The following is a 44,089-nucleotide window of genomic DNA, read 5'->3' on the forward strand; positions in this document are numbered from 1 at the left end:
CCCCGCCGGGCGCGGCCCGCCGGGGCGGCGCGCGCGCGGGGGCCGCCGGGGGGGCGGGGGGGGGGGGGGGCGGGGCCCCCCCCCCCCCCCCCCCCCCCCCACCGGGTGGCGCCGGATCAGGCCAGCAGGTCGGACTGGAGCGTGACGACCTGCCGGAACGCGGGCGGCTGGACGCCCCGGGCGTTGGTCATCGTGATGACGCCGACGATGTCGCCGGCGCTCAGGTAGGCCAGGTACCCGGTGGTCCGGCCCTCCCCGGCCAGCGTCGTGCTCTCGCGGGTGGCGAGGTCGACGCCGGAGACGCTGTCCCAGCCGATGACGGAGGCGGGCCGCAGACCCGGCAGGTCCTTCGGCTCGCCGTCGCCGCGCAGGTCGGCGAAGACGTCCCAGGCCTCGACGGAGGAGCCGAAGCGGAGCAGCCGGATCTGGGTGCGGGTGCCGTCCGAGGCCGTCCACTCCCGGACGGTGGCGGCGCGGCAGACGTCGCGCAGCAGCAGGGCCCGCAACTTCACCGGCTCCTTCTGCTCGGCGGCCATCGCGTCACAGGCGACCCAGTCCGCCGGGGCCGTACCGGCGGCCGGGGTCGGGGCGGCCGACCCGCCGGTGGCCGCCGGGGCGCTCGCGGGGGCGCCGTCGGGCGCGGCGGGCGACGACGCGGCCGGGCTCGCGGTCGGTGCCGCGGTCGGTGCCGCGATGGGGGTCGCGGTCGGGGTCGGGGTCGGGAATACCGCCGGGGCCGACGAACCGCCGGCTTCCTTCGGGGCCGGCAGGAGCAGGTACCGCAGGTCAGCGGCGTGCCGGCTCTTGTTCTCACCGGGCGCCGCCTGGCCGGACGGCAGCGGCGGCAGGACCAGCGCGGGGAAGGTGTACCGGCCGTCGCCCCGGGTGGCCAGGCCCGGGATGTCGGTGCGCTCGGGCGCGGTGACGGCCAGCGCGGCGCCGGTACCGGCCAGCACGCAGACCAGGGCGGCCGCGCCCCAGCGCAGCGCCGCATTGCGCCGGCGGGTGCGGCGGGCCGCGAGCTCCTCGGGGCTCGGCGGCGGGAGCGACGGCAGGGTCCCGGCCCCGGGGGCGACGGCCCAGGGGTCGGCCCCCGGGGCCGTCTCGGCGGGCGGGCCGGCCGGAGCGGCGGGGGGCGCGAACGGTGCGGGAGGCGCCGGCGGCGCGCCGGCCCCGGCAGGGGCCGCGCTGTCGTGCGGGGTGGCGTGGTCGGTCATGCGGACGCTCCCGGGCTGGCGAGGCGGTCGAGCTGCTGGCTGAAGAGGGTGACGATCTTGTCCTTGGGCAGCGGTGCCGCGCCCTCGGCGCTCATGATCACCAGGAGGTCGCCCTCGGCGGCCGAGCACTCCAGGTAGTCGATCGGCGCGGACGGCGGAGCGGGCATCAGGTAGCAGTGCGCCTCGGGGTGCCCGGGGATCCCGGGGCCGATCCGGAAGAGCCCGGTGTCACCGGTGAAGACGGCCGTGTACTCGTTGGCCTTCTGCACCTCCTGCTGGTTGAACTGGCGCAGCCTCAGACCGATCACCAGGTCGTCCGTACCGGTCTTGTAGGTGCGCACCCCGGTGGCCTTGACGTGCAGGCCCTCCCAGTACTGGCGGAGCTTGTCCCGCTTCTCCTTGGGGATCTGCTGGAGGTCGCTGTCCATCTCGGCGGAGAGCTGGTCCGCCGACAGCTCGACGTCGTTGCCGTAGCCGCCGTCGTCCGGGCCGAGCGCATAGCCGGCCGGGACGGGCAGCAGCAGGTCCCGCAGCGAACCGAAGTGGTTGCCGTTGGCCTTGGCGCCGAAGGGGGTGGGCGTGGCGGTCGGAGCGGGCGCCGCCGCCGTCGGTGCGGCGGCGGCGCTGGCGGGCGCGGGGTCGTCGTACCGGGTCTCGATGACGCCGACGCCGATGACCACGCCGACCAGCGCGGCCGCCACGGTCGCGCCGGTGGCCCGGAGGAGCCGGCGACCGGTGGGCGCGGGCGTCCGCTCGACCGGCCCGAACGGTCCGACCGGCTCGAACGGCCCGACCGGCTCGAACGGCCCGACGGGGACCGGCGCGGGGTCCGCGGCCTCGGTCACGGTCACGGTGCTGTCGCTCATACCAGCCGCTCCCACTGCTGCTTGGCGATGTCCTTCACGACATCGGGGTTCACCGGACGCGTGCCGAAGGCCTCGACCTTCATCACCAGCGTGCCGCGTTGCGCCAGCGCGGTGCCCAGGTAGTACTGCTCGGTGGACTCCGCCCAGTGCGAGGGCTCGCTGTCGACGTGGAAGCCGCCGTTGGCGTCGTCCGCGAACGGCTGGAGCCGGTAGGCGGCGGCGGCGTACTTCGCCGAAGCGGCGTGGTCGGGGCCGTACTGGATCAGCGAGACCCGGACCTTCAGGTCGTCCTTCTTCCAGTCCACCTCGACGGCGCGGCGGAACTCCGCGACGTTCAGGGCGCGGAAGGCCTCCGCCGACCGGCCGGTGTGCTCGGCGAGCTCGCCGATGGTGATCCAGCTGGGCGTGTCGGGGAAGTCCGCCCAGGCCGTGCTGCCGGCCGGCGCCGTCACCAGCAGCTTCCGCAGGTCGCCGTCGACGGCCGGCGGCCTGGGCGCCGCCGCGGCGACGGCCGCCGGGTCCACCACCTCGGCCGGGTAGGACGGCCGGGCGACCTGGATCGGCGGCAACGGGGTCGGCGGACGGTTCGCCTGCACGGCGTAGCCGACGGCGCCGCCGAGCAGGGTGCCCAGCAGCAGTCCGCAGGTCAGCAGCAGCACCGGCCGGGGCCGCCGCGGGCGGTTCGGCGGCAGGACGGCGGCGGTGGGCGCGAACCCGTCGGCGAAGACCGTGGCGGGCGGCGCGGCGGGGGCGTCGGGCGCGGGGCCGTCGGCGGGGGCGACCGGTTCGGCGGGCGGGGCGGCGGGCGGCGCGACGGGGGCGGCCGGTTCGGCGGGCGCCTCGGGCGCGGGTCCGTCGGCGGGCGACGGCTCCACGGGACGGGTGGTCACGGAGTGGCTCCAGGAGGGGGAAAGGTGACGTCGGGCGTGGGCGGCGGAGCGGTTCAGCCGCCGGAGGAGAGCCGCTCGCGCTGGCGCTTCATCAGCTCGCTCAGCAGCGCCTTGTCCGGGGTCCCCTTCACCTCGACGTCGAGCGTGTACTGGACGTCGCCCTGGCTGGAGATGCCGGTCATCGAGCCGGTGTACGCCTGCTGCTTGGGCTTGCGGACGTAGCCGTGGGCGGCGGGATCGCCGTCGATCGCGATCGGGTCCAGCTTCATCGTGTAGCCCTGGGCGAACTCGCTCGCCATCGCGGTCGAACCGAAGCGCATCAGGGTGACCGTCACCTCGGCCTTGCCGTCCGCCGTGCGGTACGTCCGGGCGGCGGCCTCCTTGTACCCGTAGGAGCCCAGGATGCGCATGATGCCGTCCTGGTTGTCGAAGAGGTCGGCCACCTCGTCGTCGGTCAGCTTCATCCCGTCCGGCGGCCCGTAGGACTCGCCGGCGTCGGGGATCGGGAGCAGGAAGTACCGCAGGTCGCCTTCGTGCCGGCCCCCGCTGACGGTGCCCTTGAGGGTGCTCACCGGCCGGGGGACGGGTGCGACGGTGGTCGGCGCGGCGGTGGTCGGCACCGCCGTGGGCGAAGCCGACGCGGCGGTGCTCGCACTCGCGCCGGCGGTCGCGGTCGGCGCGGCCTTGGCCGGGGCGGCCACGACGGCCGGCCGGTCGTCGGGCTTCCCGACGGCCACGGTGACGGCGGCGCTGGTCGCCGTCACGGCGAGCAGCCCGGCGGTGGCCAGGGCCACGCCGACGGCGCGCGGCAGCTTCCGCCCGGAGGCGGCCACCGGCGCGGCGGTCACGGGATCAGCGGCGGGTACGGCCGCGGGATCGGCCGCGGGTACGGCCGCGGGATCGGCAGGGGTTTCGGACGACGCACCGTTCGCCGGTTCGGCGGCGGACGGCACGTTTTCGGGCGCGGACAAGGAGCTCCCCCGGGGAATGTGGAATGTCGCGCACGGGCCCCTCGCGGGCCACCCCCCGTGGCTCTCCAGGCCGACCGTCACGCGTCTCACCAGGAATTATGAGAGTCGCCCGGGAGGTGCGCCAACAAAATCAATCACCGCACTCCCACCCAATGATCAATCAATCGGACATCCCGTGACCGAACCGCAATCGGCACCCGGAAACCGCGTCGGCCCGCCCGGTGGGAGACCACCGGGCGGGCCGATCGGCGGGGCGGATCAGGAGTGGGCGCGCTCGGTCAGCTCGACGACCTTGCCGGCGGAGTCGATCGCGACCTTGTAGTCCCCGGCGGAGCACGGGTAGAAGCCCTTGGTGCTGGTGGGATCGGTGAGGCACTCACCGATGTGCTTCACCAGATCGGCGACGTTGACGTCCTTGGACGGCGCCAGGACCGAGTTCAGGTGGCCCTTGGCGGCGGGCGCGAACGGCGCGCTCTTCTCGGCACCGACCGGCTCGAAGACCACGTCGTTGACCCCGCACGCGGTCTTGGTGTCCTTGTAGACCAGCGTGGTCGTGGTGGTCCCCTTGACCGGGTAGACCCACTTCTGCCCGGCGGGCAGCGGCGCGGCGTCGCAGAACCCCTCCGGCTCGTCACTCGCACCGGCCGACGGCTTGGCGCTCTTGCCGCCCGTCGGCGCGGCACCCGTCGGCGCGGCGGCGGACGAGGTGGCGGGCGCGGCGGCGGGCGAGGTGGCCGCCGGGCCGCCGCCCGCCTGGTCCGACGCGTTGTCGGGCCCGCAGGCCGTGAGCCCCAGCGCGGCGACCGCGACCAGGCCGACGCCGCATACTCTCCGGAAAATGGGCATGCCGAAAGAACCCCCGTTTGACGCATGATCAGATTGTGAGGCGTGCGGCGGAAAGACTAGCCCCTCCCACGGACTACTCCGGGGAGCGGGTCGGCCAGAACTTCGGTGGCGCGCCCGCAGGGTCCACGATGCGCAGGCGGCTCTGCCGCGAGGGATCGACCCCGGTCAGGGAGATGAGTTGCTGGGTGCCGGCCTGGTCGAGTTCGGCCAAGGCGTGAGGGAGTCCGGCGCACACCGTGGCAATGGCCGCACCCAGTCCCACGAGCCCGCCGTGCTTGTGATTGTGTCGGTACTCGATGCGATGCAAGCCTGACTCGGCGATCGCGACCACTTCGAGTGGACGGCTCATCTGCTTCGTGTCGTTGGTGAGAACGACGTGGAATCCCTCTGCCGCTGCGCGGCCGTAGAGGTCGGTGTCCCGGGTGCCCGCCCACCCGTCGAGCTCAGCCACGTGCTCGACATCGTGTTGCTTCAGGAGTGAGCGCACGATCCGCGCCATGGGAAGTGGCACGTTCTCGTCGAGCAGCAGCTTCAAGAGGCGGCCTGCCGGATGTCGGCATCGGTGTAGCTGTCGACGTAGTCGGCGAAGTCCACTGCGTCGCGTGCCGCCTCCGGTGTGACGCCCGGGTAGAAGTCGCCGATCCGCTCGGGCGGGATGCCGTCCCGTAGGAGTGCCGCGACCTCCGTCGCCGGGATGCGGGTCCCTCCGACGACCGGCTCGCCCCCACGCACAGCGGGATCGATGGAGACGTGAGGCCGAGGTTCAAGCAGGTCCGGAATTCGTCTGCCGTCGAGGTAGAAGGGCGCGAGCACATCGACCATGTCGTGGATGACGACATTGCCCTTGCTCCGCACAAGGTCCACCGCGTGGTCGGGGTCCGCCAGGTAGATCGTGTCGCCACCTGCGACGAGGCGGTAGGCGGAGAGGTGCTCCCGTTCGTCCAGGCCTTCGCGCAAGGTGTTCAGCGCTCGTCTGATCTTCTGCAGGGATGCCTCCCCCCGTAGCCGGACGCAGACTCGTAGGGCCACCACGTCGCGGAAGGAGTAGAGGATCGGCCGGGACGCCGAGATTTCCGGCACCAGGACGGCACCGCGCTCGCCAGTGGCCCGGCGCCAGTGGGACAGCTGCCGCAGAGTGGCACCGGACAGCGCAGCGGCAAGTTTGGGCTCGTACGACATACGGCACCTCCTCGGCCTCTGGACAGCGAGCCCGACGTTACTTCATCGTCCCGTACCGCCCTCGGGCTCGCCAGCATTTCACCCGTACGAGGTCCCAGCGCCCGGAAGTGCCCGCTCGTGACGCCCGCGTAGGGTCGGGGGCATGCGACTGAGCACGGTGATCCTCCCCATCCACCGGTGGAGCGAGGGGCAGAAGATCTGGCGGCGAGCCGAGGACCTCGGGTTCCATGCCGCCTACACCTACGACCACCTGTCCTGGCGGTCGTTCCGGGACGAGCCGTGGTTCGGGGCGGTGCCGACGCTGACGGCGGCCGCGACGGCGACCGAACGCCTGCGGCTGGGCACGCTGGTGACCTCGCCCAACTTCCGGCACCCGGTCACGCTGGCGAAGGAGATCGTGTCGCTGGACGACGTGTCCGGCGGGCGCCTCACGCTCGGGATCGGGGCCGGCGGGACGGGGTTCGACGCGACGGCGATGGGCCAGGAGGCGTGGTCGCCGAAGGAGCGGGCGGACCGGTTCGGGGAGTTCCTGCCGCTGCTGGACGAGCTGCTGCGCGAGGACGCCACGACCCGCGAGGGCACGTACTACTCCGCCGTCGAGGCGCGGAACATCCCCGGCTGCGTGCAGCGGCCGCGGGTGCCGTTCTACGTCGCCGCGACCGGACCGCGCGGGCTGCGGCTGGCGGCGGAGCACGGGCAGGGCTGGGTGACGTACGGGGACCCGAAGGGGCCGGCGGACGTGCCGGTGGCGCAGGCGCCCGCCGTGATCGCCGCGCAGATCGCGAAGCTGACCGCCGCCTGCGAGGCGCGCGGCCGGGACGCGGCGGAGCTGGAGAAGGTGCTGCTCCAGGGCTCGACGGCGGAGCGGCCGCTCGCCTCGCTGGACGCGTTCGTGGACTGGGCGGGCACCTACCGGGAGCTGGGGATCACCGAGCTGGTGATCCACTGGCCGGTGCCGGGCTCGATCTTCGAGAACGACCTGGCCGTCTTCGAGAAGATCGCCACCGAGGGCCTCGCTCAGCTGGGGTGAACCGGAGCCGGCCACCGCGGGTGCGGTGGCCGGCCGGTGGCCGTCACGGGTGCGGGCGGGTGCGCTGGGTGGGGACGTGCGGGGTCGCGTCCGGGGTGGTGCGCCGGGCCAGCTCGGCGAGGGTGTCGAAGATGAAGTCGCCGATCAGGACCGGGTCGCGCGTCTCGCGCGGGGCGTCCGGCGGGGTGGTCGGTGGGCGCTCGTCTCGGGCGTGGCGAGTTCGCATGGCTCTTCCTGCCGACGGGGTGGCCGGGATCAGTCATGCCCGGGAAGAGGAAGCAGGACACCCGGCACGGTGCGGGAACGGCCGGAAAGAACGGCTCGGGGGCCGAAATACGGTGCGGCGGCGGGCGCTTACGCCGATCGGATACCGGCCGGGGGTATTGTCTCGCCCGTGACGGCGGGCGAACGGCGCAGGAGGGGACGCGGTCGGGCGGCGGCCCGGCCGCTGCTGCTCTGCGCGCTGCTCGCCGGACTCTTATTGATGCACGGCTCGCCCACGGCGCCGGGCGGTTGCCACCGGCCCGCGGCCGTCGCGGTCGCGGGCTCGGCGGGCCACCGCGCACCGGTCGCCCACCACGCCGCCCCCGCGGACGCCCCGAGGCTGGACGGGCGGCGGGCGCCGGGCGCGGCTCCGCAGGCCGTCCCCTGCGTGTCGGCCCGGGACCGGGAGGGCGCCGGCCTCCCGGCGGCCGCCCATCTCGCGGCCGGGGCCGCGGCCGTGCTCCCCGCCGTCCGGATGCCCTCGGCCCCGCGGGAGCGGCGGACCACCGGGCCGCGGGCACCGCCCGACGCCGGACGCCGGCTGCTGCTCCGGGTGTGCGTCGCACGGACGTGACCGGGCCCGCGCCGGAGACCCCGTGCAGGGGCTCCGGGCGCGCCGCGTCCTGCTCGCACCCACCGGAAGAGAACCGACCAGATGTCCCTCAGCACCCGTACCCGTACCCGCGCCCTGGCGCTCACCGCCGGCGCCGCCGTCCTCGCCCTCGCCCTGACCGCCTGCGGCTCCGCCGCGACGGGCGGCACGGGCGGCACGGGCGGCACGGGCCGCGCCGACGGCATGACCGGCGGCCACGGCATGGCCGGGATGGACCACGGCGCCGCGAGCGCCACGGCCACCACGGCCGCCCCCGCCGCCGGGGCCCCCGCCGCCGAGCGCAACGGCTACCGCCTCACCTCGGCCGTCGACACGCTCCCGGCCGGGGCTCCGGCCGAGTACCGGTTCACCGTGACCGGCCCGGACGGGGCCCCGGTCACCGCGTACGAGACCGACCAGACCAAGCGGATGCACTTCTACGCGATCCGCTCCGACCTGACCGGGTTCCAGCACCTGCACCCCGAGATGGCCGCCGACGGCACCTGGACCGCCCCGCTGGCCGCGCCCGCCGCCGGCACCTGGCGGGTCTACGCCTCGTTCGTCCCGGACAGCGGCGCCGGAAAGGGCGCCGGCCTGGTGCTCAGCCGGACGGTGGACGTCCCGGGCGAGGGTGCGGCGGCCGCCGCACCCCTGCCCGCCGCCACCGGCAGCACGACCGTGGACGGGTACACCGTCACCGTCGAGGGCGCCCCGGCGGCCGGGCGGGCGGGCGAGCTGAAGGTCACCGTCGCCAGGGACGACAGGCCGGTCACCGACCTCCAGCCGTACCTGGAGACCTTCGCCCACCTGACCGCCTTCCACGCCGGCGACCAGGCCTTCGCGCACCTGCACCCGCAGGCGCGGGCCGAGGCGGGCAGCACCGGCGGCCCGACGCTGTCCTTCCACGCCGAACTGCCGACCGGCGGGGACTGGCGGCTCTTCCTCCAGTTCATGACCGGCGGCACGCTGCACACCGCCGCGCTGACCCTGCGGGTCGGCTAGCGGGCCGAGCCGTCAGGAGGTCGCCGTCGCGGCGGTGACCTCCCGACGGCGGTAGGCGAAGATGGAGCGGTGACCACTCCCCGCACCGCACCCCGCCTGATCGCCACCGACCTGGACGGCACGCTGCTGTGCGCCGGCGGCACCGTCTCCGAGCGGACCGCCGCCGCGCTGGCCGCCGCCGAGGCGGCCGGGGTCCAGGTGGTCTTCGTGACCGGTCGGCCGCCGCGCTGGATGCAGCAGGTCAGCGGCCACATCGGCGGCCACGGCGTGGCGATCTGCTCCAACGGCGGCGCGGTGGTCGACGTGCGGCGCGGCGAGCTGCTGGAGTCGTTCCCGCTCGGCGCGGAGGCCGCGCTGGCGGTGGTGGCGGCGCTGCGGGCGAAGCTGCCCGGTACCGCCTTCGCCTTCGAGTACCCGGCCGGGTTCGCCCGCGAGCCCGGCTACGAGGTGCGGATGTGGGGCCAGGACGAGAACCACCCGATCGGCCCGGCCGAGGAGCTGCTCGGCGCCGGGGGGCCGGTCACGGGCCTGTTCAAGCTGCTGGCGAAGCACCCGGACCTCGACCCCGACAAGCTGCTCTCGGTGGCCCGCGAGGCGGCCGGGCACCTCGCCGAGATCACCCGGTCCGCGCCGATCCCGCTGCTGGAGATCAGCGCGCCCGGCGTCACCAAGGCGAGCACGTTGGCCCGCTGGTGCGCCGGGCGCGGGATCGACCGGAGCGAGGTGGTGGCCTTCGGCGACATGCCGAACGACCTGGAGATGCTGGCCTGGGCCGGTACCGCGTACGCCGTGGCCAACGCGCACCCGCAGGTGCTGGCGGCGGTGCCGCTGCACACGGTGAGCAATGAGCTGGACGGCGTCGCGGCGGTGCTGGAGCGGCTGCTCGGCCACTGAGCCGAAAACCCGAAGGCCCCGCGAGGGGCCGCGAGGAAGCCGCAGACCGCCGAGCGGGCCGGGAACGCGAGGAGGCCGGGCCGGACCGGCATTCCGCCGCTCCGACCCGGCCGGGCCCGGCCGGGTCGGAGCGGCTACCCGAAGCGGCCGTTGACGTAGTCCGCGGTCCGCTGGTCCCGCGGATCGGTGAACAGCTGCTCGGTCGGTCCGGCCTCGACGATCCGCCCCGGGGTGTCGTGGGTGGCCAGGAAGAACGCGCAGGACTGCGAAACGCGCTGCGCCTGCTGCATGTTGTGGGTCACGATCACGACGGTGAGCCGCCCCCGCAGCTCCGCGATGGTCTCCTCCACCCGGCGGGTCGAGGTGGGGTCGAGCGCCGAGCACGGCTCGTCCATCAGCAGGATGTCCGGCGAGACGGCCAACGACCGGGCGATGCACAGGCGTTGCTGCTGCCCACCGGAGAGCGCGCCGCCCGGGGTGTGCAGCCGGGTGGCGACCTCGTCCCAGAGGCCGGCCCGGCGCAGGCTGCTCTCCACCAGGTGCTCGCGCTCCTCCTTGGAGACCTTGATGCCGGCCAGCTTCAGCCCGCTGGAGACGTTGTCCTGGATGGACATCGCCGGGAACGGGTTGGGCCGCTGGAACACCATCCCGATCCGCCGCCGGACCTCGGCGGGCCGCCGGCCGGGCCGGTACACGTCGTCGCCGTCCAGCAGCACCTCCCCGGCGAGCTGCGCGCCGCGGACCATCTCGTGCATCCGGTTGAGGATCCGCAGGTAGGTGGACTTGCCGCAGCCGGAGGGGCCGATAAGCGCGGTGACCTCCCCGGCGGGCATGCCGAGCGAGACCCGCTCCAGCACCTTGTGCGAGCCGAACCAGGCGGAGACGTCCCTGGTCTCCAGGCCGGCCAGCGGGGCGCCGGCGGCGTCCGCCGGGTGGACGGGCGGCAGGGTCAGCGTGGTCTCGCTCGCGGAGCCGCCCCGGTCGTGCGGGGCGAACGGGTCGAGCGGGGGTACGTCGGTCATCGGTGCATCCGTCATCGGTACGGTCCTCCGGGCGCGCTTCAGTAGAGGTTGGGCAGCAGGGCGGCGGCGTTCTCGTAGACGGCCCAGAGGATCGCGGCGATCACCGGCGCGACGCTGAGCCAGGCGGCCGAGCGGCGCCAGATCCGGGCCAGCAGGATCGCGGCGACCACCGCGCCCAGCAGCCCGAGCGACCACAGCTGCAGCGTGGCCAGCGCGCCCTTGTCGGCGGCCAGCGCCTTGTCGTACGGCACGGTGGCGGGGCGCCCGCCGGGGTTGACCTCCGGGTCGCCGTCCAGCCGGGCGCCGATCATCACCGTCGAGCCGGGGATCCAGTCGGAGTCCCCGGTGACCAGCACCAGCCGGTTGCGGACCGGGTCGCTGATCGGGTGGTCGCCGTCCCCGTAGACGTTGACGGTGTAGGTGAACCTGCCCTGCCCGGTGGTCGCCTCGATCCGGTCGCCGACCCGGAGCCTGGACAGCTCGGCGAACGGCGCGCCGAAGGTCGCCCCGCGGCCGAACACCACCGCGACCCCGGTCTGCCCGGGCAGCGCGGTGTCCCGGCGGTGGCCGGGCCCGCGCATCAGGTCCCGGCCGGTGGTGCCCTCCACCACGACGGCCCCGTGCAGACCGATCGCCGGGATGTCGAGCAGCGCGACCGGGTCCCCGTCGGCGGCGCCGCCGGTCGGCGCGACCGCCTTGGCCAGCTGGTCCCGGAAGGTCTTGTACGCGGTCGACTGGTAGTGCCGCTGCTGGAGGTGCGAGAGCGTGAAGAGGTAGCCGACGAATCCCATCGTGAGCGCCGCCAGCAGGCTGACCGCCCAGGCCCCCTGGAGGAACCGCCGCCGGGCCGGCCGGGCGGCGCCGGGGCCCGCCCCGGCCGCCTCCGGGTCCGGGGCGGGCGTCGCGGCGGCCGGCGCGGCCGGGGTGCCGGGGGCGGGGGGCGCCGGCTTCTCCAGCGCCGGGGCGGTCACGACCGGCCGCCGGCGGAGGTGCGGCGCCGCATCAGACGGCGGCCGAGCAGCGGCGGGACGAGCACGACGGCGAGCAGTTCGAGCGCGGTCAGGGTGGACAGCATCCAGTCGTCCGGCCGCCCGTCGACGGCGACCACGTTGGCCGTGACCTCGCCGGCGGTGGCGGCGCGGCCGCGCGCGACCACCTGGCCGGTCTGCGGGTCGACGACGTCCTCGGCCGCGGCCTGGTCGCCCTCGGCGCCGGTGCCCGCGGCCGGGTCGACCGCGCCGGGCTGGTCGGCCGTGCCGCCGGTGCCGCCCCCGGCGGTCCCCCCGGCCCCCGCCGCGGCACCGGTGCCCCCGGTGCCGGACGATCCGCTGCCGGTGCCGCTCGCCGAGGGGGTCTTCCCCGCCCCGCCGCTCGCGCTGCCGCCCGTCCCGCCGGTGGCGGAGCCGGCGCCCCCGGTGGCGGAGCCGCCGGTGCCGGAGCCCGAGCCGGACCCGGACTTGACCGCCTGGCCGCCCTGCACGGTGCAGTCCAGCGGGGCGCCCTTGGCGTCGCACGGGCTGGGCTGCGGGGCGTTGTCCAGCACGGTCAGCCGGCCGGCCGAGTTGAAGGTCGGGTTGGCGCAGTTGGCGAGGGTGTTGGCGTCGACCGGGCTGGCGTTGCCGGGGATGTGCTGGGTCTGCAGCAGCCCGCCGCGGACCAGGTTGCGCGGGATCGGGGAGTAGCCGAGGCCGTCCGCCTCGCCCTGGCCCTCGCAGAGCACGTAGGCGAGGAAGCGGCTGAGGGCGCTGCCCTTGTCGTTGGTGAAGCGCGGCGGCGGCGGGAGCGCCGCCCCGGCCCGCGGCACGATGAGGTAGCTGTAGCTGGAGAGCGGGTACGACCTCGGGTCGTTCATCGAGTAGACGCCGTCGAGGTTCTGCTGGAGGTAGTCCGGGTCGTCGGCGGCGGTGCTGTCGTCCACGCCGCGGATCTTGGCGGCGGTGAGCGCGACGGCGACGTTGGAGGCGGTCGGCAGGGTGTAGTAGCCGGCCGGGTTGAGCACCTTCACGACGGGCCAGTTGCTGCGCTTGGCGAAGGCGTACTCGTCGTAGCCGATGGTGCCGAGGCCGGACGGGGCCTTGATGTAGCCGGCCACGACGTCGGAGCCGTTCTGCGCGGTCATCCGGCCCGACGGCGGGAAGAACTCGGTGTAGTCACCGCAGCTGACGCCGTTGACGCTCTTGCAGTACTCCTCCCACTGCGCGCCGTGGGTGTGGCTCATCCAGCGGGTGAACTGGGCGGTCGCGCCGGAGCCGTCGGAGCGGACCACCGGGGTGATCGGGAGGCTCGGCAGGGCCTTGCCGTAGTCCGCGGTGATCTTCGGGTCGTTCCAGTTGGTGATCTTGTTGGTGAAGATGTCGACCACGGTCTGCGGGGAGAGCCGCAGGTCGCGGACCTGCTTGCCCGCGACGACCAGGTTGTACATGAAGGTCGTCCCACCGGCGGTGATCGGCACGTAGGAGAAGCCGTACCGGGGGTTCTCGGCCTTGCCGGAGCCGCCGGCCTGGCCGGCCTGGCCGAGGCCGGTGTCGGTCTGCGAGCGGAACGGCACGTCGGAGGCGGTGAAGTCGTCCTGGCCGATGCTCCACTGGTTGCGGCCGGCCGCCGAACCGATCGGGTTGAAGTTGATCTGGATGCCCTGCGGAGCGACGTCCTGGCGCCACTGGTCGATGGCCGGGCCGGCCCAGCTGGAGCCGTCGGCGTTGAGCGCGGTGGCCGCGAAGGCGGGGGTGCTCTGCCCCAGCAGGAGGGAGCCCGCGGCGAGGATCAGGGACAGCAGCACGGCGAACGTGCGTGCCACGGGGCGGCTTGCGGCCTCCCACGACATGGGAACTCCTCTGGTACTGAAGGCGTTTGGGCGGGACATCAGTGCTCCCCGAGGGCGGTGGCCACGTCGGCGGGCCGGGCGGCGGTACGGGCGGTGGCCGCGGTCGAGGGCCGGGCGGAGCCCCGGTGGCCGCCCCGGGCGGAGGCCTCGGCGACGGCTGCGGCGCGGTCGATCCGGCGCTTCTGGCGGCGCGTCAGCTGACCCGGCTTGCGGCCGCCGACGACGCGGGCGGTGACGAACAGGACGAGCACCACGATCATCAGGGTCAGCGCGGCGGCGAAGGCGCGCGCGATCATGTCGGGATAGGGCTGCTTGACGTAGTTCCAGATGTACAGCGGCAGCGAGACCTGGTGCTCGCTGAACGGATTGCCGTTGAACTGCGAGGTGAACCCCGAGGTCAGCAGCACCGGGGAGGTCTCGCCGACGCCGCGCGCCATGCCGAGCACCACGGCCGTCACCAGTCCGGGCCGGGCGGTCGGCAGCACCACGTTCCAGACCGTGCGCCACTGGCTGCCGCCGAGTGCGTACGAGGCCTCCCGCAGCGTGCCGGGCACCAGCCGGATGACCACCTCGGCGGCCCTGGTGACGATCGGCATCATCATCACGGTGAGGGCCAGCGAGGCCGCGAAGCCGCTCTTCTCGAAGCCGAAGGTGATGATCACGACGCCGAGGATGAACAGGCCCGCGACGATCGACGGCAGCGCGGTCATCGCCTCGACCAGGGTCCGCACCGGCCGGGCCATCCGGCCGCCGACCTCGGACATGAAGACCGCCGCCGCGATGCCCAGCGGGACCGCGAACAGCGTGGCCAGGCCGAGCTGTTCGAGCGAGCCGACCAGCGCGTTGAGCGCGCCGCCCGAGGTGATCGGGGAGAGCGGGGCGGTGTGGTCCATCGACTCGGTGAAGAAGTTGAGGTGCCGGGCCGCGTCGTAGCCGCGCACCAGCACGTAGCCGATCTGGTCGGCGATCAGGCCGACGACCAGCAGGCCGGAGCTCCAGGCGACGACCGAGACCAGCCGGTCCCGGACCATCAGCGGGTTCCACTGGAGGCGGCCGATGGCGAAGTAGCCCACCAGGAACAGGGCGTACCAGCAGAGCAGGAAGCCCTGCGCACCGCTGAACGGCAGGATCCGCTCGTAGAGCATCCAGTCCAGGGCGAGCGAGCCGACCAGCGCACCGACCAGGGTCAGCACGTCCTCGCGGGTGAAGCCGCCGAGCCGGACCCGCTTCTCGGGGCGCGGCGCGGCGGCGGCCGCGGGTGGGTCGGCCGGCGCGGCCACGGTGGCCGGCGGCAGGTCGAGGGTGGTCATCGGGCGGTCCCTTCACGGCGGAGCGGCAGCGGGCGGCGCGGCGACCGGCGGCCCGGCAGCGGGCGGCGCGGCAAGGGGCCGCGCGGCGACGGGCGGCGGGTGGCGGGGTGGGCCATGGTCAGTCCGCCGTCGAAGCGCCGGAGCGGGACCGGTTGATCACGAACCCGGCGCCCAGGTTGACCAGCAGGGTGAGCGCGAAGAGCACCAGGCCGGCCGCCATCAGCGCGGAGAGCGAGAGCTCGTCCGACTCGCCGAAGCGCAGCGCGATCAGCGCCGAGATGGAGTTGGCGCCGTTCTCCAGGATGTGGCTGATGGCCTTGAAGTTCGGCGAGATGATGAGCGCGACGGCGATCGTCTCGCCCATCGCCCGGCCGAAGCCCAGCATCACCGCACCGATCACACCGCCGCGGCCGAACGGCAGCACCACCGCGCGGACCATCCCCCACCGGGTCGAGCCCAGCGCGTACGCGCCCTCCCGCTCGCCCTGCGGGGCCTGCGAGAACACCTCCCGGCTGAGCGAGGCGACGATCGGGATGATCATCAGCGAGACGACCACCCCGGCGATGAAGGTGGAGGAGGTGTAGGACGTCCCGATGTCGCCGGTGCGCACCTTGAGGAAGGGGATCGCGTCGCCCAGGTGGTTGGTCAGCCAGCGGACGAAGCCGATGATGCGCGGCTGGAGGAAGAACAGCCCCCAGAGGCCGTAGACGATGCTGGGGATCGCGGCCATCAGGTCGATGAGCGAGACCAGCGTCGCCCGCAGCCGGGTCGGCGCGTACTCGGAGATGAAGATCGCCGTGGTCAGCGCCACCGGCACGGCGATCACCAGGGCGATCACCGCGATCAGCAGGCCGTTCGGCAGGACGGCGGCGATCCCGAAGTTGTGGGCCTGGGTCTGCCACTTCTGCTCGGTGAGGAAGGACCAGCCCACCTCGCCCAGCGCGTTCGCGCCGCGCAGGATCAGGAAGAACGCGATCAGTCCCATGATCGCGAAGACGGAGAGGCCCGCCACCCGCAGCGCCCCCCGGAACACCCGGTCTCCGGGCGTGGCGGGGGCGGTGATGACGCGGGGGACATCGGGTTCTGGTGGACGTGGAGCCCCGGCGTACGGTGCCGCGGGCTCGGCGGCGGCTGTCATGGTCTGCTCTCCGGCGCGCTCGGTACGGAAGTACTCGGTACAGGGGAGGCCCCGGGCCGTGGCGCCCGGGGCGGAGGACTCGGCGGGGCCGTGACGGCGGCCCCGCCGAGCCGGTGCGTCCGCTGGATCAGGGCCGGCGGCGCACCCGCGCCCAGGTCCGGCCCACGGCGGAGACGGCGCGCTCGCCGGCGGGCGTGCCGCCGAGGAAGAGCGCGGCGGGGCCGCCGATCAGCAGCACCAGGCCCGCGACCACCGCGATCGGCAGCAGCAGCCGGGCGGTGCCGGCGCGGTCGGCCGCCGGGGAGCCGGCGGCGACCGGAGCGGCCGCGAGCGGGCCCGCCGGAGCGCCCGGCGTGGCGGTGGCCTTGGCCCCGCCGGCCGCAGCGGCCGCGGCGGCCGGAGCCCCCGCGCCGCCGGTGGCCGCGCCAGCGGTACCGCCCGCGCTCGCGGAGCCCCCGGTGCCGATCCCGCCGGTGCCGCCGACGGCGCCGTCGCCGAGCCCGCCGGCGCCGGAGCCGGCGCCGGTGGACGAGCCGCCGGTGCCGGTGCCGTCGCCGGTACCGGTGACCGGGGTGGTGGTGCCGGTGCCGCCCGACTCGCCGCCGGTGGCGCCGCCGGCCCCGCCGGTCGTCCCGCCGTCACCGCCGGGCGGGGTGGTCGGCGGCGGGGCGACCTGGTTGCCCGGCCACTTGTTGTCCTGCGTCTCCACGTGCTTCGCCGCGTCGAGCGTCTGCTGGCGCTGGGCACCGGTGAGGCTGAGGAAGCCCGGGGCGAGCTTGCCCGGCTCCACGCCGTAGACCTGGCCGCCGTTGGCGACGGTGGTCAGGAACCGGGTGATCGCGGGCGCCTTGTCCGCCGCCCCGCCGGTGGGCACCATCGCGTACTGGACGGTGGTCAGCGGGTAGGCCTGGGTGTCCCGGGCGAAGGCCGTGCCCGCGACGCCGTAGGGCAGCAGCTGGGTGCCGGTGGCGGCGTCGGTCGGCATGTCGCCGACCGCGGACTGGAACCCGTTGGTGGTCGGCGAGACGAAGCCGCCGGCCGGGTTGCGCAGGGTGGCCTCGGGCAGCGAGAAGGCCTTGGCCTGGGCGCTGTCCATGATCGCGAACAGCTTCCGCTCGCCGCGGGCCATCGGGTCGCACTTGAGGTGGTTGCCGGTGGCCGGGTCCGCCATCCAGAGCTGGCAGGTGGACCGGTTCTCCAGGATGGTCCGCAGCACCTGGGTGAGACCGCCGAGGACGGGGTTCCACTCGTACTGCCGCATCCGCTTGGCGGCCTCGCTGACGTCCGTGGGCCCGGTGAAGTCCTGCGGCTGGAGGGTGTCGGCCGGGTACCCGGAGTAGGCGCCCCGCTGGTAGAAGGTGTTCACCCGCATCCCCCACGGGTCGTCCTCGCCGTCCAGGAAGCGGACGGCCTCCGGGTCGGCGGCGATCCACGCGGTCAGCTGGTAGACGAGGTCCGTGGTGCCGCCGACGATGGTCGGCTCGAACTCCGCGGGCGTGCACGAGCGCGGCCAGTGCAGCCCGCTGCTCTCCGGGAACCGGTTGTACTGGAGGAAGTCCTCGTCCAGGAAGACGCAGCTGGGGTTGCCGCTCACCGACGCGACCGGGCTTCCCAGCGGCGCGTAGGACTGGGTGAGCAGTTTGGCCATCAGGCGCGGGGTCAGCTTCATGTCCCGGAGCTGGCGGCCGGTGTCCGGGTCGTCGACGAGGAAGACCGCCGAGATACCGGTGGTGGCCAGCGGCGCGTAGACGTACGGCCGGGCCGGGGTCGCGGTGTCGGGGTACGCGGTCAGCGCGACGTCCACGCCGGCCGCCCCGCCCAGGAACGCCGCCCTGGCCTGCGGCTCGCCGCCGGAGGAGGAGTACTGGAAGGCGAGCGGGGAGGACGCCAGGCAGAGGCCGGTCCGCCACTGCTGGACGGCCCGGTTGGCCATCTCCAGGCCGGCCGCCTTGAAGTCGGCGGCGCGGTTGTCGCAGTCGGCGGCGGTGGGCGAGAAGTGCAGCGGGACGACGGTCCGCTTCTCCCAGGCGCACTGCTCGCCGAGCTGGTACCCGGCGTACTGGTTGCCGTCCCACGCCCCGGCGTAGGCCTCCAGGCCGCCGTCGCTCGCGGTGTTGAAGAAGCCGTCCACGTCGCTGAGGTGGTCGGTGCAGTCGACCGCGCCGTTCCGTGCCTTGTACGGGTCCTGGGTGTCGCCGCCGTAGTTGGGCTCGACCACCAGGGAGCACGGGTGCGTGGCGTCACAGCCGAGCGAGGGGCTCTGGGTGGCGGTCCAGATCTCGATGGAGGTCTCGCCCGAGCCGTCGGCGCCCGTGGGCGCGATCGCCATGTTCGAGGGGAAGTCCGGCGTCGTGGTGCCCTCCGCCGGGGCCTTCTGGTTGAACCCCTTGCCGCCGTCGGCGTTGTACAGCTTGCTGCCGTAGCAGTCGGTGATCTTGGGGTCGAGACCGCGGCACTGGTAGACCCGGACGGCGTAGAGCGCCTGCTTGGACCCCTTGGTGACGATGGTCAGCGGGGTGCCCGAGGTGTCGACGGTCGGGGTGAAGCCGCTCCAGGAGACCTGCAGCACCTGGTTGGACAGGTTCTGGGTCTGCGCGACCGTCACGCTCCCCTCGGCGCCCTCCTCCCAGGTGTTCGGGTCCCACACCTTGGGGCCGGGCTTGGTCACGGCGGACGAGGTCGCCGCCGCGGCCTGCGACGACGTGCCGAGGCCGATGGGGGCCACGCCGAGCGCCACCACCACCGACCAGACGAGGGCGACCGCCGGCAACCTCCGGCGCCACCCCCCGCGTCTCGTACCGGGTAGTAGTCGGAGTCTCATGACGGGCACCTCCGTGCGAACGCGCGCCGCCGTGACGCGGCGCGAGAGTGGATCAGGCGGCGAGCAGGCCGGCGGTTCCGGTTCGCATCCATTCGGCCAGCCCTACATGGCCGGATCCGGTCGTACCGATGTACGAGACCACAACGCGACGACTCTGTAGCGGAGTTGGGAACTCCACCTGCGAACGGCGGGCCCGTGCCGTCGCACGGACCCGCCGTCCCCCCCGAGCCGGTCGCAGGTGTCGGCCGCCGGTGGTGGAGCTCAGCTGCCGGTGGTGAAGCTCAGCGAGAAGCTGCCGATCGACTGGCCGGCCTTGAAGAAGGTGGTGTTCAGCTTGGTGTCCACGTACTGCGCGCCCTCGGCGTCGACCTTCAGGTCCGCGGCGGTCACCGTCTGGGTGGCGCCGGTGCGGGTGATGTCGGTCGTGCCGGCCGGGTCGAGCAGCGCCACCGGGGCGGTGCCGCCGACCGGGACCCCGGTGATCGCCCAGCTGTCGGCGCTGAACGCCAGCTGCTTGAAGACCGCGGTCTTGCCGGTGAACAGGTTGACGAAGAGCAGGCTGCCGCCCAGCTGGACGTTGCCGTAGTAGCCCTGGAGGTTGACGTCGCCGCCCGTCACCGGGAACGACGTGGAGAAGCCCGTGGTGGAGTCGTAGGACGGGGTGGCGGTGGGCAGCGGGATGACCACCAGGCCGTTCAGGGCGGAGTCCTTCAGGAAGGCGGTGCTCTCGTGCACCACCGCGCTGCCGGTCGGGGCCGCGGGGGCGGCGTCGGCGGCAGCCGCACCGCTCATACCGGTCACGGCGAGGACGACTGCGGCACCGGTGGCGGCAAAGCGGGCGCTGGTACGGGTCATGCTGAACTCCTTGGGAGAGGTGATGTGCTGGGTGGTGCGGGCGGTCGTTCGACCGCCCCGACGGCCTTCCTCCTCCGCACTGCCCGGCGGGCGGAGGATGCCGAAGTCGATGGGCGCCCGGCCGGCTCCGACGGGCACGAAGGGGTGCCCGGGTGTGGCCGGCGGCCACGGGCACGAAGCCCGTGGCCGCCGGATGTCGCGGGATGTGATCAGCGGATGTGATCAGCGGGTGTGATCAGCGGGTGTGATCAGCTGTGGGTGGTGCTGCCGCAGGCCGCCGCCGGGAGGGGCAGGAAGCCGTAGCTCTTGATGTCGTTGGTGCCGTTGGAGCAGATCCACCCCGAGGGGCCGAAGATCGCGCGCAGCGCGGTGCCGTGGGCGTTGGTGGCGGTCCACTCGGCGTCACGGACGACGTTGTAGACCACGCGGCCGAACGCCGAGGCGGCGAACGGGGCGTTGATGGTGTTGGTGGTGGTGTTGACCGGCACCAGGGTGCCGACGTTGCGCAGGGTCAGGCTGGCCGGGGCGGAGGTCGGGGTGGAGTGGCCGCCCACGGTCTGGGACAGGTACGAGGCCACCGAGTACGGGAAGACGGTGTCGGCGCCGGCCAGGCGGGTGTCGACGCCCTCGTTCTCCTCCGGGCCGTCCTGGACGCAGCTGCCCACGGTCGGGTTGCCGATCGCGGTCAGGAAGAAGGCGCGGGTGCCGGAGCTCGCCTGCGGCAGCCAGGGCTTGATCGTGGCGTTGGTCAGCGAGGCGTTGATCTGCGTCCAGTTGGTGATGGAGCAGTCGTAGATGCCCTTGAGCTGGGCGGCGGTCAGGCTCGCCGGGGCGTGGCCGCCGGAGTTGGCGGACCAGGTCACCGCGTCCTTGGCGAACGCGACGAAGATGTCCGACGCCGGGTCGGTGGACTTCGGGGCGCGCGAGGAGCGGGCCACGTCCAGCGCGGAGCCGGAGGTGTTCAGCTCGGTGATGCCGGCGCCGGAGCCGTTCGGGCGGACGATCGAGGAGGCGCCCGACTTCAGCGTGATGTTCGTCGAGCCCGTGGCGTCCCAGCTGTAGTAGCGCGGCGAGGTGGTGTCGCCGATGCTCGTCAGGTAGGCGTTGTAGTCGGTCGAGAACCGGGTCGACACGGCCTGCGTCGTGTCGGAGCCCGCGCTCACGATGTCCTGGGCGGCCGGCGTCACGCTCGGGTCGGCGCTGGCGGTGCCGGCGACGACGGTGGCGAGCGAGGTGGCGATGGCGGCGACGGCGAGCAGCTTGGCAGCGGTCTTGCGCATGTTCCTGTTCCTCCGGTGGGAGAGAGGTGCATCGCTTGCCCGGGCCCTGGTTGGGGGTCCGGGGCCGGTGGCCACATCCGCGGTGGCCGCTCCGGCAGGGCTGATCCTGTCGGGACGGGCTGTTCCCCCGGAAGGGCCGTCAGCGGCGGCCGGCGATTGTCGACTCATCGGTTCGGACAGGTTTAGTGACTGGTCAGCCCGGCCGCGGCGGGGCGGAAAGCCGCAGGTCGGAGGCCGATGACGTTCTTCTCCAGGTGGCGGCTCGGGGGGTTGCCGGAAACCTGCGCTTCACCGGACCGGGGGGAACGGGGGGCGAACGGGGCGGGGGGCGCCGGGCGCGGGAGGAAGGCACGGCATCCCGGCCGGCCGGAACGGGGGTCTGACGAGGCACCATCCGCCCGGGCCGTCAGGGCGCCGCGCTTCGCGCGGGGGTACTACCAGGGCCGGCGGGCGTCCCGGCCGGTTCTGCGCAGCTCCTGGCCGATCCACTGGAGCCCGGCGAGGAAGCCGTCGACGCCCGCCTGGCACTGGTCGCGCCGGAGGTAGCCGCGGGCGCTGCGGGCGATCGGGCCGGCCTCGACCGCGCCGGGCCGGGTGCTGCGCACCGGCAGCTGGGCGGTCCAGACCCAGAGCCGGGCCTCGGACTGCCCGACGGTGCACCGCAGAGCGGCCCGCTCGATAATCAACTCTCTTACCGAGTCGGCGAGTTCGTCCTCGCTGCGATAGGTGCGGACGCCGACGCCGAGCTGTCTCCCGTTGGCGGCGCGCAGCGACCACCCGAGGCACCGGTCGGCGGCGGGCACGATCAGCAGGCGCGGACCGCGCCGCTCAGCGGCGGGCATCGGAGGGTCTCAACGGTGCCGCGCGTTCCGGGAGTTCGAGGGCGGGGGCGGGCTGCTTGGCCAGCAGCACGACGAACCGGCGGAAGGCGTTCTGGCAGGTCGCGTACCGCTCGTAGGCGCGGCTGGAGCGCACCTCGGGGAGCAGGCGCGAACCGGGGACGACCCAGACCCAGCCGATGCCGTCGCGGACGTGGGTGATCCGGGCGACCAGGGCGTCGGCGCCGGCGCGCAACCCGTCGAAGCCGCGCTCGGCGTCCGCGGCCGTCTCGTATCCGGCCCCGGTGACCGCGACGACCCGGCCGTTGGGGGCCTTCAGCTGCCAGCGGTAACGCCCGTCCGGTGCCCGTTCGACCCGGAATCCCCCACGCCCTGCACCTGCTGCGGTGTGACCGCGGTTCGACGCGTCCACTGCTCCCCCAGTCCGGTTCCCTCCGAGACGGGAGTAAAGCTATGTGTGCACACGAGCACGCCGGAAGGGAAGGAAATGCACAACTTGCTCCGTTGGCCGCGAAGTTCTCCCTCGTTAAACATTCACCGACTGCACACCAACCACACGCCCGGCCCCCTCACCGAACTCCCTTGACCGGCACAGACCGTTCGATGGCGCGCGAAGACTCAGAGCCGCGCGGTCCAGCGCACCCGCGTCCCCTTTCCGTACGGACCGGGCTCGTGCCAGGCGTCCCCGCCGAGCACCTCGGCCCGCCGGGTGAGGTTGCGCAGACCGCTGCGGCGGCCGCCGGCGGGGATGCCGACGCCGTCGTCCGTCACGGTCAGCAGCACCCCGGGGCGCCCGGCCCGGTCGAGTGACTCCGGGTCACCGCTCACCGGGCGTCCCTCGTCGTCCAGGTGCACGGTGGCGTCGACCTCCACGCCGACCCGCGAGGCCCGCGCGTGCCGGGCCGTGTTGGAGAGCATCTCGCGCAGCGCGGCCAGCAGTTGACGGCCGGTCTTCTCGCCGACCAGGCTCTCCACCGGGCCCGTGAAGGTCACCGAGGGCTTGAAGCCGAGCGCCGCGGCGGCCTGACTGCCCTCCCGCAGCACCCGCGTCCGCAGGGTGTCCGGCGCGTCGCCGTGGTTGTCGTGCTGGAGCGCGTAGATGGTGGTGCGGACCTCCTGGATGGTGGCGTCCAGCTCGTCCACCGCGTTCCCGATGCCGACCTTCACCTCGGGCACGACCGCGCGCCGGGCGGCGCTCTCCAGCATCATCCCGGTGGCGAACAGCCGCTGGATCACCAGGTCGTGCAGGTCGCGGGCGATCCGGTCGCGGTCCTGGAAGACGGCGAGGCGCTGCTGGTCCCGCTGGCCCTCGGCGAGCCGCAGGGCCAGCGCGGCCTGCGAGGCGAAGGTCTCGGCGAGCTGCTTCTCGGTGTCGGTGAACGGCACCGCGCCGCGCGGGCGCCAGACGCAGAGCCCGCCGAGCACCCGGCCGGCGGCGACCATCGGCACCGCCATCGACGGGCCGAAGCTGCGCGCCAGGCGGATCACCACGGTCGGGTCGCTGGACATGTCGTCGAGGTAGACGCTGTCGCCCTGGAGGAGCCGGGCACCGAAGCTCTCCTTCGGCAGCAGCTCGCCCTGGACGAACTCCGCGGCCTCGCCGGAGGCGTGCGCGACCCGCATCTGGCCGTCGCCCTCGCCGTCCACGGTCGGCAGCAGGATCATGCCGAGCGCCGCGTCCGCCAGCTCGCGCACCTGCTCGGCCGCGACGGTCAGCGCGACCTCGGCCTCGTCGGCGGAGAGCAGCGCCGTGGTGACGGCGGCCGCGCCCGCGATCCACCGCTCGCGCCGCCGCCCCTCCTCGTACAGCCGGGAGTTCTCGATCGCGACGCCGGCGGCCGCGGCGAGCGCGTGCACCACCTGCTCGTCCTCGGGGGTGAAGGCGCCGCCGCCCTGCTTCTCGGTGAGGTAGAGGTTGCCGAACACCTCGTCACGGATCCGGATCGGCTCGCCGAGGAAGGTCTTCATCGCCGGGTGCTCCGGCGGGAACCCGGAGGAGCGCGGGTCGGTGGCCAGGTCGGTCAGGCGCAGCGGCTCGGGCCGGTCGATCAGGGCGCCGAGGATGCCCCGGCCGGCCGGCAGCTCGCCGATCGCGGCGGCGGTCTCGTCGTCCACGCCGACGTGGATGAAGTCCGCCAGGCCGTGGCCGCCCGGTGCGATCACGCCGAGCGCGGCGTACCGGGCGTCCACCAGCTCGGCGGCGCCGGTGGCGATCCGGTGCAGCGTCGCGTGCAGGTCCAGCCCGGCGCCGACCGAGACGACGGCCTCCAGCAGCCGCTGCATCCGGTCGGTGACGGCGGCCGCCGACTGCAGCCGCTCCGCCACCTCGGTGACCAGCGTGTCCAGCCCGAGCGAGGAGATCTCGGGTACCCGGTGGGGCGCCGGGTCGGGGGCGGCGGGGGGTGGCAGGTCTGGCGTGGGGTCCATGGTGTCGAGCGTAGTTTGTACGGTTTTCAGCCGAAGGTCGGCGCGGCGGCCGGAGGGCGACCGGCTGCGGCCGCGCCCACCGCCACCGGGCCGTCCGCGGCGCGTTCGCGCTCCCACATCGCCCGCAGCCGGCCGCCCGGCTCCGCGACCAGCTCCGACCAGGTGCCGCGTTCGACCACCCGGCCGCCGTCCAGGACCAGGACCTCGTCGACGGAGCCGTCGTCGAGGCCGGCCAGCCGGTGGGTGATCAGCACGGTGCTCCGGCCGGCCGTGGCGGCGAGCAGGTCGGCGGTGAGCGCGTCGGCGGTGGGCAGGTCGAGGTGCTCGGCGGGCTCGTCCAGCACGAGCACCGGGAAGTCGGCCAGCAGCGCCCGGGCGAGCGCGAGCCGCTGGCGCTGGCCGCCCGAGAGCCGGGCGCCGTGCTCCCCGACCATGGTGTCGAGGCCCTCCGGGAGGGTGTCCGTCCAGTCCAGCAGCCGGGCGGCGGCCAGCGCGGCGCGCAGCTCCCGCTCGTCGGCCGAGGGCCGGGCCAGCCGCAGGTTCTCCCGCAGCGAGCTGTCGAAGACGTACGCGTCCTGGGCGCAGAGCCCGATCACCCGGCGGACGTCGTCCCCGGCCAGCTCCCGACTGTCCACAGCCTGTGGACGGCCGTCGGCGAACGTGATCCGGCCCGCCGCCGGCTCCAGGAAGCGCAGCAGCGCCTGGGCCAGCGTGGTCTTGCCGGAGCCGGACGGGCCGACCACGGCGATCCGGCGGCCGGCGGCGAGGTCCAGGTCGAGGCCGACCAGCGCGTCCGCCTCCTGGCCGGGGTGGCGGACGGTCAGCCCGCGGACGGCGATCGGCAGCGGCTGCCCGGGCAGGGCAGCCGGGGCGGCGGGCTCGGTGACCGGGGCGGGCGCGTCCAGCACCTCGGCCAGCCGGGCCGAGGCGGTCCGGCTGCGCCGGCGGGCCTGGACGGCGAGCGGCATCCCGGTGACGGCCTCGAAGGCGGCCAGCGGGGTCAGCACGACCACCGCCAGGCAGACCGGTGCCAGCGCACCGCTCTGCACACCCCGGATGCCGACGGCCGCGGCGGCGGCCACCGTCAGCCCGGTGAGCAGCGCGACCAGCCCGGTGCCGAGCGCGGTGGTGGCGGCCGAGCGGGCGGCCAGCCCGGTCAGCGCGGCGTCGGCGGACCGGACGGCGGCCAGCCGGCCCGGCAGCGCCCCGGCCACCGTGAGCTCGGCCGTTCCGGTGAGGGTGTCGACGACGGCGGTGGCCAGCCGGCCGCGGGCCGGGGCCTGCCGCCGCTCGGCACCGGCCGACCAGCGGGCGGCCAGCGCGGGCACCACCGCCCCGGCCAGCAGCAGCCCCAGCCCGAGGACCAGGCCGGCCGCGGGCAGGAAGGCGGCCATCGCCGCCGTCGCGGCCAGCGACACCACCGCGGCCACCGCCGCCGGCAGCCGCCAGCGCAGGTGGTGGTCCTGGACGGCGTCGACGTCGGCGACCAGCCGGGAGAGCAGGTCCCCGCGCCGGAAGGCCGGCAGCCCGGCCGGGGCCAGCACGGTCAGCCGGCGGTACACGGCGGCCCGCAGGGTGCCGAGGGTGCGCAGCACCGCGTCGTGGGAGACCAGCCGCTCGGCGTAGCGGAACACGCTGCGCCCGATGCCGAAGGCCCGCACCGAGGTGACGGCCATCATCAGGTAGAGCACCGGCGGCATCTCGGAGGCGTAGGAGATGAGGTAGCCGGAGGTGGCCATCAGCGCCACCGCGCAGCCGAGCGCGAGCGCGCCGAGCAGGACGGAGAGCGCCAGTCGGGGCCGTACGGTCGCCGCTCCGGCGGGCTCCTCCGGCGGGGTGTCGGCGGCCGGCACCGGCCGCCCGTCGTGCGCGGGCCGGGGCGGCGGTGCGGCGGCCGCGGGCGCCGGCGGCCCCTCCAGCCGGACCAGCCGGTCGGCCGCCGCCAGCAGCGCCGGCCGGTGCGCGACCAGCAGCACGGTGCGCGCCGGATCGGCGGCCAGCACCCGGACGGCGTCCACCACGGCCGCCTCCGAAGCGCCGTCCAGGCCGGCGGTCGGCTCGTCCAGCAGCACCAGCGGCCGGTCGTCGGCGAGCAGCACCCGGGCGAGCGCCAGCCGCTGGCGCTGGCCCGCCGACAGGCCGGCGCCGTCCTCCCCGAGCACGGTGGCGAGCCCGTGCGGCAGCCGCCGCACGAAGTCCCGCGCGTGCGCGGACTCCAGCGCCGCCCACAGCTCGTCCTCGCCGGCGCCGGGCCGGTAGAGCCGCAGGTTCTCGGCGACGGTGCCGGCGAACAGGTGCGGGTGCTGCGGCACCCACGCGATCTGCCAGCGCCAGCTCGCCGGCTCCAGCTCGTCCAGCCGGTACGTCCGCCCGTCGGCGGCGGTGATCCGGACGCTGCCCGCGTCCGGCGCGGTGAGGCCGAGCAGGACGGCGAGCAGGGTGGACTTGCCGGCCCCGCTCGGGCCGGTGAGCGCGGTGGTGGTGCCCGGCCGCAGGGTCAGCCCGGCGGCGTCCAGCGCCGGTGCGCTCCGGCCGGTGTGCAGCACGGTGAGGCCCTCGGCCTCGACGAGGGCGCCGGCGAGCGCGGGGGCGGGGGCGGTCCCGGCCGGCGGCAGCGGGGTCTCCAGCACCGCGAAGAGCTCGTCGGCCGCGGTCAGCCCCTCCACGCTGGAGTGGTACAGCGCGCCGACCTGGCGGATCGGGACGTAGACCTCGGGCGCCAGGATCAGGATCAGCAGCCCGGTCTCCAGGTCGAGCGTGCCGTCCACCAGCCGGAAGCCGATCGAGACCGCGACCAGCGCCACCGACAGGGTGGAGAGCAGCTCCAGGGCGAACGAGGAGATGAAGGCGATCCGCAGGGTGCGCAGGGTGGCCCGGCGGTAGTCGGCGGTGATCCTGGCGACGGTGGCGGCCTGGGTACGGGCCCGGTTGAACACCTTGAGCGTGGGCAGGCCGGCGACCACGTCCAGGAAGTGGTGCGAGAGCCGGGAGAGGGTCTCCCACTGCCGGTCCATCCGGCTCTGGGTGGCCATCCCGATCAGCGCCATGAAGAGCGGGATCAGCGGCAGCGTCCCGGCGATGATCGCGGCCGAGGTGAGGTCGGCGCCGACGACCCGCAGCAGCACGATCACCGGGACGACCACCGCGAGCGCCAGCTGCGGCAGGTAGCGGGCGAAGTAGTCGTCGAGCGCGTCGACGCCCCGGGTGGCGAGGGTGGTGAGTTCGCCGGTGCGCCGGCCCGCCAGGTGGGCCGGGCCGAGCGCGGTGGCGTGGTCGAGCAGCCGGCGCCGCAGGGTGGACTTCACCCGGGCCACCGAGCGGTGCGCGGTGAGTTCGGTGAGCCAGCCGACCAGCCCGCGGCCGACCGCCGTCAGCGCCAGCCAGAGCAGCGGCGCGGTCAGCTCGTCGAGGCCGGCCCGCTGCTGGAAGCCGCGGACGACGATCTCGGCGATCAGGCTCGCCTGGGCGACCACCAGGGCCGCCCCCGCCCCGCCGAGCAGGACCGATCCGGCGAGGAAGGCGCGGGTGGTGCGGGCGTACCCGAGCAGTCGGGGGTCGACGGGCTTCACGGCTCAGCCCTGGTCGAGCGCGGCGGCCGGGTCGTGCCCGGGGATGTGCTGGACGCCGATCCGCTTGCGGAAGACCCAGTACGTCCAGCCCTGGTAGAGCAGTACGAGCGGGGTGAAGACGGCCGCGACGATCGTCATCAGCTTCAGCGTGTACGGCGAGGAGGCGGCGTTGGTGACGGTCAGGCTCCACTCCGGGTTCAGGGTGGACGGCATCACGTCCGGGAACAGCGAGAGGAAGAGCATCGCGACCGCGGCCACGATGGTCGCCCCGGAGAGGACGAACGCCCAGCCCTCGCGGGCCAGTTGGTTGGCCACCAGGGCGCCGGCCAGGGTCAGCACCGCGACGGCCAGGACGGCGAGGCTCCAGCCGTTGCCGTGGTCGGCCTGGGTCCAGAGCAGGAAGGCCAGTGCCAGCACCGCCGTCACCAGGCCGAGTCGCAGCGCCAGGGCACGGGCCCGGTCGCGGATCTCCCCGACCGTCTTCAGCGCGGCGAACACCGCGCCGTGGAAGGTGAAGAGGGTGAGCGTGACCAGTCCGCCGAGCAGCGCGTACGGGTTCAGCAGGTCCCAGAAGCCGCCGACGACGTTCTTCTGCGCGTCGATGTCGACGCCGCGGACGATGTTGGCGAAGGCCACGCCCCAGAGGAAGGCCGGGAGCAGTGACGTCCAGAAGATGGCCTCCTCCCAGTTCCGCTGCCAGCGCGCGTCGGAGCGCTTGGCCCGGTACTCGAAGGCGACCCCGCGCACGATCAGGCAGACCAGGATCACCAGCAGCGGGATGTAGAAGCCGCTGAACAGCGTCGCGTACCAGTCCGGGAAGGCCGCGAAGGTGGCGCCGCCGGCGGTGAGCAGCCAGACCTCGTTGCCGTCCCAGACCGGTCCGATGGTGTTGATCAGCACCCGCCGCTCGGCGGTGGAGCGGGCCAGCGGCTTGGTGAGGATGCCGATGCCGAAGTCGAAGCCCTCAAGGAAGAAGTAGCCGATCCACAGGACGGCGATCAGGACGAACCAGACGTCGTGGAGTTGCATGTCGGATCCTCAGTAGTCCTCGGTAGTCCGCGGTGGGGCTCGGTGAACCGGGCGGGCCCGGTGGCTCGGGTGGGGGCCCGGGCTCAGTAGGCGAAGGCGAGCGGCTTGTCCGCGTCCTCGTCCGGGGACGGGCCGCGCAGCGTCGGGTCCTCGGTGGGCGGCCGCTCGGAGGTGACCGGCCCGGCCTTGGCGTACTTGACCAGCAGCCGCACCTCGATGACGGCGAGGATCGCGTACAGCACGGTGAAGGTGGTCAGGGCCCCGATCTGGGTCCCGATGCCGACGTTGGGCGACACCGCGCTCGCGGTGGTCATCAGCCCGAAGACGGCCCACGGCTGGCGGCCCATCTCGGTGAAGACCCAGCCGAAGCTGTTGGCGATCAGCGGGAACCCCATGGTGAGGATGCCGATCCGCCAGCTCCACTGGGTGAGGAACGGGCCGAGCTCGCGCTTCGGCAGCAGCATCAGTCTCGGCACCTCGGTGTCGCCGGTGCGGAACTCCGGTGCCAGCAGCCACTTCCGCCGGGTGGTCCAGAGCCCGATCACCCCCGCCACGAAGGAGGTCATCCCGAAGCCGATCATGAGGCGGAAGCCCCAGTAGGTGACGAAGATGCTCGGGATGTAGTCCTTCGGGTCCCCGCCGTACCGGGCGGCCTCGGCGTTGGCGGTGTCGTTGATGCCGGGGACGGAGGAGCTGAAGTCGCTGTTGGCGAGGAAGGAGAGTATCCCGGGGATCTCCAGCTCGACCGAGTTGTGGCCCTTGCCGACGTCGCCGACCGCGAAGACCGAGAACGGCGCCGGGGCCTGGCTGTCCCAGAGCGCCTCGGCGGCGGCCATCTTCATCGGCTGCTGGCGGAACATCACCTTGGCGAGCGAGTCGCCGCTGAGGGCGGTGCCGAGACCGAAGACCACCGCGAGGACCAGGCCGAGCCGCAGCGAGGTCCGCATCACCGCGACCCGCTTGGGGTCGGCGGCCTCCGGCCGGCGCTTGGCCTTCCAGAGGTGGAAGGAGGCGATGCCGACCATGAAGGCCGCGCCGGTGAGGAAGGCGGCGGTCAGGGTGTGCAGGACGACGGTGACGGTGGTGTCCTGGAACAGCACCCGGGCGATGTCGGTGAGCTGCGCCTTCCCGGTGGCCGGGTCGACCGAGTAGCCGCCCGGGTGCTGCATCCAGGAGTTGGCCGCCAGGATGAAGTAGGCGGAGAGCACGGTGCCGAGCGAGACCATCCACATGCAGGCGCAGTGCAGCTTCCTCGGCAGCTTGTCCCAGCCGAAGATCCAGAGCCCGATGAAGGTCGACTCGAAGAAGAAGGCGATCAGCGCCTCCATCGCGAGCGGGGCGCCGAAGACGTCACCGACGAAGCGGGAGTAGTCCGACCAGTTCATCCCGAACTGGAACTCCTGGACGATGCCGGTGACCACGCCCATCGCGATGTTGATCAGGAAGAGCTTCCCCCAGAACTTCGTGGCGTGGAAGTACTTCTCCTTGTCCGTCCGGACCCAGGCGGTCTCCAGTCCGGCCACGAGGGCGGCCAGGCTGATGGTGAGCGGTACGAAGAGGAAGTGGTAGACGGTGGTGATGCCGAATTGCCAACGCGCGATGGTTTCGTGAGCGATTGCCAGTTCCACGTCGCCCTCTCTCCGACCCGACCTCGAAGGTCACTTTCCGGACAAACTTCATCTATAGCTGTAGACCGCTGCGTACCCGTGCAAGCTAGTCCGCTTGTGAACGTGAACACGTTCACAAGGGCCAGTATCCATCATGCTTACGAGTGGTTTGCAGGCGGGGTGGGATTGACCGGCGATGCCGTGCGCACAGTCTGCGGACCGGCCCTGGCCTGCCACAACGAGCGCCCGGGCGACTCACGGAACGATCTTGGACGATCCGGCGCTTGACATTCGGCCCATCGCCGCGGCACGCGCGACCGTGCCCGGCCGGGTGGTGACCCGGCCGGGCACGGGCCCGGCGTCTAGCGGTTGCCGTAGGGGCGGGTGATGATCTCCATGCCGTGGCCGGCCGGGTCGAAGAAGTACAGCCCCCGGCCGCCGTGGTGGCGGTTGATCTCGCCGGGCAGCTTCAACTGCGGGTCGGCGTAGTAGGCGATGCCGCCCGCCTCGATCCGGGCGAAGGCGGCGTCGAACTCCTCGTCGGAGACGAGGAAGGCGTAGTGCTGCGGGGCGATCGCCTCCGCCGGGACGGACGCGAAGTCGAGGGTCACCCCGTTGCCCGTTGCGACCGGGACGAACGGCCCCCAGGCCGTCCCGACCTCAAGGCCGAGGACGGCCGCCAGGAAGGCGGCGGATTCCCGGTTGTCCCGGGCGTGAACGATGGTGTGATCGAGCTGGATTGTCATGCTTCGAATGCCTCCGTAAGGCACTCACGGGCTACCTCCATGCCTCACCCGGACGGTGACCGACACGCGATGCCGTACCGGGATCCTAGGCCGCGGCGGCACCCGCCGACCAGCCCCCGCCGGACCGGTCGGACCGGTCGGACCCGCCGGACCGTCATACCGCTGCGCTCACGCGGGGATCACGGCCGGACCGGCGCCGCCAGTGCCGCCAGCTCCGCCAGGTCCTCGGCGCCCAGCCGCAGCGAGGCGGCCGCGATGTTCTCCTCCAGATGGACCGGCGAGGAGGTGCCCGGGATGGCCAGGATCGAGGGGGAGACCGCCAGCAGCCAGGCCACCATCACCTGCGCCCGGGTGGCGCCGTGCCGCTCGGCCACCCGCTGGAGCGCCGGGTCCTCGGGCACCCCGGAGCCGCCGAGCGGGAAGAACGGCACGAAGGCGATGCCCCGCGCGGTGCAGTCCGCCAGCAGCGCCGCGTCCTCCGCCGAGTGCTCCAGCACGCTGAACCGGTTCTGCACGGCGGTCACCGGTGCGATCGCCTCGGCCTCGGCGAGCTGGGCAGCGTCCACGTTGCTGACCCCGAGGTGCCGGACCAGCCCCTCCTCCCGCAGCTCCGCCAGCGCCGCGAAGGACGTCGCGATCGACCGCAGGCTGGGCATCCGCCGCAGGTAGACCAGGTCGAGCCGGTCCACCCCCAGCTCACGCAGGTTGCGGTGGACGGCCGCGCGCAGCTCCGCCGGACCGGCCGGCTCCAGCCAGCTGCCGTCGGGGTTGCGGCCGGGGCCCACCTTGGTGGCGATCACCAGGCCGTCGCGGTACGGGTGCAGGGCCTCGCGGATCAGGCCGTTCGCCGAGACGTCCTCGTGGAAGTAGAACCAGGCGGTGTCGATGTGGTCGACACCGAGCTCGACCGCCCGGCGCAGCACGGCGAGGCTCCGCACGGGGTCGCAGGCCGGGCCGTCCCAGTCGCGGGCGGGCAGCTTCATCGCGCCGAAGCCCATCCGGGCGATCGGCAGGTCGCCGCCGAGCAGGAGGGAGCCGGCGGCCGAGGCGTGGGAGGTGGTCGTCATGTCGGTAAGCCTCCGCCCGGCTCGCCCGTCGCCCGACCGATCTGGCATGTTGCTGCCATGAGCACCGACCCGATCATCACCCTGCACGGCGAGCGGGAGCTCGTCCAGCGGGCCGGCCACCTCTTCGTCGCCTCGCGTGAGGAGTTCCTGGTCGCCGCCACCGACCTGCTGACCTGGTCGTCGGGCGTCAACGCCGCCTTCGCGGAGGGCAAGCGGCCGCACCTCGTCCCCGGGCTCGCCATGCGCAAGCTGTACACCCGGCGCGCCCTGGCCGATCCGGAGTCGCACCGGCGGCTGGAGAGGATCGCCGGCACCGGCATCGAGGTCCGGATCAGCGACGGACCGCTCGCGCGCGAGGCGATCATCATCGACCGGCGCACCGCGATCCTGGCCGGCGCCCCGGTGCGGGGCGTGCGGACGTACACCGTGGTGCGGTCGCCGGAGGTCGTCGACGGCGTGCGCTCGCTGTTCCGCGCCGCCTGGGAGACCGCCACCGACCTCGCCGACTGCGCCCGGCCGCCGCACCTCACCGAGCAGGCCCGGCAGATCCTGAGCGCCCTCGCGACCGGCCACACCGACGAGACCGGCGCCCGCCTGCTCGGCCTCTCGCTGCGCACCTACCGCCGGCGGGTCGCCGACCTGATGACGACCCTCGGCGCCACCTCCCGCTTCCAGGCCGGCCTGCTCGCCCGGGAACTGCTGGAGGACGGCGTCACTCCCGCCGCCCACCGGTGATCTCCGGCCCGATCACGAACCCCTTCGCGGGCCCCTCCGGCACGACCGCCTCCTCCCCGTACGGCGTCCGGACCGAACGGGCGTAGGCACCGCGCTCGATGTCGGGGCCGGTCAGGACGGTGACGGCGCCGCCGTCGTCGAAGTCGTCGATGATCACGTACACCGGAATGCCGGCGGTCGCGTAGGCGCGGGGCTTGAGGACGAGATCACGGCGGCGGGCCGCACTGCCGGGGGAGACGGTCTCGACCACCAGGACTACTCCGGAGGCGAGCACCCCGAGGCCCTCGGGGTGCTCGATCTCGTCCACGTCGTCGGGCGCCACGAAAACGTCCGGGATCAGCACCTTGAGCCCGGCGATCACGTTGCCGTCCTGGGCGGGGCCATAGCCGCCGCCTCCCAGATACCTGTCCAGGGCCCGACTCACCCGCCGGTTGACGCTGAAATGGCGGTGCCCGCCGGTGGGCGACATCTCGATGGCTCCCTCGATGATCTCCGCCCTGATGCCCTCAGGGACGTCCATCTCCTTCCACACCTGCCACAGCGCCTGGTCCAGGTCCACGACGGTCTCCTCGGCTACGAGCGCGGTCATTGGGACACCTCTTCCCGTCCAGTGTGGTCGGCTCGCGCGATCCGCATCAAGCCGCAGCCGTACGGTCGCACACGACCGGAGACCGGGCGGAGAGAACCAGGCCGGTTCACCCGAACGGGCGGTTTCAGCGCTGGTGGGGGATCTCCACGCGGAAGGTGGCGCCGGTGCCGGGGGCGGTGTGGAGGGTGAGGGTGCCGCCGTGGGCGTGGGTGAGCGCGGTGGCGATGGCGAGGCCGAGGCCGGCGCCGCCGCCGTCGTGGCGGCTGCGCGAGGCGTCCACCCGGTAGAAGCGGTGGAACACCCGGACGGCCTGCTCCTCGGTGAGGCCGGGACCGGAGTCGGCGACCTCCAGCAGGCAGAGGCCCTCGGCGGTGCCGACGCCGATCCGCACCGGCGTGCCGGGCGGGGTGTGCTTGACGGCGTTGCCGACCAGGTTGGTGACCACCTGACGCAGCCTCGCCTCGTCGCCGAGCACCGGTGCGGGGCCGGGCGCGCCGGTGCCGGACGGACCGGTGAGGGCGACCGGGCGGGACGGGTCGAGGGCGGTGAGGTCGTGCAGGGCGTCCGCGGCGAGGGTGCGCAGGTCCATCGGCGCGAGGTCGAGCGGGCGTTCCTCGTCGAGCCGGGCGAGCACCAGCAGGTCCTCGACCAGGGCGCCCATCCGGACGGCCTCGCTCTCGATCCGGAACATCGTCCGCTGGACGTCCGCCTCGGTGGGCAGCGCCCCCATCCGGTACAGCTCGGCGAAGCCGCGGATGCCGGCCAGCGGGGTCCGCAGCTCGTGCGAGGCGTCGGCGACGAACCGCCGCATCCGTGCCTCGGACTCGGCCCGGGCGGCGAACGCGGCCTCGATCTGGGTGAGCATCGCGTTGAGGGCGGCGGACAGCCGGCCGACCTCGGTGCGGGTGGCGAGCTCGGGCATCCGGTGCGACAGCTCGCCGGAGGCGATCCGCTCGGCGCCCTCCTCGATCCGGCGCAGCGGCCGCATCCCGGCCCGGACGGCGAAGAAGCCGAGGGCCGCGATCAGCACCAGCACCGCGCCGCCGATCGCCAGGAAGGAGGTGCGCAGCCGGGCGACGGTGGCGTCGATGTCCTCCCGGGAGACCGCGACCATCAGGTACGCGGGGGTGGGGGTCGGCACGGCGAAGGCGCTGGGGGGAGCGGGGCCGAGGGCGGGCGGCCGCTGGAGCGGCAGGACGAGCGTGCGCCAGCTGCGCTGGCCGCGCTGGTCGGGCAGGTCGAAGGGGGTGTCCGGGGCGGCGGCCGCCGGGTCGAGACCGGCCAGCTGCGGCGCCGGGTCGTTCTCGGAGACCGGCTGGCGGACCACCTGCTGGACCTTGCCGTCCGCCGAGAGGTACTGGACCAGGTACTGGCTGGGCAGCGCCGCCGCGGGCCGCCTCCCGCCGACCGAGGGCTGCCGGCTCTCCGGCCAGGTCGTCCGGCCGGGGGCGCGGTGCGAGAGCGGTTCGGCGAAGCGCTGCAACTGGTCGTCGAGCCGCTCCACCAGCTGCATCCGGACGGTGCCGAGCACGACGGCGTCACTGACCGCGAGCCCGGTGGTGACCAGGGCGAGGACGAGGACGAGCAGCCGGACACGCAGCGAGAAGCGGGGGAACACGGGGGGCGGTCAGCTCTGCGGCGGCCGGCGCAGCGCGTAGCCGATGCCGCGGACGGTGTGGATCAGCTTGGGACCGTGCGCGGGGCCGGAGTCGAGCTTGCGGCGCAGGTAGGAGATGTAGGACTCGACGATGGAGAGGTCCCCGCCGAAGTCGTAGGCCCAGACGTGGTCGAGGATCTGCGCCTTGGAGACCACCCGGCCGACGTTGGCCATCAGGTAGTGCAGCAGCTTGAACTCGGTCGGCGAGAGCGCGACCGGGGTGCCGCCGCGGGTCACCTCGTGGGCGATCGGGTCCAGCGTGAGGTCGGCGACGACCAGTCGGCCGTCCTCGGCGGGGCCGCCGGCCCGGCGCAGGATGGCCCGGATCCGGGCGATCAGCTCCTCCAGGCTGAACGGCTTGGTGACGTAGTCGTCCGCGCCGGCGGCCAGGCCCTGGACCTTGTCGCCGACGCCGTCCTTGGCGGTCAGGAAGAGCACCGGCAGGTGGTCGCCGGGGTGGCCGTGGGCGGGCCCGGCTATCTGGCCCCGGGTGGTCTGCTCGCGCAGCCGCTCGACCACGGTGAAGCCGTCCAGGTCGGGCAGCATCACGTCGAGGACGACGAGGTCGGGGCGTTCGACGGCGATCAGTTCGAGCGCCTCGGTACCGCTGGCGGCGGAGGCCACCCGGAAGCCGGAGAAGCGCAGGGAGGCGGAGAGCAGCTCCCGGATGTTGGGCTCGTCGTCGACGACGAGGAGGAACGCCTCGCCCGGGCCGCCGGCCACGGCGGAGCTGCCAGGTGTGGACACAGTGCCTTGCACGGGGGTTCCGCCTCCCGGTCGGACGATGGCGTTCAGCTTGAGGCTAGCCCGGGGAGGCTATGCGCCGTCGATGAATGTTGGATTAACACCTTAGCGGGCGGATTTGGGCGAACGAGCCCGCACGGTCGGGCTGGATGGTGTGCGTACGAGCCGGTGGACAGGGCGGAGGCGCCGCGCGGCCGGGGCGGCGCGGAGCCGTTCCCGGGCCGGAGGCCGGGCGGTTCCGGACCGGGGCGGTCGGCTCCCGGCTGGAGGCCGGGCGGTTCCCGGCCGGTGAAGGCCGCGCGTGACCCAGGGTACGGACTCACCGCGCGGGCACGGACACCGCGCGGCCCCTGGCCCGGCACGCCACCCGGGCACGGACAGCGCGCGGCCCGGCCGCCGGAGGAGGTTCGGCCGGGCCGCGCGGGCGCCTGGGGGCTGCGGGGTCAGCCGCCAGGCCCCCTCCCACCCGTGGACGGGCTAGGAGGGAGGCTTCTGGGTCTGGTTCTGGGTCCCCCGGCCACCGGCGCCGCCGCCGAAGCCGCCCGCGCCGCCCGCGCCGAAGCCGGCGGCGCCCTCGACGAGCTGGGTGGCGGCGTACCCGCCGTCGGCGCCCGGGGTGCCGACCACGGTGACGCTCTGACCGGGCTGCAGGTCGGTGACCTTGCCCTCCTTGTTGAGCTGGACCTTGGTGGCGTCGCCGGTGGTCACCTTGACGGTGTTGCCGTTGGCGTCGGTCAGGTAGACGGTGGTGCCGTCGACGGCCTTGACGGTGCCCCGGGTGAAGCCGCCCTGCGCGCCCTGGCCACCGCCCTGACCCGCGCCCTGACCGGTGCCCTGGCCGCCCCGGCGGGTGCCGTTCTGCCCGCCCCCGAAGGCGGAGGCCGCCGCCCGGGGCTGCTGCCCCGCCGCCGCCGACTTGCCGGAGCCGGTGGAGCCGTGGCCCTGCTGGTACCAGACGCCGCCCGCGAAGGCCGCCGTGGCGAGCACGGCGCCGGCCAGGACGAGGGTCGGCCACGGCAGCCGGCGGCGCGGTGGCGCGGCCAGCTCGGCGGTGACGTCCCGGGCGTCCGGCGCGGTGGAGAGCAGGACCACCTGCTCGGCGGGGGTGCGCGGCTCGATCTCGTTGCTCATGGTCTGCGGGTCCTTGGTCACTCGTGGCGGAGGGCGTCGATCGGGCGCAGCGAGGCGGCCCGGTTGGCGGGGTAGCTGCCGAAGAACAGGCCGATGGCGACGGCGATGCCGAACGCGCCGAGCACCGACTCGGGAATCACCACCGGCTTGATGCCGACGACGGAGAAGTGCGATCCGGCGAGCCCGGCCAGCACCCCGAGTCCGGCCCCGATCACCGACAGCAGGGTGGACTCGACGAGGAACTGCCCGAGGATCGCCACGCGCGGGGCGCCGAGCGCCTTGCGGATGCCGATCTCCCTGGTCCGCTCGGTGACGGTGACCAGCATGATGTTGGTGATGCCGATCCCGCCGACCAGCAGCGAGATCGCGGCCACCGCGCCGAGCAGCACGGTGAAGGTCTTGGTGGTCGACTCCCGGGCCGTGAGCAGCGAGGCCTGGTTGCCGATCCGGAAGTCCGCCTTGCTCGGGTCGGCGATCGCGTGGGTGCCGAGCAGCACCCGGGTGACCTCGGCCTGGGCGGCCGTGGTGGTCTCGGCGGAGGTGGCCTGCACCAGGATCTGGCTGACCGGGCCGAAGCCGGTGAAGGCGTTCTGCACGGTCGGCAGCGGCGCGATCACCACGTCGTCCGGATCGGTGAAGCCGGTGCCGCCCTTGGCCTGGAGCACGCCCACCACGGTGAGCGGGGTGCCGCCGACGGTGATCGCCCTGCCGACCGGGTCGGTGGTGGCGAACAGCTGCTTGGCGGTGGTGGCGCCGAGCACCGCGACCTTGCGGGAGCCGAGCACGTCGTCGGCCGTGAAGTACTCGCCCCGGCCGATCTTCAGGTTGGCGGTCTCGAAGTACGCGGGGTAGGTGCCGACGATCGAGCCGGGGCTGTAGGAGATGTCCCCGTACAGCGCGGTGCCGCTGGCGGTGACCACCGGCGCGACGGACTTGATCGAGGTCGCCTCCGGGTCGCTCGCCAGTGCCCTGGCGTCGGCGACCGTGAGCTTCTTGGCGGTGGAGGCGGTGCGCGAGCCGCCGAAGGAGGACCCGGCGGTGACCGTCAGCGAGTTGGTGCCGAGCGAGGTGATCGACTCCTTGACCGCCACCGAGGAGCCGTTGCCGACCGCGAGCAGCAGGATCACCGAGGCCACGCCGATCAGCACGCCCAGCATGGTCAGGGCGGACCGCACCTTGTTGGCGGCCAGGCCGCCGACGGCGAACCGGAGCATCTGCCAGAGGATCATGCGAGCACCCCCTGGAGGTCGGCGGCCGCGAGCAGGGCGGGCGGCGGACCCTCCACCGGAGCCTGCCGGACGTCGCTGACGACCGCGCCGTCGACCAGCCGGATCACCCGCTTCGCGTGCAGGGCGACCTCGTCCTCGTGGGTGATCAGCACCACCGTGCGGCCGGTCGCGTTGAGGCCGTCGATCAGGGCCAGCACCTCGTCGGTGGAGCGGCTGTCCAGGTTGCCGGTGGGCTCGTCGGCGAGCAGCATCGCGGGCGCGGTGACCAGCGCCCGGGCCACCGCGACGCGCTGCTGCTGGCCGCCGGAGAGCTCGCCCGGCCGGTGCCCGGAGCGCTCGGCGAGGCCGACCAGGGAGAGCGCGGCCAGCGCCCGGCGCCGGCGCTCGGCGCTGCGCACGCCCGCGTAGGCGAGCGGCAGCTCGACCTGGGCGAGCGCGGTGGTGCGGGGGACGAGGTTGAAGGACTGGAAGACGAAACCGATCTTGCGGTTGCGGACCAGCGAGAGCTGCTGCTCGTCCAGGTGGCCGACGTCGATGCCGTCCAGCAGGTAGCGGCCGGCGGTCGGCACGTCCAGGCAGCCGAGGATGTTCATCAGGGTGGACTTGCCGGAGCCCGAACTGCCCATCACCGCGACGAAGTCGCCCTGCTCGACGTCCAGGTCGACGCCCAGCGGCTCGCCGGTGGCCGGGTCGGACGGGCCGCGCAGCGCGTGCACGGTGGCGTCGCCGTGGCCGTAGGACTTGGTGAGCCGGCGGATCTGGATGACCGGGGGCGCCGCCGCGGTGCCCTGGGGCGCGGGAGCGGTCCTGCGCCCCATCAGCGGTTCCCGCCCCGGCCGGTGCCGCCGCCGACGGCCGCGCCGACGCCTGCCACGCCGGCCGTGCCGCCGGCTCCCGTGCCGCCGCGGTTGCCCTGGCCACCGGTCAGGCCCGGGAAGGATCCGTTCGGGAAGCCGTTGGTCCCGCTGGTGGTGGCGAGTTCGACCTTGTCGCCCTCCTTCAGCCCGGAGACCACCTGCACGGTGGTGTCGCCCTCGACGCCCACCTCGACGGTGACCCGCTCGCTGGAGCCGTCCGGCTGCACCAGGGTCGCCGTCCGGCTGGTGCCGGTGCCCGCCAGGGCGGCGGTGGGCAGCGAGAGCGCGTTGTCTGCCTCGCCGGTGACCACCGAGACGGTCGCGCTGAGGCCGGTGCGCAGCTTGCTGGTGTCGCCGGTGATCTGCAGCGTCGCCGCGTACTGGACGGCGGCCGCGCCGCCGCTGCCGCCACTGCTCACCGGCAGCGAACTGACGGACAGCACGGTGGCGTTGAGCTTGGTGTCGGACTGCGCGTTCAGCGCGACGGTGGCCGACTCGCCCTTCTTGAGCTTCAGCGAGTCCAGCTCGGAGAAGTTGGCGGTGACCTGCATCCCGGTCGGGTTGGTCAGCACGATGAAGCCGCTCGGGGCGCCGGAGCCGGTGGTGGTCCCGGTGGACTTGGCGGCGCTCCCGGTGCCGCTGCTCCCGGTGCCGCCGCCCAGCGTGTCGCCGACCTTGTTGGAGACGGACGCGACCGTGCCGTCCACCGAGGCGGTGAGCGTCGTACCGGCCAGCGCGGCCTGGGCGTTGGCCAGGTTGGTCTGCGCGGTGGCGACCTGCTGCTGGGCCTGGGCCACGGCCGCCTCGTCCACCTTGGTGGTGGTGATCGTGGTGGTCTGCGGGACGGGGGTGGTCTGGGGAGCGGGCGCGCTGCTCGCGCCCGCTCCCCGTTCCCCGCCACCGGTGCCGCCACCGGTGGAGTCGTTGGACGAGCCCCTGGAGCCGCTGGAGGACTTGTTCGAGCTGCCCGGGATCTGCTGGGTGGTCGTGGTGGTGACACCGGCCCGCGCCTTGGTCAGGTTGGCGTTGGCCGTGGTCAGCGCCGACTGGGCGGCGTCCACCTGCTGCTGGGCCGCCGTGGTGTCGACGGTGGCCAGCACCTGTCCCTTGGTCACGGTGTCGCCCACCGCGACCTTGACGGCGGTCAGCTTCCCGCCCGTGGTGAAGTCCTGGGCGGCGTCGGTCGGCGAGGCGAGCGTGCCGGTTCCGGACACGGTGGCCAGGACCGTGCCCTTGACCACGGTCGCGGTACGGACCTGGGCCTTGCCGGCCGCCTTCTCCGTCCCGCTGTCCAACGTGGTGTACGCCAGGGCCACGGCGCCCACCAGGGCCACGCCCAGTGCGGAGTTCAGGAGGACGGCACCACGCCGTCGCGGAAGCACCTTCATGCCGCACAGCTTCGCCGGGCGCTCTTGCGGCACCCTGGGCGCGACCTGGGAGAACCCTGACCGGCCGAATCCGGGCATTCCGCCACGCTCCACCCGCCCCCTGCCCTCACCTTGCCCACCCCCGCCCAACCGTTGGCCGAACTCCCAGCCCCTTCCCAGCCATCCCCAGCCATCCGGCAGCCCGGGGGGCACGGGCCCGGCCCTGGCACGCCCCATCGGAGCGGTCGGGCAAGCCGAACGGCCTGCCGCCGCACCTCCGCGCTTGAGCACGCACACGGTGTGCGGTCCTCGCACACGCGATGCGCAGCAGTGGATGCTCATTGAGGCACTCCGCCGAGATGGCTAGCGTCATGGGTGCGGGCGATGAACGCGGCGATCGACCCGTATCGCGCCCGACGGCGGAGCCCGTCGCGGCGGAGCATTCAGTCATCGCCCCTTCCCGACCGGACTCCCGTCCGCCCGCCGGGAGGAGCACGCCGCCGCCTCGCACCACTCGACCTCATCGAGAGGAGCACCACATGACCGCCACCGCCATCGAGCCGATCGACCTGATCGCCCACAAACCGCGCGCGCCCCGGGACTTCGTGAAGCCCGAGGTGTGGGAGCGCGAGATCGCCCTGCTGATGCGCGACCACCCCTTCGACGAGGTGATGGCCACCCGGCTGTTCGGCGCGGCCGTCTGCTACCTCATCACGGCCATGGAGAAGTGGGGCCAGGGCCTGGAGATGTGCTGCGGCCGGATCGTGGACATCGCCGTCCACGTCTTCATCCTCGACACCAGGAACTACCGCGAGTTCTGTGCCGAGCACTTCGGCGGCCGGTTCCTGGAACACATCCCGGAGATCGCGTTCAAGTACGACGGCTCCGTGGAACGGACGGCCCAGATCATCGCGGACAACGGGTTCGAGGTGGACTGGAAGCTGTGGGAGGCGGACTACGCCAAGTGCGGCCCGTGCAGCCCCGGCTCCAACTGCCACTGACCTGTAGGGCCGACCCCGGCGCCCGGAGGCGATTCGCGCCTCCGGGCCCCATCCGACTGAATTGCCTCCTTTCCCCTCTTTCCCGGGAGCACGCGCCGGTAGGTTGTCGCCGGATTCGACACGGCACCGCCCACCTCGTCGCCCCGGAGAGCACCCATGTCCAGCGCGCCCCGAACCGCCCCGGAGTACTGGGACAGGTACCGGCCCCACCGCGGGGACGGCCCTCAGGCCCGTCCCGAAGCGAACCAATTCGACTGGACCGGTGTCCCCGGTCACGGACCGGGTGCGGAGATCCTGGGAAATCCGGGGACAGCACTCGACCTCGGACCCGCCGAGGGTGAGAACGCGGCGTTCCTCGCGAGGGAAGGGGTGGAGGTTGTCGCCGTGGACTTCTCACTCGTCCAGGTCGAGCGCGCCCGGGCGTTCTGGACCGATCTGTCGGCGCTGGAGTTCGTCCACGCCGAGGCCTGCGCGTTCCTGGACGAGGAGGTGAGGTCGTTCGACGCGATCTACTCGACCTGGGGCGCGGTCTGGTTCACCGACCCCGACGAATTGTTTCCCCGGGTCGCCAAGCGGCTGGCCCCGGGCGGTACCTTCGCGTTCTCCCACCGGGAACCGGCTGCCGGAACATACGGCGCCCAGGCCATGGGAGGGAAGTGGCTGGAGGGCCACGAGACCGAACTGACGGTCCTGCGCTGGCAGTACACCACCGAACAGTGGACCGATCTGCTCAAGCGCCACGGCTTCACCCACATCGGCGCACAGGTGATTCCGGCCCGGGAGAGCGGCGCCCTGGGGACTCTGCTGCTGACGGCAGAGGCCTCGACCGGGCGCTGAACACGATCAACGAATCAGGACAACCGTCGGGAAGGACAGGGGGCCTTGCCCGCGGTGCACGCCCTTATGAGCGCCCCCTGACCGTCACTACCGTTGAGTTCCTGTCGGCTCCGGGGAGGGATCGTGTCTCGCACAGAGACGGTCGTCGACGTACCGGCCATCCTGCGGGCCGCCCGGGCGGTGAAGCGGGTGACCCTTGCGGAAGTGGGCGCGCACGCCGGCTACTCCGCCTCGGCCATGTCCCGGATCCTGCGAGGACAGATGGCAGTGGCCGACGGCGCCCTGCTCCGCATCGCGGAGTTCCTGGACATCCCGCCAACCCACCTCGGACTCCGCCGCGACCACCCGGCCCGACACACGCGGACTGCGCCCCCCGGCAGCACGGTTGCTACTAGGGTGACGACAGGTCACCAAAAGTCGGAGGACGAGGTGCGGCGAAGGCGATTCCTCGCGGCGGGAGCCGCAGGCGTGGGCGCAGTGGTCATCGGCACCGAGCAGGCCGACGCGGTGACGGCTGCCAAGAAGTCCGGCATCGGCGGAGACCCACTGGAAGAGGCGCTGTTCGCCCCGGGCCCGCCCACTCCGCTGCCCGGCCTCGCAGGCGCGCTCGCCACCGCCCGCGCCGACTTCCGCGCAGCCCGCTACTCCCGTCTGCGCCACACCTTGCCCGCATTGATCAGCGGAGCGGAGGCAGCGCGGAACACTGGTACCGGCCTGGCACGTGAGCGAGCGTGCGCGGCCATCGCCCACTCCTACGTGCTTGCGACCGAGCTGGCGGTCAAGGAGAGCGCCGACTACGCCTGGGCCACGGCTGACCGCGCTCTGACCGCAGCCCGCGCCTCCGGCTCACCCGTCGTGGTCGGAGAGGCAGCCCGGGTGCTCGCCATCACCATGCGCCGCTCCGGACGCATCACCTCTGCCGTCCAACTCCTCACCTCGACCGCGAACAACCTGCACGCACAGGCCGGGCGCGAGGACGACCTACGCGCCGTCCGCACCACACTGCTCCTGACCGCTGCCTATACCGCTGCGACCGGAGGAGACGGCCGTACCGCCAACGAGCTGATCGACGAGGCGGAACTGCTGGCCCAGCGGATTCCCTCAGGGCGTACAGGAGAGTTGTTCACTGTAGAGGCCACCCCAGAGCAAGTGACGCTCTACCGGATCGGCATCGCCACAACGCTCAACGACCCGGACTCCGGGGTTTCCCACGCCCGTGCCCTCGACCCTGCTCGCCTTCCGACGCAGGAACGGCGGGCTCGGTTCTACACCGACGCCGCCCGGCTCTGGACCGCTTTGGGGGACGACGGTCGGACCTACGCGGCGTTGCAGGCCATGGAACGCGTGGCGCCCGAAGAGCTGCGCCGGCCGTCGGTTCGCGCGATCACGTCCGGCCTCGTGCACTCCTCGGCCCGCCTCCCCGGACTACGCGCCTTCGCCGCCCGAACTGGCGCATTCGACGCTTAGACGCGGCAAGGCCAAGTCCGCCTACAGCTGCGGTGCGACCGCGTCGGGGCCAATCCCAGTGAGCCTGGAGTGGGGGGTGGGGGCCCCCCCCGGGCCCCCCCCCCCCCCCGGGGGCCCCGCCCCCCCCCCCCCGCCCCCCCCCCCCCCACCCCCGGGAACCCCCCCCGCGCGGGGGGGCCCCCCCCGCCGG

The 44,089-nt window shown here is 73.7% G+C and carries 39 protein-coding genes; 8 read left to right on the plus strand and 31 right to left on the minus strand.

The annotated features are described in order from the left end of the window. Positions 1 to 116 precede the first annotated feature (116 nt). From ABT263_RS30250 to ABT263_RS30280, 7 genes are all read right to left on the minus strand, one after another. Entirely contained in the window at positions 117 to 1,217 is a 1,101-nt protein-coding gene (locus tag ABT263_RS30250) for a hypothetical protein (RefSeq protein ID WP_352295154.1), read from the minus strand. Further along, positions 1,214 to 2,083 (minus strand): hypothetical protein, encoded by an 870-nt coding sequence (locus tag ABT263_RS30255; protein WP_352295155.1) that lies wholly within the window; start codon positions 2,081 to 2,083, stop codon positions 1,214 to 1,216. The genes ABT263_RS30250 and ABT263_RS30255 overlap by 4 nt, the downstream gene beginning before the upstream one ends. Next, on the minus strand, positions 2,080 to 2,973 hold the full coding sequence (locus ABT263_RS30260; RefSeq protein ID WP_352295157.1) for a hypothetical protein: 894 nt from the start codon (positions 2,971 to 2,973) through the stop codon (positions 2,080 to 2,082). Before ABT263_RS30260 ends, ABT263_RS30255 begins: the two co-directional genes overlap by 4 nt. 53 nt (positions 2,974 to 3,026) lie before the next feature. Beyond that, on the minus strand, positions 3,027 to 3,821 hold the full coding sequence (locus tag ABT263_RS30265) for a hypothetical protein (protein ID WP_352295159.1): 795 nt from the start codon (positions 3,819 to 3,821) through the stop codon (positions 3,027 to 3,029). A 381-nt stretch (positions 3,822 to 4,202) separates the two neighbouring features. Then, entirely contained in the window at positions 4,203 to 4,790 is a 588-nt protein-coding gene (locus ABT263_RS30270) for a hypothetical protein (protein ID WP_352295161.1), read from the minus strand. Between the two features lie 73 nt (positions 4,791 to 4,863). Continuing rightward, on the minus strand, positions 4,864 to 5,325 hold the full coding sequence (locus ABT263_RS30275) for a DUF5615 family PIN-like protein (protein WP_352295163.1): 462 nt from the start codon (positions 5,323 to 5,325) through the stop codon (positions 4,864 to 4,866). Continuing rightward, entirely contained in the window at positions 5,322 to 5,969 is a 648-nt protein-coding gene (locus tag ABT263_RS30280) for a DUF433 domain-containing protein (RefSeq protein ID WP_352295165.1), read from the minus strand. Before ABT263_RS30280 ends, ABT263_RS30275 begins: the two co-directional genes overlap by 4 nt. 142 nt (positions 5,970 to 6,111) lie before the next feature. Here ABT263_RS30280 and ABT263_RS30285 point away from each other — a divergent pair, with 142 nt between their 5' ends. Continuing rightward, a complete protein-coding gene (locus ABT263_RS30285) occupies positions 6,112 to 6,999 on the plus strand; it encodes an LLM class flavin-dependent oxidoreductase (protein WP_352295167.1) in 888 nt (295 codons plus the stop codon). Positions 7,000 to 7,042: 43 nt separating this feature from the next. Here ABT263_RS30285 and ABT263_RS30290 read toward each other — a convergent pair whose 3' ends face one another. Then, positions 7,043 to 7,225, minus strand: a complete 183-nt coding sequence (locus tag ABT263_RS30290; protein ID WP_329488919.1) for a hypothetical protein — start codon at positions 7,223 to 7,225, stop codon at positions 7,043 to 7,045. Between the two features lie 258 nt (positions 7,226 to 7,483). Between ABT263_RS30290 and ABT263_RS30295 the strand changes: the two genes are divergently transcribed. The 3 genes from ABT263_RS30295 (at position 7,484) to ABT263_RS30305 (ending at position 9,751) form a co-directional block, all read left to right on the plus strand. Next, positions 7,484 to 7,837, plus strand: coding sequence for a hypothetical protein (locus tag ABT263_RS30295; protein ID WP_352295169.1), 354 nt, complete (start codon positions 7,484 to 7,486; stop codon positions 7,835 to 7,837). A gap of 81 nt (positions 7,838 to 7,918) precedes the next feature. Next, on the plus strand, positions 7,919 to 8,857 hold the full coding sequence (locus tag ABT263_RS30300; RefSeq protein ID WP_352295171.1) for a DUF8832 domain-containing protein: 939 nt from the start codon (positions 7,919 to 7,921) through the stop codon (positions 8,855 to 8,857). Positions 8,858 to 8,926: 69 nt separating this feature from the next. Further along, complete coding sequence (locus tag ABT263_RS30305; RefSeq protein ID WP_352295173.1) at positions 8,927 to 9,751, plus strand: HAD family hydrolase; 825 nt, start codon at positions 8,927 to 8,929, stop codon at positions 9,749 to 9,751. Positions 9,752 to 9,885: 134 nt separating this feature from the next. Here the strand turns inward: ABT263_RS30305 and ABT263_RS30310 are convergent, their stop codons facing one another. The 16 genes from ABT263_RS30310 to ABT263_RS30385 all read right to left on the minus strand — a co-directional run bounded on the left by ABT263_RS30310 (position 9,886) and on the right by ABT263_RS30385 (position 32,285). Further along, on the minus strand, positions 9,886 to 10,773 hold the full coding sequence (locus ABT263_RS30310; RefSeq protein WP_352295175.1) for a phosphate ABC transporter ATP-binding protein: 888 nt from the start codon (positions 10,771 to 10,773) through the stop codon (positions 9,886 to 9,888). A gap of 38 nt (positions 10,774 to 10,811) precedes the next feature. Further along, on the minus strand, positions 10,812 to 11,744 hold the full coding sequence (locus ABT263_RS30315; protein ID WP_352295177.1) for a class E sortase: 933 nt from the start codon (positions 11,742 to 11,744) through the stop codon (positions 10,812 to 10,814). After that, a complete protein-coding gene (locus tag ABT263_RS30320; RefSeq protein WP_352295179.1) occupies positions 11,741 to 13,570 on the minus strand; it encodes a substrate-binding domain-containing protein in 1,830 nt (609 codons plus the stop codon). Before ABT263_RS30320 ends, ABT263_RS30315 begins: the two co-directional genes overlap by 4 nt. Positions 13,571 to 13,635: 65 nt before the next feature. Next, positions 13,636 to 14,907, minus strand: coding sequence for a phosphate ABC transporter permease PstA (gene pstA, locus ABT263_RS30325; RefSeq protein WP_352295181.1), 1,272 nt, complete (start codon positions 14,905 to 14,907; stop codon positions 13,636 to 13,638). Between the two features lie 118 nt (positions 14,908 to 15,025). Further along, complete coding sequence (gene pstC, locus ABT263_RS30330) at positions 15,026 to 15,940, minus strand: phosphate ABC transporter permease subunit PstC (RefSeq protein WP_352295183.1); 915 nt, start codon at positions 15,938 to 15,940, stop codon at positions 15,026 to 15,028. A gap of 232 nt (positions 15,941 to 16,172) precedes the next feature. After that, positions 16,173 to 18,815: a hypothetical protein gene (locus tag ABT263_RS30335; protein ID WP_352295185.1), complete on the minus strand. Its 2,643-nt coding sequence runs from the start codon at positions 18,813 to 18,815 to the stop codon at positions 16,173 to 16,175. Between the two features lie 312 nt (positions 18,816 to 19,127). Further along, on the minus strand, positions 19,128 to 19,721 hold the full coding sequence (locus tag ABT263_RS30340; protein ID WP_352295187.1) for a hypothetical protein: 594 nt from the start codon (positions 19,719 to 19,721) through the stop codon (positions 19,128 to 19,130). A 248-nt stretch (positions 19,722 to 19,969) separates the two neighbouring features. Continuing rightward, entirely contained in the window at positions 19,970 to 21,001 is a 1,032-nt protein-coding gene (locus ABT263_RS30345; protein ID WP_352295189.1) for a PstS family phosphate ABC transporter substrate-binding protein, read from the minus strand. A 434-nt stretch (positions 21,002 to 21,435) separates the two neighbouring features. Then, entirely contained in the window at positions 21,436 to 21,843 is a 408-nt protein-coding gene (locus ABT263_RS30350; protein ID WP_352295191.1) for a hypothetical protein, read from the minus strand. Beyond that, positions 21,830 to 22,252, minus strand: coding sequence for a YegP family protein (locus ABT263_RS30355; protein ID WP_352295193.1), 423 nt, complete (start codon positions 22,250 to 22,252; stop codon positions 21,830 to 21,832). The genes ABT263_RS30350 and ABT263_RS30355 overlap by 14 nt, the downstream gene beginning before the upstream one ends. A 206-nt stretch (positions 22,253 to 22,458) precedes the next feature. Beyond that, complete coding sequence (locus ABT263_RS30360; RefSeq protein WP_380393238.1) at positions 22,459 to 24,267, minus strand: sensor histidine kinase; 1,809 nt, start codon at positions 24,265 to 24,267, stop codon at positions 22,459 to 22,461. 26 nt (positions 24,268 to 24,293) lie between these two features. Further along, positions 24,294 to 27,836, minus strand: a complete 3,543-nt coding sequence (cydD, locus tag ABT263_RS30365) for a thiol reductant ABC exporter subunit CydD (protein WP_352295195.1) — start codon at positions 27,834 to 27,836, stop codon at positions 24,294 to 24,296. A 3-nt stretch (positions 27,837 to 27,839) separates the two neighbouring features. Beyond that, positions 27,840 to 28,865, minus strand: coding sequence for a cytochrome d ubiquinol oxidase subunit II (cydB, locus tag ABT263_RS30370; protein ID WP_352295197.1), 1,026 nt, complete (start codon positions 28,863 to 28,865; stop codon positions 27,840 to 27,842). Positions 28,866 to 28,948: 83 nt separating this feature from the next. After that, complete coding sequence (locus ABT263_RS30375) at positions 28,949 to 30,493, minus strand: cytochrome ubiquinol oxidase subunit I (protein ID WP_352295199.1); 1,545 nt, start codon at positions 30,491 to 30,493, stop codon at positions 28,949 to 28,951. 341 nt (positions 30,494 to 30,834) lie between these two features. Beyond that, a complete protein-coding gene (locus ABT263_RS30380; RefSeq protein WP_352295201.1) occupies positions 30,835 to 31,218 on the minus strand; it encodes a VOC family protein in 384 nt (127 codons plus the stop codon). A gap of 179 nt (positions 31,219 to 31,397) precedes the next feature. Next, positions 31,398 to 32,285, minus strand: a complete 888-nt coding sequence (locus tag ABT263_RS30385) for an oxidoreductase (protein WP_352295203.1) — start codon at positions 32,283 to 32,285, stop codon at positions 31,398 to 31,400. 57 nt (positions 32,286 to 32,342) lie between these two features. Here ABT263_RS30385 and ABT263_RS30390 point away from each other — a divergent pair, with 57 nt between their 5' ends. After that, positions 32,343 to 33,020 carry a helix-turn-helix transcriptional regulator gene (locus ABT263_RS30390; protein ID WP_352295204.1) on the plus strand — a complete coding sequence of 226 codons (678 nt, stop codon included), beginning with the start codon at positions 32,343 to 32,345 and terminating at the stop codon, positions 33,018 to 33,020. On the opposite strand, the gene ABT263_RS30395 is transcribed toward ABT263_RS30390, so the two are convergent. The 7 genes from ABT263_RS30395 to ABT263_RS30425 all read right to left on the minus strand — a co-directional run bounded on the left by ABT263_RS30395 (position 32,998) and on the right by ABT263_RS30425 (position 40,615). Beyond that, positions 32,998 to 33,609 carry a Uma2 family endonuclease gene (locus ABT263_RS30395; RefSeq protein ID WP_352295206.1) on the minus strand — a complete coding sequence of 204 codons (612 nt, stop codon included), beginning with the start codon at positions 33,607 to 33,609 and terminating at the stop codon, positions 32,998 to 33,000. The two genes, ABT263_RS30390 and ABT263_RS30395, sit on opposite strands and share 23 nt — an antisense overlap. Positions 33,610 to 33,733: 124 nt before the next feature. Beyond that, complete coding sequence (locus ABT263_RS30400; protein ID WP_352295208.1) at positions 33,734 to 35,227, minus strand: sensor histidine kinase; 1,494 nt, start codon at positions 35,225 to 35,227, stop codon at positions 33,734 to 33,736. A gap of 9 nt (positions 35,228 to 35,236) precedes the next feature. Continuing rightward, complete coding sequence (locus tag ABT263_RS30405) at positions 35,237 to 35,989, minus strand: response regulator transcription factor (protein WP_352295224.1); 753 nt, start codon at positions 35,987 to 35,989, stop codon at positions 35,237 to 35,239. Between the two features lie 498 nt (positions 35,990 to 36,487). Beyond that, positions 36,488 to 37,141, minus strand: coding sequence for a hypothetical protein (locus ABT263_RS30410; RefSeq protein ID WP_352295210.1), 654 nt, complete (start codon positions 37,139 to 37,141; stop codon positions 36,488 to 36,490). A 17-nt stretch (positions 37,142 to 37,158) separates the two neighbouring features. After that, the gene (locus tag ABT263_RS30415) at positions 37,159 to 38,370 is read right to left on the minus strand and encodes an ABC transporter permease (RefSeq protein WP_329488895.1); all 1,212 of its coding nucleotides are present in this window, start codon (positions 38,368 to 38,370) and stop codon (positions 37,159 to 37,161) included. Beyond that, positions 38,367 to 39,188: an ABC transporter ATP-binding protein gene (locus ABT263_RS30420; protein WP_352295212.1), complete on the minus strand. Its 822-nt coding sequence runs from the start codon at positions 39,186 to 39,188 to the stop codon at positions 38,367 to 38,369. Before ABT263_RS30420 ends, ABT263_RS30415 begins: the two co-directional genes overlap by 4 nt. Then, positions 39,188 to 40,615 carry an efflux RND transporter periplasmic adaptor subunit gene (locus ABT263_RS30425; RefSeq protein ID WP_352295214.1) on the minus strand — a complete coding sequence of 476 codons (1,428 nt, stop codon included), beginning with the start codon at positions 40,613 to 40,615 and terminating at the stop codon, positions 39,188 to 39,190. Before ABT263_RS30425 ends, ABT263_RS30420 begins: the two co-directional genes overlap by 1 nt. A 518-nt stretch (positions 40,616 to 41,133) precedes the next feature. Between ABT263_RS30425 and ABT263_RS30430 the strand changes: the two genes are divergently transcribed. From ABT263_RS30430 to ABT263_RS30440, 3 genes are all read left to right on the plus strand, one after another. Continuing rightward, positions 41,134 to 41,595: a glycine-rich domain-containing protein gene (locus ABT263_RS30430; protein ID WP_352295216.1), complete on the plus strand. Its 462-nt coding sequence runs from the start codon at positions 41,134 to 41,136 to the stop codon at positions 41,593 to 41,595. 156 nt (positions 41,596 to 41,751) lie between these two features. Beyond that, positions 41,752 to 42,432, plus strand: a complete 681-nt coding sequence (locus tag ABT263_RS30435; RefSeq protein ID WP_352295218.1) for a class I SAM-dependent methyltransferase — start codon at positions 41,752 to 41,754, stop codon at positions 42,430 to 42,432. A 123-nt stretch (positions 42,433 to 42,555) separates the two neighbouring features. After that, positions 42,556 to 43,899 carry a helix-turn-helix domain-containing protein gene (locus ABT263_RS30440; protein WP_352295220.1) on the plus strand — a complete coding sequence of 448 codons (1,344 nt, stop codon included), beginning with the start codon at positions 42,556 to 42,558 and terminating at the stop codon, positions 43,897 to 43,899. Positions 43,900 to 44,089: the final 190 nt, after the last annotated feature.

The sequence above is a fragment of the Kitasatospora sp. NPDC001603 genome (genome assembly GCF_040298365.1).
In the GTDB taxonomy this organism is placed as follows: domain Bacteria; phylum Actinomycetota; class Actinomycetes; order Streptomycetales; family Streptomycetaceae; genus Kitasatospora.

Coding starts and splice junctions, on each gene's coding strand:
- ABT263_RS30350 (WP_352295191.1), bottom strand. CDS start 21,843: ATGCCCGCCGCTGAGCGGCGCGGTCCGCGCCTGCTGATCGTGCCCGCC.
- ABT263_RS30360 (WP_380393238.1), bottom strand. CDS start 24,267: ATGGACCCCACGCCAGACCTGCCACCCCCCGCCGCCCCCGACCCGGCG.
- ABT263_RS30395 (WP_352295206.1), bottom strand. CDS start 33,609: ATGACCGCGCTCGTAGCCGAGGAGACCGTCGTGGACCTGGACCAGGCG.
- ABT263_RS30410 (WP_352295210.1), bottom strand. CDS start 37,141: ATGAGCAACGAGATCGAGCCGCGCACCCCCGCCGAGCAGGTGGTCCTG.
- ABT263_RS30295 (WP_352295169.1), top strand. CDS start 7,484: ATGCACGGCTCGCCCACGGCGCCGGGCGGTTGCCACCGGCCCGCGGCC.
- ABT263_RS30290 (WP_329488919.1), bottom strand. CDS start 7,225: ATGCGAACTCGCCACGCCCGAGACGAGCGCCCACCGACCACCCCGCCG.
- ABT263_RS30385 (WP_352295203.1), bottom strand. CDS start 32,285: ATGACGACCACCTCCCACGCCTCGGCCGCCGGCTCCCTCCTGCTCGGC.
- ABT263_RS30285 (WP_352295167.1), top strand. CDS start 6,112: ATGCGACTGAGCACGGTGATCCTCCCCATCCACCGGTGGAGCGAGGGG.
- ABT263_RS30430 (WP_352295216.1), top strand. CDS start 41,134: ATGACCGCCACCGCCATCGAGCCGATCGACCTGATCGCCCACAAACCG.
- ABT263_RS30250 (WP_352295154.1), bottom strand. CDS start 1,217: ATGACCGACCACGCCACCCCGCACGACAGCGCGGCCCCTGCCGGGGCC.
- ABT263_RS30255 (WP_352295155.1), bottom strand. CDS start 2,083: ATGAGCGACAGCACCGTGACCGTGACCGAGGCCGCGGACCCCGCGCCG.
- ABT263_RS30390 (WP_352295204.1), top strand. CDS start 32,343: ATGAGCACCGACCCGATCATCACCCTGCACGGCGAGCGGGAGCTCGTC.
- ABT263_RS30300 (WP_352295171.1), top strand. CDS start 7,919: ATGTCCCTCAGCACCCGTACCCGTACCCGCGCCCTGGCGCTCACCGCC.
- ABT263_RS30425 (WP_352295214.1), bottom strand. CDS start 40,615: ATGAAGGTGCTTCCGCGACGGCGTGGTGCCGTCCTCCTGAACTCCGCA.
- ABT263_RS30280 (WP_352295165.1), bottom strand. CDS start 5,969: ATGTCGTACGAGCCCAAACTTGCCGCTGCGCTGTCCGGTGCCACTCTG.
- ABT263_RS30340 (WP_352295187.1), bottom strand. CDS start 19,721: ATGACCCGTACCAGCGCCCGCTTTGCCGCCACCGGTGCCGCAGTCGTC.
- ABT263_RS30270 (WP_352295161.1), bottom strand. CDS start 4,790: ATGCCCATTTTCCGGAGAGTATGCGGCGTCGGCCTGGTCGCGGTCGCC.
- cydB (WP_352295197.1), bottom strand. CDS start 28,865: ATGCAACTCCACGACGTCTGGTTCGTCCTGATCGCCGTCCTGTGGATC.
- ABT263_RS30380 (WP_352295201.1), bottom strand. CDS start 31,218: ATGACAATCCAGCTCGATCACACCATCGTTCACGCCCGGGACAACCGG.
- ABT263_RS30415 (WP_329488895.1), bottom strand. CDS start 38,370: ATGATCCTCTGGCAGATGCTCCGGTTCGCCGTCGGCGGCCTGGCCGCC.
- ABT263_RS30420 (WP_352295212.1), bottom strand. CDS start 39,188: ATGGGGCGCAGGACCGCTCCCGCGCCCCAGGGCACCGCGGCGGCGCCC.
- pstA (WP_352295181.1), bottom strand. CDS start 14,907: ATGACCACCCTCGACCTGCCGCCGGCCACCGTGGCCGCGCCGGCCGAC.
- ABT263_RS30435 (WP_352295218.1), top strand. CDS start 41,752: ATGTCCAGCGCGCCCCGAACCGCCCCGGAGTACTGGGACAGGTACCGG.
- ABT263_RS30345 (WP_352295189.1), bottom strand. CDS start 21,001: ATGCGCAAGACCGCTGCCAAGCTGCTCGCCGTCGCCGCCATCGCCACC.
- ABT263_RS30310 (WP_352295175.1), bottom strand. CDS start 10,773: ATGACCGACGTACCCCCGCTCGACCCGTTCGCCCCGCACGACCGGGGC.